This is a genomic window from Cupriavidus sp. GW822-FHT03E04, from assembly GCF_058801495.1.
In genome coordinates, this window is sequence record NZ_JBXANI010000026.1 from 56,452 (window position 1) to 112,522 (window position 56,071).

Consider the following 56,071-nt stretch of genomic DNA (forward strand, 5'->3'; position numbering starts at 1 on the left):
GGGTGCCGGCCGGCCTGGTGCTGGCTGGCGTCGCGGCGAGCATCGTGCCGGATGTCGACATGCTCAACGTCTGGTACGCCGGGGTGCGCTACAACACCTTGCTGGGCCACCGCGGCCTGACCCACTCGATCGGCTTCGCGGTGGCGCTTGGCCTGCTGGCCGCGCTGGCGGCGCGGCGCTGCGGCTGGCAGCGCGGCATCGCGTTCCTGTTCATCGCACTGAGCACCGTGTCGCATCCCTTGCTGGACCTGCTGACCGACCGCGGCATCGGCACGGCGCTCTTCTACCCGCTGACGGCGCAGCGCGTGACCTTGCCATGGCGGCCGCTGCCGCTGGCCGGCGCGGGCCTGTTTGGCGCTGCGCGCTTCTGGCTGGAGTGTGCGTGGATCGGCCTGCCGCTGCTGGCGTTCGCCACGCTCGGTGCTGCGCTGCGCCGCTGGTGCGATCGCATCAGGCCTGTCGATCGCCGCGTGCCGGTGCGCGCCTGTGCGGACTGACGCCAGCATGACAACCACCGCTACACGCATGCGCGATTCGCCCCGCTTGCGCCCTGGGCTGCACTACGGCCATGGCCCCGCGCATAACCGGCTCGACCGTATCCTGACCGCGCCACGCCCTGGCCTTGCGCTCACCGGCGCGCGGCGCGGGCTGTGCGAGTTCCTGGCCTTCGGCGTCAAGGAGGCGCGCTCCTGCTTGTTCGCGGGGCTGTTCTTCCTCTGCGTGTTCGCTGTCCCGCGCGGCGGCCTGCTTGGTATCCCGCGCTACGACCTGCTGCTGGCAGCCGCGCTCGGCATCCAGGCGGCGATGGTGTGGGCGCGCCTGGAAACGCTGGACGAACTAAAGGCCATCAGCCTGTTCCACGTCGTGGGCTTCGCGCTGGAGGTGTTCAAGGTCTCGGGTGGCATCCAGTCCTGGAGCTACCCGGATTTTGCGTACACCAAGGTGCTGGGCGTGCCGCTGTTCTCGGGCTTCATGTACGCGGCGGTAGGCAGCTACATCATCCAGGCCTGGCGCATGCTGGACGTGAATGTGCGCCATCACCCGCCGTACTGGATGGCGGGCCTGATGGCGGCGCTGGTCTACGCGAACTTCTTCACCCATCACTTTATCGGTGACTACCGCTGGTACCTGGCTTGTGGCATCGCAGGCCTGTACGCGCGCACCACAGTCCGCTTCCGCCCGCTGGACCGCGAGCGCGAGATGCCGCTGTTGCTGGCCTTCGTGCTGATCGGGCTGTTCGTCTGGATCGCGGAGAACATCAGCACGTTCTTCGCGGTATGGCACTACCCCAACCAGCTTGGCGCGTGGTCGGCGGTGCATGTGGGCAAGTGGAGTTCCTGGTCCCTGCTGATCGTGATGACGTTTACCATCGTGGCCAACCTGAAGCACATCAAGGCCAGCATCCATGTGCCGGCGGCCTGATGACGAAAAAAAGGCAGGCGCGAGCCTGCCCTTTCTCATGGCCGATGGCGCGGCCTAGCCGAGCAACACGCGCAACTGCGCGTCCGCGTTCTCGCTCGGCAGCTTGCGAAAGCCGCTCTTGGCATAGCGATGCCACTGCCCCTGCACGGTCGCCACGATCAGCGCGGCGCGCACCGGCACATCGGCGTCGGGCGGAAACGCACCCTGGCTGATGGCGATCTTCAGGCACTGCCGCAGCGAGGCCTCGATCCGGTCCACTACCTGGTTGATGCGCTCCTGCAGGCGATCATGCTCGCCCACCAGCGCTTCGCCGGTCAGCACGCGCGTCATGCCGGGATTCTTCTCGGCAAAGGACAGCAGCATGCGCACCACGGCGTGCGCCTGGCGCAAACCATGCTCTTCCTGGGTGGTGATCTGGTTGATCAGTCCGAAGACGGTCTGCTCGATAAAGCCGATCAGGCCTTCGAACATCTGCGCCTTGCTGGCGAAATGGCGGTACAGCGCCGCCTCCGATACGCTGAGCTTGGCCGCCAGCGCCGCGGTGGTGACCTTTTCCCCGCGCGGCACTTCCAGCATCCCGGCCAGCGTCTGCAGGATCTGCACACGCCGCTCGCCAGGACGCGGGCGTTTGCGTGCCGGCGCCCCGTCCGCGCCTGCGCCCTGCCCGGCAGCGGCCGGAGCCGCACCCGATGGGTGCCCGTTACTGTGCATCATGACCCGATTCTCCGCATTCGTCGTTGGAGTTGATGCATGGATTGTACTTTTACGTCCACATAGCCGGGGCGATTTACGATCCGCGCCCGCACGCGCGGCGCCGATGCCGGCAGCGCCTGCGGCGCTGTCGTGCCAGTCGCCAGCGCGGGCGGATCCTGCGTCTCGGCCGCCACCAGCGTCACCGAATGTTCCTGCGCGGCGTGGCCGGTGTGCTGCCGGTCCTGCGCATCCAGCGTGCTGCGCAGCACGGCGTCACCGCTGGCGCCCGCCACCGCGGAGCCCGCGGGCATCGGCACGTCGTGCGGACGCGATGGCGCCAGCGTGCGCAGGTAGCCCGTCACCCAGGCCGTGCGAATGCCCGTGCCCGCGTAGCGCTTGAGGTGGGACAACGTGTCTTCCACCAGCACCGCACGGTGCGGCGCCACCCGTTGCTGCACCAGCAACCGGCGCAACATGCGCCGGTCCGGCTTGGGCCGCAGATGGCCGTGCACCCACATGTCCTCAATCGCGACCACCCGCTCGAAACACTGTTGGATGCCAGCCACCTTCATGACCGCGCGCGCGTATTGCTCCGGTGCGTTGGTCACCAGGATCTTGCGCCCGGGCAGGCGGCGCAGGTGGCCGACCAGGCCGCGCTGCACCCGCACCATCTCCGCCAGTTCGGGGAAATCATGCGCGGCGCGCAGGAAGTCGGCCGGGTCCACGTTGTGGTGGCGGATCATGCCCAGCAGCGTCGCGCCATAGCGCTGCCAGTACTTCACCCGAACCTCGCTGGCGATGGCCTCGTCACTGCCCAGCACGCGCGCGACATACGCCGTCATCAACTGGTTGATGGCGGGAAAGATCGCATGCGACGCGTCGTGCAGCGTGTTGTCGAGGTCGAACAGCCAGACCGTGCGGCCGGAATTGTCGCCCGCGGGGCGGCGTCGGCGCGCACCGCGCAGGCTGCGGCGCAAGGGCGGGGAAATAGTGGGCACGCAGGAAGAAAAAGAAGTGAAGCGGCAGCGCGCGGCGCGCGCTGCCGTAGATGCGTTCTAGTGCGAACGGATCATGGTACCGAACGCTTGTTCGGTCAGGATTTCAAGCAGCAGCGAGTGTTCGATGCGGCCGTCGATGATGTGCACCGAATTCACGCCGCTCTTGGCCGCGTCCAGCGCCGACGAGATCTTGGGCAGCATGCCGCCGGAGATGGTGCCATCCGCGAACAGTTCCTCGATCTCGCGCGCCGACAGGTCGGTCAGCAGGTTGCCGGCCTTGTCCATCACGCCCGGGATGTTGGTCATCATCACCAGCTTCTCGGCCTTGAGGATCTCGGCCATCTTGCCCGCCACCACATCGGCGTTGATGTTGTAGGCCTGGCCGTCGTCGGAAAAGCCGATCGGCGAGATCACCGGGATGAAGGCGTCGTCCTGCAGGGCCTTGACCACCGCCGGGTTGATGGCCTCGATATCGCCCACGAAGCCGATGTCGATGAAGGCGCCGGGGCTTTCGCGGTCCGGCATCTTGAGGCGCTTGGCGCGGATCAGGCCGCCGTCCTTGCCGGTCAGGCCCACGGCCTGGCCGCCATATTGGTTGATCAGCATGACGATGTCCTGCTGCACTTCGCCGCCAAGCACCCATTCGACCACTTCCATGGTCTCTTCATCGGTAACGCGCATGCCCTGGATAAACGTGCCGACCTTGCCGACCTTCTTCAGGGCTTCGTCGATCTGCGGGCCACCGCCGTGAACCACGACCGGGTTCATGCCGACCAGCTTGAGCAGGATCACGTCGCGCGCGAAGCCGTGCTTGAGCTTTTCCTCGGTCATCGCGTTTCCGCCGTACTTGACCACAATGGTCTTGCCGTGGAACTTGCGGATATAGGGCAGCGCCTCGGCAAGGATTTCGGCCTTGAGGGCTGGGGCAATTGCGGCCACCGCGGTAGCGGCAGGCCCAGGGGTGTCGGCGTTCATGGCAAGGGACATCCGTGAGATTCAACAGGTATCATGGCAATTCTGACCGGCGGTGAGCGATTGGTTAAGGGGCTTTTTACCCCGAATAGGCCACCTCCGGCCGCGGCAGGCGCCGATTTTACAAGAAACCGTGGCGCACGCGTGCAGACGGTGGTGCAGCGGGGGTTCAAAACCGGTGCATGCGTACTGCGGCGCACCATGGCGTTCTATCCACGCAACAGTTGTCCAACGGTTGTCCAACAGTCGCATCGCCATCGAATAGCGGCAACACAATGAGCCTGCACCCCGACGATCTTAGCGCCCTGCGCCCCCATTTGCTGCGCTTCGCCCGCCTGCAACTACGCGACCAGGCACTGGCCGAGGATACCGTCTCCGACACCCTGGTGGCCGCGCTGGAACACCCTGAGCGCTTCAGCGGCCAGTCCGCGCTGAAGACCTACCTCATCGGCATCCTCAAGCACAAGATCATCGATACGCTGCGCAGCGGCCGGCGCGAAGTACGCCTGACGCTGGGCGGCGGCGACGAGGACGGCGAGGCGCAGTCGGATATCGATGCCTTCGACGCCCTGTTCGCCAAGAACGGCCACTACCATACGCCACCTTCCGACTGGGGCAACCCGGACCGCGCGCTGGAGCGCCGCGAGTTCTTCGAGATCCTCCAGCTGTGCGTGGACAAGCTGCCCGCCAAGATCGGCCGGATTTTCATGATGCGGGAATGGCTGGAGCTGGAAACCGAAGAAATCTGTCAGGAACTCGAGATCACGACGACTAATGCCTGGGTCATGCTGTACCGAGCCCGCATGCGCCTGCGCGAGTGCCTGGAACTGAACTGGTTTGGGCAGAAGGCGTGAGTGCCTGACGCTCGCCCGAGCTTGTAAGCAGGCCGGGGCAGCCAGGCAAGCTGCCCCGGCCCGAAACCGCCTCTCCGACCGAAGGAAGCCATGCCTGACACGCCACCCCACCGCCGGCTGCTGCCAAACTGCCGCGAGATCCACCACCTGACCATGGAAAGCATGGACCGGCCGCTGAGCTGGTTCGAGCGCGTGCGCATGCGCGGACACATGGCCATTTGCGATGCATGCACCAATTTTTCGGGCCAGATGCGGCTGATGCGCTCCGCCATGTCCCGGCTGGGCCAGGAAGACGAGCTGCCCGGGGACAAGCCGTGAGCGATCCGGCCACGGTGCTGACGGGGCAATTGCGCCCCATCGAGCATTGCAGCGCCTGCGGCGCCGGCTTTGTCTGCGGCTATGCCGCCGGCCTGCCCCACTGCTGGTGCGCCACCCAGCCACTGCTGCCCGCCCGGCAGATCGTGCCGGGCCAGCACTGCCTCTGCCCCGCCTGCCTGGCACGCCGCCGCGAGGATGCCGGCCAGGCGCAAACCAAGGGCTGATCAGTTCGCCGACTGCGCTGGCGTTGTGCTGCCCGCGCCCGCCGCGGCGAACTGCATCACCACCACCCCCAGCACCACCAGCGCGGCGCCGGCCATGCGCCCCGGCGTCACGGCGCGCGCCGCGAAACCCGCCAGGCCAAACTGGTCCAGCAGCAGCGCGCCCACCATCTGCCCCGCCACCACCGCCGCGATAAAGCCGCCTGCGCCCAGGCGCGGAGCCAGCACCAGTGCCACGGTAATGTAGAACACGCCCGCCACGCCACCGACCCACATCCAGCCCGGCCCGCCCACCGCCAGCGAGGGCAGCGGAACCTTCAGCAGCCACAGCAGCGGCACCACCACCGCCAGGCTGACCAGCAGCGACACCACAGTGGCCCATAGCGGATGGCCCAGGCTGCGCCCGAGCGCGGCGTTGGCGCCGGCCTGAAATGGGATCACCGCCCCGGAAACAATGGCCACCAGGACGGGAACGAGGCCGGCAAGCGCCGGCGAAAAGTGATTTATACCAGGCATTGCGGCATCTCCTTCGCCAAAAATTGGATGCCCCAGTGTGAAATATTGCGCCGCGAATTACCAATTCTCGTTTCGTAGCGTTAATATGCGCCGCATGAATGATCTCCGCGGTATCGACCTGAACCTGCTGGTGGTGCTGGAAGCCCTGCTGGCCGAACGACATATTTCGCGCGCCGCGCTGCGCCTGCACCTCAGCCAGCCTGCGGTGAGCCACGCGCTGGGCCGCCTGCGCCAGTTGCTGGACGACCCGCTGCTGGTGCGTGGCCAGGGCGGCCTGGTGCCGAGCGCGCGCGCCCACGAACTGGCGGGCCCGCTGGCCGAGGCGCTGGCGCAGGTACGCATCCTGCTGGGGCCTTCCGGCTTCCAGCCCGCCACGGCGCGCCGCAGCTTCCGCCTGGCCATGTCCGACTACGGCGCCATGGCGCTGCTGCCCGGCCTGCTGCGCGCGGTGCGCAAGATCGCGCCTGGCATCGACCTGGTGGTCAGCCAGGCCAGCCGCGAAGCCATGACAGCCAAGGTCGCGGACGGCGAGATCGACCTGGCGCTGGGCGTGTTCGGGCAGCCCCCGGAAGGCGTGCACTGCACGGAGCTATTTGAGGAAACCTATGCCTGCATGGTGGATGCGGCCACGGTGCGCGGCCTGGGCAAGCTTGACCAGGTGGCGTACCTGGCCCGCTCGCATGTGCTGGTGGCGGCCCACAGCGAGCGCGTAGATGCCATCGACGCCGCTGTGGCCAAGGTGGGCGGGCGGCGCAAGATTGCCTGCGTGCTGCCCCACTGGAGCGTGGCGCCAGCGCTGATTGCCGGCACCAACCTGGTCCTGACCACTGCGCGCCGCAGCCTGGCCGCGTTCGAGGAGGACCCACGCTTCGCGGTGTTCGATCCGCCCTTCCCCCTGCCGGGCTTTGGCTTCAGCCTGATCTGGCACGACCGTACCGACGCCGATCCCGGCCATAGCTGGCTGCGCGACCGCGTGATCGCGGTGGCCGCAGGCGACGAGCCGGACGACGCGATCAGCCTGCGCAGCTAGGCAGCCCAGCTAGCTGCCTGTACGGCTCAGTGCTTCAGTGCTTGTGGTCACCGTGCGCGCCGGCGGCCGGCGCCGTTGCGGTGAGGTCGCGCACTTCGGCGTCGACCTTCTGCTCGGTCACCTTGCCACCCTGCTCGATCTTGAGCGTCAGCGGCACGGTGTCACCCTTCTTCAGCGGCGCCTTGAGACCCATCAGCATCACGTGATAGCCACCCGGCTTGAGCTCGACGTCCTGCATGCGGGGCAGGTCGAGCGCGCCGATGGCACGCATGCGCATCACGTTGCCATCCATCTTCATCTCATGCACTTCGGCTGTGGCTGCCGCCGGCGTGCTGACGCCGATCAGCTTGGCGGGCTCGTGCGCATGCAGGGTCATGAACACGCCGGTGGCGGTCTGCGCCGGCACGGTGCCGCGCGCCCAGGCGTTGCTGACATCGACCTGGGCAAAAGCCGCGTTCGAGCACAGCGCGGCGAGCAGGGCGGCGGGCACCGCGGCGAGGAATCTGGCTTGCATCTGGACTATCTCCACTGAGATTCAAAGGACTGCACAAAGAGAACATTAGACCATGGCGTCCCTGGCGACGTGAGCCAGGCGGCGCAAATCGAGGAACCGGCCGGTTGGCTGCCCGGCAGCGAACCGTTCAGTCTGGCAGCGGCCCCGGCGCCAACCAATGCGGCACGGTGTCGCACGCGGCAGGCCGGGCGCCGGTCGTTGTTAAACTCGCGGCATGGATACCATCGCAGCCGTGCCGCCAGACACGGCCCCCTCCCGCCCCGGCTCCGCCACGAGCATCATCCCGGTCCGTCACAACCTGATGAGCCTGCGCCGCCTGTTCTGGCTGCGCTGGGCGCTGATGGGCGGGCAAGCGGTGCTGCTGGTTTCGTGCGAGGCCGTGGCCGGCGTGATCCTGCCATACAGCCCCCTGCTGGCGATCCTGTCCCTGCAAGCGGTGTTCAACCTGCTCACCGGCCTGCGCCTGCGCATGCACACCAGCCGCGGCGGCATGCCGAGCGACGCCGAGCTGATGGGCCAGCTGATGGTCGACCTGACGGCGCTGTCGGCCAACCTGTTCTTCACTGGCGGCGCGACCAACCCTTTTGTCTCGTTCTACCTGCCGGGCCTGGCGATCGCCGCCGCGATCCTGCCGTGGCGCAACGTGATCGCGCTCGCCGCCTACGCGATGGCCTGCTACAGCCTGATGCTGATCGAGTATGTGCCGCTGAACCTGCACAACCCGGACAACGCCATCAACTATCACCTGGCCGGCATGTGGCTCAACTTTGTCGCCAGCGCGACCATGATCGCGGTCTTCGTGGCGCGCCTGTCCGGCGTGCTGCGCCAGCGCGACGCGGAGCTCAACCTGGCACGCGAACAGTTGCTGCGCGACGCGCGCATCGAAGCGCTGAACGACCAGGCCGCGGCGGTCGCCCACGAGATCGGCACGCCGCTGGCCACGCTGGCGGTCATCGCCGGCGAGCTGCGCGCCGATGCGGCGGACCCGCGCCTGGCCACCACGCAAGTGTCCGCCTACCTGCCGGACCTGCAGACCATGGAACAACAGCTCGAGCTGTGCAAATCGATCCTGGCCCGCCTGCGCGACGACCACGAGACCGCAGCGCCGCAGCGCATCGATGCGTGGCTGGACGGCTACGTGGAACGCTGGCAGTTGCGCCACCCCCATGCCCGGCTGGAAGCCAATGCCATTGGCGAAGCCGCGGCCCTGCCGGTGGAGGCCGCGCGCGTGGGGCAGATCCTGACGATCCTGCTGGACAACGCCGCGCGCAGCCAGCTGGCCGCGGGGCACGAGCAGATTCCGCTGCGCCTGGCCATCGCGCTGGAGAACAACCGCGCGCTGCCGACGCTGATCTTCCGCGTCACCGACCGCGGCCTGGGCATCCCAAAATCCCAGCGCGCGCGCCTGGGCGAAGCACCGATGACCAGCATGCACGGCGGCCAGGGCATTGGCGTGTACCTGGCGCAAAGCGCGGCCCAGCAGATGGGCGGCCGGCTGGCCTGGCATGACCACCACGAGGGCGGCACCGTGGCCGAGCTGCGCCTGCCCGCGCCTTCCCTGGCAGCCTTACCGGCCGCCTCACCGTTTGCCTCACCCCTGACAACGAGCCCGCGATGACCGACGCCCCCCACGATCCCGCCGCCGCCGGCGCACAGCCCGGCGCCAGCGATGCCGCTCCCTTCCTGGTCGTCGACGACGATGCCGTGTTCGCGGGCGCCCTGGCACGCGCGCTGACGCGCCGCGGCTACGCCGTGCAGATCGCCCATAACCGCCAGCAGGCGCTGGCGCTGGCGGCACAAACGCCGTTTGACTACATCACGCTGGACCTGCACCTGAGCGCGCCGCCGGAAGCCGGCAGCACCGCGCCAGCCGAGTCTGGCCTGCAACTGGTCGCGCCGCTGCGCGCGGCGTTGCCCGATGCGCGCATCCTGGTGCTGACGGGCTATGCGAGCATTGCCACCGCGGTGGCCGCGGTCAAGCACGGTGCTGATGAGTACCTGGCCAAGCCGGCCAATGTGGATTCGATCCTGACGGCGCTGATGGCCGGGGTATCGGAAGACGCGGCCGAAGCCGCCATGGAAGAGCCGGTGCCGCTATCGGTGGCCCGGCTGGAGTGGGAGCACATCCAGCGGGTGCTGTCCGAACACGAGGGCAACATCTCGGCCACCGCGCGCGCGCTCAATATGCATCGGCGCACGCTGCAGCGCAAACTGGGCAAGCGGCCGGTATCGCGCTAGGCGTTCGCCGCGAATCCGCAAGCTCAGAGGCGCAACTGCACGTAGTCCCAGTCCAGGTCCTCTTCCTGCCCGGCGGCTTGCTCGGCAATGCGCAGCGCGTCGCTGGCATGGCGGTCGGCACGCGAGCCGAGATCGCCGGCCTGCACGGCCAGTTCCACCGCGGCTTGCGGCGTGGTGCCGGCCAACACGGCGGGCTTCGCCACCACTGGCGCGCTCGCCTGGCGATGTACGGGCGCGGCCTCCGGGCGCACGCAGAGAAAGACAGTGGCCGCGGCAAGGCCGCAAAGTACGCCGAACGAGGACAGTAGCTCGCGTTTCATTTCGTTTCTCCTGCCAGGTTGGTGGTTGGGGATGCGGGTGCTAATCGGCCGGCTACGATCCTTCGATCGTGCCGGCCGCCACTTTGGCATTGCATCGCAACACGCACCAGCGTGCTTACGAATGCTTACCTGTCTTACGCTTCTCTTTACCAGCGTGTCTTATCCGGGTCTCTTACCAGCGTGAATCACGCTCCCACGCTTTCATTTCCTCTTCCACGCGCTCCTTGGTGTAGCCATAGCGCTCCTGGATCCGGCCGGCAAGCTGATCGCGCTTGCCCTGGATCTGGGTAAGGTCGTCGTCTGTGAGCTGACCCCACTTTTCCTTGACCTTGCCCTTGGCCTGGTCCCATTTGCCTGCGATTTGATCCCAATTCATGGTCGCTTCCTCTATCGTGGATGTCGTGGATGGGTGACGTGCCGACTTGGCGTGCTGGCTCAACCTGCTGAGCCAGCGCGCAGGCCAGTTACTTGGCGTACTTGGTCTTCACGTCAGCCAGGCACTTGTCCTTGGCGTCGCCGGACAGTGCATCGCACTTTTGCTTGTCAGCCTTGTAGGCGGCGTCCATGGTGTCCTTCTTGGCGTCGGCGCGCGCTTCGGCGACGTCGGTGCTGGTGCCGGTGGCGGCAGCCTTCTCGACCTTGGCCGAACCCAAGGCCCGCTCGTGGGCAACCTTGGCTTCCTTCACGCACACATCCTTGTCATTGCCCTTAGCGTCGTCGCATTTTTCCTTGGCCACGCTGTAGTCGGCATCGGCCTTGACCTTGTCCGCCTTGGCGCGCGCCTTGGCCGTGCCATCGCGGGTCGCTTCGGCGTTAGCCTTGGCCACGTCCTCGTCGCGCTTGGCTTCCTTCACGCACACGTCCTTGGCGTTGTCCTTGAGGCTGTCGCACTGGGCGCGCGCGGCCTTGTAGTTGGCGCTGGCGGTCTTCACGGCCGCGTCGTAGTCCGCTTTGGAACCCGCGGGTGCGGCATGCGCCAGCGTGAAGGCCGCAGGGCCGGCAAACATCATCGAACACACTGCTGCGCTCAGCCATTTCTTCATCATGTCGTGCTCCTTTTTCAGTGGCGGATATTGTGGAGGGCAGTCTCGCTCTTGGCCTATGCCGGGTGCGATCCGCGTTTGCCCACACCGTAAGTACAGAGTACGCATGGGCGCCTCCGACAATCAGGCGTGACGCTCCGAAAGCCGCGTAAGACAATTCCGACATGATTTCCGGGGCACACGACGCCTGCGGCCCTGCGCCGCAGGGCCGCAGGCGTCCTTCGGCGCTAGACTGACGCGCTTCCCAGGAGAATCCACATGACCGCATCCCGCCTGCTGCCCGCAGTGACCATCGCGCTGGCCTCGCTTGGCGCAAGCTGGACGCCCGCCGCGTTCGCGCACATCGTGTTCGAGCAAAAGGCCGCGACGGCAGGCAGCTACTTCAAAGGCGCGCTGATGGTGGGGCATGGCTGCAACGGCAGCGCCACCCGCGCCATCACCGTGACCATCCCGGAAGGCGTGCAAGGCGCCCATCCGCAGCCCAAGGCAGGCTGGCAACTGGAAGTGAAACGCGCGCCGCTGGCCAAGCCCTACACCTCGCACGGCAAGACCGTGAGCGAGGACGTGCGCACGCTGCGCTGGTTTGCCGGCTCGCTGGCCGACGCGCATTTCGATGAGTTCGTGATGCTGATGAAGCTGCCCGAGCAGGCCGGCAAGCTGTATTTCCCGGTGGTGCAGGAATGCGAGGACGGGCGCACCGAATGGACGCAGATCCCCGCGGATGGCCAGAGCCTGCGCGAGCTGAAGACGCCGGCGGCAGCGCTGGAGCTGACCGCGCCGATGCCGGCGGGGCATGCGCACGCGCACTGAGCGGGCGTATTGCAAAACGACAAAGGGCGCACCGAAGTGCGCCCTTTGTCGTCTGGATCGTCTGGATGCCGCTGAACCGGGCTAAGGCTTACAGCACGTAGCGCGACAGGTCTTCGTTGCCGGCCAGGTCGCCCAGGCGCTCATCCACATAGGCCGCGTCGATGGTGACCGTCTCGCCCGATGACTTGGTGGCATGGAAGGACAGGTCCTCCAGCAGCCGCTCCATCACCGTGTACAAGCGGCGTGCGCCGATGTTCTCGACCTTCTCGTTGACCGAAAAAGCGATCTCTGCCAGGCGGCGGATGCCATCCGGCGCGAACACCAGCTGCACCTGCTCGGTGTTCAGCAGCGCCTGGTATTGCTTGGTCAGGCTGGCGTCGGTCTGCGTCAGGATGGCCTCGAAGTCGGAGACCGACAGCGATTCCAGCTCGACGCGGATCGGGAAGCGCCCTTGCAGCTCGGGGATCAGGTCGCTCGGCTTGGACAGGTGGAAGGCGCCCGAGGCAATGAACAGGATGTGATCGGTCTTGATCATGCCGTACTTGGTGTTCACCGTGGTGCCCTCGACCAGCGGCAGCAGGTCGCGCTGCACGCCCTGGCGCGACACTTCGGCGCCGCCCACGTCGCTGCGGCTGGCGATCTTGTCGATCTCGTCGAGGAAAACGATGCCGTTCTGCTCGACGTTGGCCACCGCCTTGTGCTTGACCTCTTCGTCATTGAGCAGCTTGGCGGCTTCCTCGTCGATCAGCAGCTTGAAGGCTTCGTGCACCTTCATCTTGCGGCGCGCCTTCTTGCCCTGGCCCAGGCCGGCAAACATGGTGCGGATCTGCTCGGTCATGTCTTCCATGCCCGGGGGACCCATGATGTCCATGTTCGGCGAGCCGGCGGCAACCTCAAGCTCGATCTCCTTGTCGTCGAGCTGGCCTTCGCGCAGCTTCTTGCGGAACACCTGGCGCGTATTGGAATCCTTTTCCTCGGGCTGATTAAAGCCGATATCGCGCGGCGGCGGCAGCAGCACGTCGAGCAGGCGGTCCTCGGCGGCTTCCTCGGCCTTGGCGCGCACCTTCTTCATTTCGGATTCGCGCGCCTGCTTGACCGCCATCTCCGCGAGGTCGCGCACGATGGTGTCCACGTCGCGGCCCACGTAGCCCACCTCGGTAAACTTGGTGGCCTCGATCTTGATGAACGGCGCATCGGCCAGCTTGGCCAGGCGGCGCGCGATCTCGGTCTTGCCGACGCCGGTCGGCCCGATCATCAGGATGTTCTTGGGCGTGATTTCCTGGCGCAGGGGTTCTTCCACCTGCTGGCGGCGCCAGCGATTGCGCAGCGCAACCGCTACCGCCTTCTTGGCCTTGTTCTGGCCGATGATGTGCTTGTCGAGTTCGGAAACAATTTCCGACGGGGTCATGGTATGCGACATGGTATCCGTTCAGAGGAAGACGACGGACCGGAGCGGTGCGGCATCCGGGCCCAGGCGGCCACGCAACAGGTCATTGCGCGGCCGGCCGACGCTCATTCCAGCGTCTCGATGACGAAATTGGTGTTGGTGTAGATGCAGAGCTCGCCGGCAATGCCCAGCGACTTCTCGACGATGTCCTTGGGCGAAAGCTCGGTGTTCTCCACCAGCGCCTTGGCGGCCGACTGGGCATAAGCGCCGCCCGAGCCGATCGCGGCCACGCCGCCTTCGGGGTCGAGCACATCGCCGTTGCCGGTGATCACCAGCGTGGTGTCGCGGTCGGCGGTGATCAGCATGGCCTCGAGCCGGCGCAGCGCGCGGTCCGAGCGCCAGTCCTTGGCGAGGTCGACGGCGGCGCGGGTCAGGTTGCCCTGGTACTTCTCCAGCTTGGCCTCGAAGCGGTCAAGCAGCGAGAAGGCATCGGCTGTGCTGCCGGCGAAGCCAACCAGTACCTTGCCGTTGTAGATGCGGCGGACCTTGCGTGCCGTGCCCTTCATCACAATATTGCCGAGTGTGACCTGGCCGTCACCGCCGACTGCAACCTGGTTGCCGCGCCGGACGCTGACGATGGTAGTGCCGTGATACTGTTCCATGATGGCTTCGCGAGAATGTGTCAGGGAGGTAGGTGGCGACGGCTGCGGTGAATTCAAGGGCCGGCGCAAGCGGCTCTGCGTGCGCATCCGTTGCCGCACCGAAGGCAACCAGAACAATATAGACGAGGCGGCGTTGGCTGCGCGCGGCCAACGCCGCTGGAAGACAAAAGGCCACGCATTGCGCGTGGCCTTTTCACCATCCGCGAGCGGGTGCCGGCGGACGAACCGGATCTTGCGTCTGGTCAGTCTGCGTAGACGCCGGCCTTCTTGATCACCGGGCTCCACTTGCCGATTTCCCCGGCCAGGAAGACCTTCAGCGATTCCGGCGTGGCGCGCTGCGCGGGCACGGCTTCGGCGCCCAGCTCAGCCATCTTGGCGCGGAAGTTGGGGTCCGTCACTGCTTTTTGCAGCGCTGCCGAGAGCTTGTCCACCACCGGCTTGGGCGTGCCCTTGGGCGCGTACATGGCGTGCCAGATCTTCACTTCGACGCCCGGCAGGCCTTGCTCGGCGGCCGTCGGGATGTCCTTGAAGGCTTCCACGCGGCGGCTCTGCATGGCGGCGTACGGCTTGAGCGCGCCCGCCTTGAGCTGGCCGGCGATATTGGTGGTCTGGTCGCACATCAGGTTGACCTGGCCGCCCAGGATATCGGTCAGCGCCGGCGCCGTGCCCTTGTAGGGCACCGTGGTCAGGTCGGTCTGGATCGCGCTCAGGAACAGCAGGCCGCACAGGTGCGAGGCCGAGCCGATGCCAGCGTTGGCCAGCGACAGCTTGCTGGCATTGGCTTTGATATAGGGCAGCAGTTCCTTGAAGCTGGCGGGCGGCAGGTTCTTGTTGCCAATCATCACCATCGGCACGTCGGCGATCTCGCCCACGGTTTCGAAGTCCTTGAGCGGATCGAAGCCGAGGTTGCGGTACAGCGCCGGCGCGGTGGACATGCCGATATGGTGGATCAGGATGGTGTAGCCATCACCCTTGGCCTGCGCAACCTTCTTGGCACCGATGGTGCCGCCAGCGCCGCCCAGATTCTCGATCACCATCGTGGTACCCAGGTGCTTGGACATGATCATGACCAGCTCGCGCGAGACCTTGTCGGTTGGGCCGCCCGCGGCAAAAGGCACCACCACCGATACCGGCTTGCTGCCGGGGAATTCCTCTGCTTGCGCGCCCGCATGCACTCCCATCACGCCGACCGTCAGCGCGGCAGCCACAAACTGTGCAACTCGTTTCATGCTATCTCCTGGATACCCTGCTATTCCCGTCCCGACACTGCCCCGGCCGGAGTGGCGCGCCCTGTCGGGCGCTGCCATTCCTGCGCTGCCGGCCCGATCCGGGCGGCAGCGCCGACCATGACGCGGGCACAGCGCATACGGCCGCGGCGGCTTGGGCCGCGCGACCGGAGCGCAATGCTATCAATGTCGAAAAGTGGCAAATATCCGGAATAACCCGCTAAGACATTTCTTCGCAAAGGTGCGCTAAATGTATCGAACTCGACGCAGCCTGCGGGAATCGGTGCGCAACGGGAGAACCACAGGAGACCAACGGAAGCTCAACAGAAGATCAACAGAAGATCAACGGAAGAAGCCGAGCATTTCCTCCTGCAGCACCCCCGGCGCCTCCTCGGGGATGTAATGCCCGCAGGGCACCGCGCGGCCGCTGACCTCGCTCGCCACCTCTTGCCACAGCGCCAACGGCTCGAAACAACGCGCCACCACGCCATGCTCGCCCCACAGCACGCGCAGCGGGCAATCCAGCCGGCGGCCATCGGCGCGGTCCGCCCGGTCATGGTCCAGGTCGATGGTGGCTGCCGCGCGGTAGTCCTCGCACATGGCATGCACGTGGGCCGGATCGCGCATGGCGGCGGTGTAGGCGGCCATCGCCTCGGGCGCGAACGGGCTCAGCCCGGCGTGGCGCAGGCCCATCAGCTTGTTGAGATAGAACTCGGGCTCCGCGTTGATCAGCGTTTCCGGGAATGGCGCCGGCTGGATCAGGAAGAACCAGTGCCAGTAGGCGGCGGCAAATGCCATGCTGGTGCGTTCGTACATGGCCAGCGTGGGAGCAATGTCCAGCAGCATGGCGCGCGTGACCCGGCCGGGATGGTCCGCGATCAGCCTATGCGCCACGCGCGCGCCGCGGTCGTGGGCGCATAGCGCAAAGTGGTCGAAACCCAGCTGCGCCATCACCGCCACCTGGTCCTGCGCCATCGCGCGCTTGCTGTAGGTTTCAAAGCCGGCCTTGCCCGGCGGCGCGCTGCTGCTCCCATAGCCGCGCAGGTCGGTGGCGATCACGGTGAAGTGGTCGGCCAGCGCGGGTGCCACCTTGTGCCAGATCAGGTGGCTCTGGGGATGGCCATGCAGCAGCAACAGCGGCGGCCCGGAGCCGCCGCGCACGCCGGCGATCTCCAGGTCGCCGATGTGCAGGCGAAAGGGCTCGAAATTGGGGAACAGCAGGGCGCTGGCGTCGTTCTGCATGTAGTGTCTCCTCGGGTCTCGGGGGCCTGCTGGCGATGATAGACGCAAACCGCTGGCGCGACGGCGCGCGGGCCGAGGACGGCCGCCAGGGTGCCGAGTTGACGCAACTGAATTGCATCACCCGGGGCGCTATGGTTAAATCGGTCCATGAGCAGCAGCCCCTCCCCCACCCAGGCCATGCCTGGATCCGCCATGCCCCCCGCGCCGGCCACCCTGGACGCAGCCCACGAACGCCTGCGCGAGCTGGGTGCGCGTGTGACCCAACCGCGCCTTGGCATCCTGGCCTGCCTGATGGAAAGCCACGAGCCGCTGACCCACCAGGCCGTGATCGACCGCATGCCGGCCGATGGCGAAGCGATCGACCGCGTGACCGTGTACCGCGTGCTCGACTGGCTGGTCGAGCAAGGGCTGGCCCAGAAACGGGCCGGCCACGACCGGGTCTTCCGCTTCAGCCTGGTCGAGCATGAGGCCGCGCGCGCGCAGGTGCACCGGCAGCACAGCCACTTCCATTGCAACCGCTGCGACCGCACCTTCTGCCTGGACGGCGTCAGCGCGCCGGCGCAAGCCGCGCCCAAGGTGCCGAGCGGCTTTGCCGTGGAGCATGTGGAGCTGACCGTGAACGGCGTTTGCGCCGAATGCGGCGCACGCACCCCTGGCAAGCATGGCTGAGCGGCGTCACCGCCCGCTCGCTAGATAAACGAACAAGTTACCCAAACCCGACTTACCCCGCGCACGACAGGCCAAAGCGGCATCCCTTCCCGGAGAAAACAATGTCCAAACTGATCCCGGTCACGATCCTGACCGGCTTCCTCGGCAGCGGCAAGACCACCCTGCTCAAGCGCATCCTGAGCGAGCAGCACGGCATGAAGATCGCCGTGATCGAAAACGAGTTCGGCGAAGAGAACATCGACAACGAGATCCTGGTGCAGGATGGCCGCGAGCAGATCGTGCAGATGAGCAACGGCTGCATCTGCTGCACCATCCGCGGCGACCTGGTGGCGGCGCTGTCCCAGCTGATGACCCGCCGCGACGCCGGCGAGATCGATTTCGACCGCGTCGTGATCGAAACCACGGGCGTGGCCAATCCGGGCCCGGTGGCCCAGACCTTCTTCATGGACGACGAGATCGCCCAGCGCTACCTGCTGGACGCCGTGATCACCCTGGTGGACGCCAAGCACGCCAACCATCAGCTCGACAAGCAGGAAGAAGCGCAGCGCCAGGTGGGCTTTGCCGACGCCATCTTCGTCACCAAGGCCGACCTGGTGCCGGAAGGCGAGATCGCCGACCTGCGCCACCGCCTGCTGCACATGAACCCGCGCGCGCCCGTGCGCACGGCGCATTTCGGCGAAGCGCCGATCGACACAATCTTTGACCTTCGGGGCTTCAACCTGAACGAAAAGCTGGAAATCGACCCGGATTTCCTGCGTGCCGAGGCCGAAGAGCATGATCACGACCATGCGCACGAGCACGCTCACGGCGACCACTGCGCCGATGACTGCGGCCACGATCATCATGACCAGCACGGTCACGGCCATGATCACAAGCACGACCACCACCATCACCACCACCACACCGACCGCATCGGCTCGTTCGTCTTCCGTAGCGAAAAACCCTTCAATTACGCCAAGCTGGAGGAATTCCTGTCTGGCATCCTGTCGGTCTACGGGGAAAACCTGCTGCGCTACAAAGGCGTACTCTATATGGACGCGGTGGACCGGAAAGTGGTCTTCCAGGGCGTGCATCAGCTGATGGGCAGCGATATTGGCGCAAAATGGGGCGATGAAACCCCCGGCACCAAGATGGTCTTCATTGGCGTGGACCTGCCCAAGGACGCCATCCTGAAGGGCCTGGCCACCTGCCTGGCCTAAAGCCGGCAGGCAGCGCCGCCCGCCCTGCCGCCCCCCCTCGTCGGAGGGGGGCCGGGATATCAGGGAAAACTCCCCGCTTTTCTCCCATATCTCCAAAATTTTTGTTCAAGTACAATAGGCTGGATTTAGTGCGGGTAACGTAGCCTTTTGTCTTTTGGCCATTTGGTCATTTGGTCATTTGGCGATGATGCCCGCAATGCAGGGCGGCGGTCGTCGTCAGCATGAGGCGGGCTGCCGGCAGGTGCGGTCGCAGTGCTTTATGCGGAGACCGCCCTCCGCTTGGGGCACCCGTCACGCGCCGTCATCGATCGACGCGAGAGAGAGGTGTCCCATGGTAGCCGCAACGAAAACGAAACAAAGCCGCAGCAAAAGCAGCAACGCTGCGGCCGAGACGCTGAAGGCGCAGTCCATGGAGGCTGCGCCTGCTCCCCGCGGCAGTACGGCGCACGCCGGTGCGGGCGAGGCCAAGGGAGGCACGCACAGCAGCCAGTCTGCAGCCAGCCAGAGCGAAACCTCCGCGCCGCGCAAGCGGCCGGACACTGCACCCGAGCGGACCAAGACGCCGCCGGTCGCACCAACAAGAGAATCAGCAGCAACCATGAGCAGCAATAAACTTCTGACTGAAGCTGAAATCCTGAAGATGGGCGACAAGGATTACATGAACGAAGCGCAGCTTGGCTTCTTCAAACATCGCCTTGAGCAGCTGCGCGACGATATCCTGAAAAACGCCGACCAGACCACCGAGCACCTGCGCGAAACGGTCATCGTGCCGGATCCGGCGGACCGCGCCACCATCGAGGAAGAGCACGCGCTGGAACTGCGCACGCGCGACCGCGAGCGCAAGCTGCTCAAGAAGGTCGAGCAATCGCTGGCCCGCATCGAGTCCGGCGACTACGGCTGGTGCGAGGAAACCGGCGAGCCGATCGGCGTGCCGCGCCTGCTGGCCCGGCCCACCGCCACGCTGTCGCTGGAAGCCCAGCAACGCCGCGAACTGCGCCAGAAGCTGTTCGGCGACTGATTCCGCGACTGCCCGGGGCTTGTCGCCCCGCGCGCCAGACGGCCCGGTTCTCCGGGCCGTTTTGTTTGAGCGGCACGACACCGGCAGGCATCGCCTGCCATTCATCATTCGCCTTTGTGGTGTCACAGGCACGGGCCTATCATTAGGAACGGCGGGATTCGTGCGGCCATCGCGCGCCCCGAATTGCCTGCTTTCCCCCTTGCTTTCTGATACAGTCGCAACTTTGTTGCAATAACACGCGCCCCAACCCCGGCGCGACTCGATGCCATGGCCGATCGCCTGCCCGTCACCGTGCTGTCCGGATTCCTCGGTGCCGGCAAGACAACCCTGCTCAATCATGTCCTGGCCAACCGCGAAGGCAAGCGGGTGGCCGTGATCGTCAACGACCTGGCCGACGTCAACATCGACGCCCGCCTGCTTGGCGATGGCATGTTGGCGCAGGCTGGCGAGCGCCTGATCGAGCTGACCAATGGCTGCATCTGCTGCACGCTGCGCGAGGATCTGCTGACCGAGATCGGCAAGCTGGCGCGCGAGGGCCGCTTCGATTACCTGCTGGTCGAGTCGACCGGGGTCGCCGAGCCGCTGCCCATCGCGGAGACCTTTACCTTCGAGGATGAGCAAGGCGTGGCGCTGGACACCGTCGCCCGCCTGGATACCATGGTGACGGTCGTCGATGCCGCGCACTTCCTGCAAGACTTCAACGAAGCCGACTTCCTCCAGGACCGTGGCCAGGCGCGCGACGAGGACGACGACCGCACGGTGGTCGACCTGCTGATCGAGCAGGTCGAGTTCTGCGACGTGATCGTGCTCAACAAGCTCGACCTCGTCAGCGAGGCCGAGTGTGAGCGCCTCGCCGGCATCCTGCATTCGCTCAACCCGCGCGCGGCCATCGTGCCGGCCAGCTTTGGCAAGGTACCGCTGGACAGCATCCTCGACACCGGCCGCTTCGACTTCGACGCCGCCGCCGCCGCCCCGGGCTGGCTGGCGGAACTGCGCGGCGAACACGTGCCGGAGAGCGAGGCCTACGGCATCGGCAGCTTCGTCTACCGCCGCCGCCGCCCCTTCCATCCGCAGCGCTTCGCCGAGCTGATCCACACCGAGTGGCTGCGCGAGCATGGCAATGTGCTGCGCTCCAAGGGCTTCTTCTGGCTGGCCACGCGCATGCACGCAGCCGGCACCTGGGGCCAGGCAGGCGGCGTGTGCCGCCACGGCGGCGCCGGCGCCTGGTGGGCCGCGCTGGATTCGTCCGAATGGCCGGAAGACGAAGCAGGCCGCGCCGAGCTCGAAGCCGATATGACGGTGGATGGCAAACCCGCGCCGTTTGGCGACCGGCGCCAGGAACTGGTGCTGATCGGCCAGGACCTTGACCGCCCCACGCTCGAAGCGCTGCTGGACGCCTGCCTGCTGACCGACGCGGAAATGGCTGCTGGCCCGGATGCCTGGGCGCAGTACGCCGACCCGTTCCCGAGCTGGGACGACGGCCTGGACGATGACGGCCACGAGCATGGCGACGACTGTGGTTGCGATGACCCTGGCCACGATCACGGCGGCCATGGCCACTGAGGCCGTTCGGCCCTGGCAGCGCCTGCAGCGCCGGCGCGAGCGCGGCCTCGGCCTGTGGCCGGCGCTCTGGCTGGCGCTGTGCCTGCTGCTGGCCCAGCATGCCGGACTGACACACCGTATTCATCACGGTGGGCTGTTCAGCCCGACGCTACAGGCCGCCGCCGGCAATGGCGAGGCTGCCCTGCCTGTTACCGGCGCCAACGACAACGAGATCCAGGTCACCGATAGCGCCCGGGCAGATCCCGATCTGCCGCTCTCGCTCAAGCTGGCGGGGCACTTCTGCGTCTTGTTCGACGGCGCCACCGTGGCCGCCAGCCATTGCGGCACGCCGGCCATGCCGGCGCTCACGCACCTGCAGTCGCCGGTGCCGTTCAGCGTGGGCTGGCGCCGGCCCGACCTGCAACATCCCCAGCCTTTCCGCTCGCGCGCCCCTCCGGCCGTTCACGCTCTCGCCTGAAACCCGGGCCGCGGTTGCCAAGCCGCCGCCCGCCGCCTGTCGCATCGCGCCGCGCTCCTGAATCTTGCTGCCCGCCGCCGTCCCGCGCATTTAGCGCCGGACGGCGCGCGGCCGGCATCCGGACGCTGGCGTCACGCGCTCGAAAGCACCCAAGAACAATGCGAGCCATGTCTTTCCGCCTCCAACAAACCCATATCCTGCGGCGCACGCCGCTCGCCGCCGTGGCGGCCCTGATCGCCTCCGCCTCCGTTTCCACAGGCGTGTTCGCGCAAAGCGCCCCGGCTGCATCGACGGCTGCGGCAGCAGCCGCGCCGGCAGCACCCTCCGCCCCGACCACGCTGCGCGAGGTGGTCATCACAGCCAACCCGCTGGGCAGCGAGCTCACCGACCTGGTGGCGCCAGTCTCCACCCTCAGCGGCGATGCCCTTGCCGTGCGCCAGGGCAGCACGCTGGGCGACACCCTGGACAAGCTGCCGGGTGTGTCCTCCAGCTACTTCGGCCCGAACGCCAGCCGCCCGATCATCCGAGGCCTGGACGGCGACCGCATCAAGGTGCTGCAGAACGGCGGCACCACGGTCGACGCCTCCACCCTGTCCAACGACCACGCCGTGCCAATTGATCCGCTGGTGGCAGAGCGCATTGAAGTGGTGCGCGGCCCCGCCGCGCTGATGTACGGTGGCAACGCCATCGGCGGCGTGGTCAACGTGATCGACAACCGCATCCCGAAGGAGCCAATCCAGGGCATCGGCGGCGCGGTGGACGCCAGCGCCACCGCCGGCGGCGACAGCGCGCGCAACGCCAGCGGCCTGCTCGAGGCCGGCAATGGCCAGATCGCCATCCATGCCGACGCCTTCGCCCGCAAGACCAGCAACCTGCGCATCCCCGGCTACGCGCGCAGCGCCAGCGTGCGCAACAGCCAGCCGCTGCCGGAGGGCGAAAGCGAGGCCTACGGCCGCCTGCCCAACAGCAACGCGCAGCAGTCGGGCGGCTCGCTGGGCGGCGCCTACACCTGGGCTGACGGCTTCGTCGGCGCCAACTACAGCGAGTACCACAACGAATACGGTACCCCCGCCGAAGACACCGTGCGGCTGCAGATGCGCCAGCAACGCTTCGCGCTCGAAGGCGAGGCGCGCAACCTGGCCGGCAACACCGGCGGCTTCATCGAGTCGGTCAAAGGCAAGTTCAGCTACACCGACTACGAGCACAAGGAAATCGACGCGGGGCAGACCGGCACCATCTTCAAGAACAACGGCTGGGACGCACGCTTCGAGGCCAAGCACGCGCGCATCGGCAACATGACTGGCGTGATCGGCACCCAGTTCGGCTCGACCCGCTTCTCGGCGCTTGGCGAGGAGGCCTTCGTGCCGAGCACCGACACCGACAACGCCGCGCTGTTCATCTTCGAGGAAATGCCGCTGACCGCCAGCGGCGACCTCAAGCTCAACCTGGGCGGCCGCATGGACCACACCAGCGTGAAGGCGCAGGCCAACGGCAACGACCGCTTCTCCGACGCCAGCCGCAGCTTCAACGCCGGCAGCGCCTCGGCCGGCCTGCTCTACAAGCTGGCGCCGGCCTGGTCGCTGACCACCAACCTGGCCTACACGGAGCGCGCCCCAACCTTCTACGAGCTGTACGCCAATGGCCCCCACGTGGCCACCGGCTCGTGGGAGCAGGGCGACCCCAACGCCGCCAAGGAACGCGCCACCTCGCTGGACCTGGGCGTGCGCTTCAAGTCAGGCCCGCACAGCGCCGGCCTGTCGGGCTACTACAGCCGCTTCGCGAACTACCTGGCGCTCACCAACACCGGGAGCGCGCGCGACGCGGAAGGCGATTTCGTCGCGCCCGGCGGCGCCGGCGCATTGCCCGTGATGCAATACATGGGCGTGCCCGCCACGCTGTACGGCTTCGAGGCCGAAGGCAAGGCGCGCGTCGCGCAGAAGCTGCTGACCGGCAGCGACACGCTGGACCTGGAGGCCCGCGCGGACTACGTGCACGGCGAGAACCGCAACACCGGCCAGCCGCTGCCGCGCCTGTCCCCGCTGCGCCTGGGCGGCGCGGTGGTATACGGCGCCGGCCCGTGGGGCGCGCGCGCGGACGTGACCTACGCCGCCCGCCAGACGCGCGTGCCGTCCAACGACACGCCCACCGATGCGTACACCTTGCTGGGCGTGTCCATCACGTACAAGTTCAAGATGGCGGGCACCCAGACGCTGGTCTACCTGCGCGGCGACAACCTGACCAACCAGGACGCCCGCAGCGCCACCTCGATCCTGCGCGACATTGCGCCGCTGGCAGGGCGCAGCGTCAAGCTGGGCGTGCGCACAACGTTCTAAGCAGCACCGCGGCGGCGGGTCTTGCCCGCCCCGCGTGGTAACAATCTGGTATCGGTGCCGGCATGATGGCGCACGGGGGATAGAATCCGCATGGTGCGCGCGCGGCACACGGCCGCGCGCTCCTGGATCTTCCCGAGCCCGCCCATGTCCGGTACCGAACCCGCAAACGCTTCAGCGGCTGCAGCCGCCGCTGCCCCCGCCTTCACCCGCCCGCGCTGGCTGCGCGACCTGCTGCGCTTCCTGCCGCTCAAGAGCCAATTCGTGCTGTCGGGCAGCGTACGCGACCTGCAGGCCTGCGAGGTGGCGCCCGGCGTCATCGCGCCGCAGTCCTTCGCGTTAGCCATGCATGGCGCCCTGCGCGAAGCGGGCTACGCCCATGTTTTTCTCTACGACCCGATAGCAGGCTTCCAGGCGCTGTGCGCGCCCGGCGAAGACAGCAAACCGGCCGAGGCCATCCTGCAGCAATTCGGCCTGACCGTGAGCGAAGGCCGCGCCAATGCCGGCATCGACCTGCTCGGCGCCACGCTGGAGCGCTTCGCCGCGCACCCCGGCGAGCCGCTGGCGCTGATTGTGGATTTCGCTTCGCGGCTGCTCACGCGCGCAGACAACCCCAGCCCCGCCGAACACCAGTTGTTCACCCGCGCGCTGGTGCTGTCGCACCAGGTCCGCTCGCGCCCGGCCGGCACGGCGCGCAAGCCCTTCTTCAACAGCATCCTGTGGGTGGTCGACAAGGAAGGCGACCTCCCCGACTGGCTGCTGGTGGGCAACCCGCGCCTGCGCCATATCCCAGTGGCCAAGCCCGATCACCACGCCCGCCGCGCGCTGGCACCGGCGCTGCTGCGCGGCCTGGCGGGCGCGCAGGACGCCGATGCGCAGGCCATCCAGCAGGCGCAGCAGGCTTTCGTCGATGACACCGAGGGCATGCTGCTGCTCGATCTGAACGCCATCGCGCAACTGGCGCGCGTAGAAGGCGTGCCGCTGGCCCAGGTGACCGACGCGGTGCGCCGCTACAAGGTGGGCGTCACCGAGGACCCCTGGCTGAAGATCGATCGCAACCGCATCCGCGGCGCGAGCGAATTCATTAGCCGCCGGGTCAAGGGCCAGGGCCACGCGGCCACGCACATGCTCGATATCGTCAAGCGCGCCATGACCGGCGTGGGCGGCGGGCGGCGCGGCGGACGGCCGCGCGGCGTGGCCTTCCTGGCCGGGCCCACCGGCGTGGGCAAGACCGAGCTGGCCAAGACCATCACCAGCCTGCTGTTCGGCGACGAGAGCGCCTACATCCGCTTCGACATGTCCGAGTTCAGCGCCGAGCACGCCGACCAGCGCCTGATCGGCGCGCCGCCCGGCTACGTCGGCTATGACGTGGGCGGCGAGCTGACCAACGCGATCCGCGAAAAGCCCTTTGCGGTGGTGCTGTTCGACGAGATCGAGAAGGCCCATCCGCGCATCCTCGACAAGTTCCTGCAGATCCTGGACGACGGCGTGCTGACCTCGGGGCGCGGCGACCGCGTGTATTTCTCCGAGGCGCTGATCGTGTTCACCTCCAACCTGGGCATCTACCGCACCGGCGCAGATGGCCAGCGGGTGGCCAACGTCAACCCGGCCGAGCCCTTCGAGGCGGTACAGGCCAAGGTGCGCAGCGAGATCGAGCGCTACTTCAAGCTGGAGCTGAATCGCCCGGAGATCCTCAACCGCATCGGCGAGAACGTGATCGTGTTCGATTTCATCCGCGCCGATATCGCCGCGCAGATCTTCACGCAGATGGTGGACAACGTGCTGGCCGACCTGGCGCGCCAGGACCTGCACCTGAGGCTGGCCGCCGGTGCATTGCAAGCGCTGCGCGAGCGCTGCCTGGCCGATCTCACCAACGGCGGGCGCGGCATCCGCAACCAGGTCGAAGCCCACCTGCTAAACCCGCTGGCGCGCGCGCTGTTCGACCAGGACGCGCAGCCGGGCGAGCGCTTCGAGATCGCCGGCCTGACAACCGGCGCCTTCACGCAGCTCAGCCTGCAACGCCTGTGAGCGGCGCCGAGGCAGCGCTGGATTTGTCGCGCTTGCATTTCCCCGTCACGACGCTCGGCCCAGGGCAGCGCGTCGGCATCTGGCTGCAAGGCTGCTCGATCCGCTGCCCCGGCTGCATCTCGGCAGACACCTGGCAGGCCGGTAGCGGGCGCAGCGTGAGCGTGACAACGTTGATGGCGACGCTGGCACCCTGGCTGGCACAGGCCGAGGGCGTCACCATCTCGGGCGGCGAGCCGTTCGAGCAGCCGGAGGGCCTGATGGCGCTGCTGCATGCGCTGCGCGCGGCCTGCCCGCTCGACATCCTGGTCTACAGCGGCCATCCCATCGAGGCGCTGGCACCCGTGCTGGCGCGCGCCGACGGCCTGATCGACGCGCTGATATCCGACCCGTTCGCGCTGCGCGCGCCGCAGACGCTGGCGCTGCGCGGCAGCGACAACCAGCGCCTGCACCTGCTCACCCCGCTTGGCCGCGCGCGCTTCGGCGCCTTCGAGCGCCCGCTGGCCGCACACGATCGCGCGCTCGACCTGATGTTCGACGACGACGGTACCGTGTGGCTGGCCGGCATCCCCCGGCGCGGCGACCTCGGGCGGCTGCGCGCGCTGCTGCAGGCCCAGGGCCACACCATCACCATCACCGAGGACCGCGCCGCCAGGCGGCCCGAACCCAACGGATACTCCCAGCCATGATGCGTTTTTGCCCCAACTGCCAGACCGAACGTTCACTGGCGGAGATCTTCTGTGAAGGCTTGTTCGGCCACGCGCCCTGCGGCTGGGACCTGTCTGGCGAAGCGATCCATGCGCCGGGCTGGCGCCCCGCGGCAACGGCAACCACCGCTACGCCTGCCGCCGCGCAGCAGGCGTCCGGCGTGGTGCCAGGCCACTGCCTCAATGGCCACCCGATGGCCGCCGACGACCTGATCTGCCTGCAATGCGGAGCCGATCCGGCAGGCGATGTGCTGAACGCCAACGCCGAAGCCAACGCCGAAGCCAACGTCATCGCCGGCTGGCGCCTGCTGCACCGCATCGCCAGCACCGACGGCGTGCGCGAGCGATATGCCGCGCAGCAGGTCGATACGCAACGCCACGCCGTGCTGACGCTCTACCGCGCCGGCGCCGAGCCCGACCCGGCCGTCTACGCGCTGCTGCAACGCCTGCCGCGCGCTCACGTGCCAGAGATCCTTGCCACCGGGCGCTGGCAGGAGCGTGCCTATGAAGTGGCCGAGGAACTCAGCGGCGGCACGCTGGCCGACCTTGGCATCGTCGCCGGCGACCTCGAGCGGATTCGCCATATCGTGCGCGAGCTTGGCGAGGCGCTGCATGTGTTCTCGGAAGCCGGGCTGCGCCACCGCGACCTGCGCCCCGGCACGCTGCTGGTGCGCCAGCGCGAGCCGCTCGACCTGGTGGTCAGCGGCTTCGGCTCGGCGCGGCTGTCGGACTTCGACCTCGACATCGTCTCGCCGCTGGAGACCTCGCGCTATATGGCGCCCGAAGCCATCGCCGGCGGCGTCGCGGCCGCCTCCGACTGGTGGAGCCTGGGCATGATCCTGCTGGAGCAGGTCACCGGCGGCGCCTGCTTCGCGGACATCCATCCGCAGGCCTTCCTGATCCACGTGCTGGCCAACGGTGTGGCGCTGCCCGATGACCTCGATCCCGAATTGCGCCTGCTGCTGCGCGGCCTGCTGGCGCGAGACCGCAATCAGCGCTGGCAATGGCCGCAGGTGCAGGCATGGCTGCATGGCGAGGCAGTCGATACCCCCGCCGACAGCAGCGAGCAGGCCACCGAGCACGACAGCAGCGCCGCCAGCGCCATCGAACTGGGCGGCCGGCGCTACCGCAGCCCGGCGCAGCTTGCACTCGCCGCCGCGGAAGCCGGCAACTGGGACCAGGCCGGCGACCACCTGCGGCGCGGCGTCATCGTGACCTGGGCGCAGGATGCCGCGCTGCCCGCGCAGCGCCTGTCCGGCCTGCGCGAAGTGGCGCGCAACGAGGGCCTGGAAGACGATTTCCGCCTGATGCTCGCCCTCAAGCTGCTCAACCCGGAAATGCCGCTGATCCTGCGCGGCGACATTGTCACGCCGGGCTGGCTGCTGCAGCATCCACAGCAGGGCTACGCGCTGCTCGCAGGCCTGGCGCCCGACCTGCTGTCCCGCTTCGACAACGAGCACTGGCTGGTCCGCCTCAAGATCCGCGCGGCCCAGGTGCGCCAGCGCGCGCGCAGCCTGGAGATCGAGCTTGACGAGGACAGCCTGCGCATCCACTTGTTGTCGAGCTCGCGCGCGCGTCTCGCCGCGCTGTGGGAGGCGCGCCGGCGACTGCTACCGGACAGCAGCCATGCCGGCGTGCTGTCGCTGGCCGAGCGCCGGCTGATTGGCGAGGAAGACCTGATCGTGCTGCTGTCCGCCGCGCCCGGCCAGTTCCGCTCGATCGATGCGATCGTCGAGCAAGCCGCGGCGCTGGCCCGGCGCGAGGACGTGCTCGCGTTCAGCGACAACACCGCGCGCGCCTGGCTCGAACAGGGCCGGCAGGTGATCTGGCAGGCGGTGGACGCGCGCCTGGAAGGCTTCGCGCGCAGCAGCGTGGCCGCGGTCGATGGCTGGGCCGCGCAGTTCCGCCTGGAGCGGCGGCTGCCGCTGGCGCAGGCGCTGGTGCTGCTGGCGGTGCCGCCAGAGCAATGGCTCGCGCCGCAAAAGCAGCAATACGTGGCCGACATCCTCGACTTCTTCCAGAAGAAGGTGGCCACCGCCGTGCTGCGCGGGCCGCTGGTGCGCATGAGCATCGGCAAGACTACCGCGCGCATCGACCTGCGCGAGCTCGACAGCGCGCGCCGTCCCGCCGGCGCGTTGCTCGACCACTTGCTCCAGCGCAATGCGCAGCCGATCTCGCTGGACCCCGCCCTCTTCGGCGAGCGCCCCGAGCTGGAGCTGCGCCTGCAGAGCCTGTACCGGCACAGCACGCTCTACCGTCGCGATACCGGCATCGACGGCCTCTACCTCGGCTTTCCGTTCCTACTCACGCGCGACGCGCGCGGCAACACCAAGACCCGCATCGCGCCAGTGCTGTTGTGGCCGGTCAAGCTGTTGCTGGAAGTCGGCAGCCGGGGCCAGGCAGCGCTGGCCTTCGACGGCGAGCGCGAAGAGGTGCGCCTGAACCCGGCGCTGGAAGCGCTGCTGGGCATGGAGGCCAGCCGCCGCTGGCGCGACGCCGCCGACGAGCTGCTGGGGCGCTCCGCGCTCAAGGCCGGCGAGGTGATGGACGCCTTCGGCACGCTGGCCAGCGCGAGCGAGCGTGTGCTGGGGCGCCTGCCCGGACTCGACACGCAGGTGCAGCCTTATCAGGACGCCCTGTCGTGCGCGGCAGTGCTGTTCCATGTCACCTTCATGGGCCAGGCGGTCGGCGAGGACCTGCGGCAGCTCAAGACCCTGCCTGGCGGCGGCACGGGGCTGGAGACCGCGTTGCGGCTGGGCGCGGGCCATGCTGCCGCGCCGGATGCCGACGCTGCAACCGAAGCGGCCGACGCCACCGACGCCACGCAGCCGCCAGAGCGCGAGCGCTACTTCACCGTGGCGAGCGATCCCTCGCAGGAAGCGGCAGTGTTGCAGGCGCGGCGGGCGCCGGGCCTGCTGGTCGAAGGCCCGCCCGGAACCGGCAAGAGCCAGACCATCGTCAATATGGTGGCCGATGCGCTCGGCCGCCAGCGCAGCCTGCTGATCGTGTGCCAGAAGCAGGCCGCGCTCGACGTGGTGCGAAAGCGGCTGGTTGCCGAAGGACTGGAGCAGCGCATCGTCATGTTGAGCGACGTGAACCGCGACCGCGAGCCGGTGATCCGTGGCGTGCGCGAGCAGCTCGAGGCGCTGTTGAAGACGCCTGACGCCGGTCCGCCCGCATGGCGCGCGCAACGCGAGCGCGTCGCCGCGCGCATCGAAGCGCTGGAGGGAGAACTGGACCGCCACCAGCAAGCACTGCACCAGGTCGATGCGCGCATTGGCCTGAGCTACCGCGCCTTGCTGGGCGAACTGGTGGCGCTGGAACAAGGCGGGCCACCGCTGGACGTGCCGGCGCTGCGCGCCAGGCTGGAGCCGCTCGACACCGCCAGCCTTGCAGCGCTGGAAGAAGCCTGCGCACCGCTGGCCCGGCACTGGCTGCCCGCGCGTTTCGAAGGCAGCCCGCTGGCGCGCCTGCGCCCCTTCGCCACCGACAGCGCCACGCTCGCCGATTTCAGCGAGAACTTCGAGCGCCTGGTGCAAACTGAACAAGCGCGCGCCGATGTGCTCGCGCACCGTCCCGCGGCATTCGAAGTCGAAGATCCCGGCCCGCATCGCGCATGGCTCGCCAGCCACGGCGACGCGTTGCTCGCGCTCGACGACGGGCGCCGCGCCGACCTGGCACGCTGGCTGCCACTGTTCCGTGCGCTGGGCGCAGCGCCGGCCAGCACGGCCTCTTGCGCGACCACTCGCGGCGCCGCACTGCTGGCGCAGCTCGCGCAGGTGCAACAGCAGCTCGCCGACTGCCCGCAGGACGCGCATGATGCCGTGCTGTCGCCCGCGCTGGCCGCACTCGACGCAGGCGAACTCGCCGCAGCGGTCGCACGCGCCGAGCAACTGGCGACGCCCGCCGGCCTGCTTGGCCGCCTTAGCCCGGCGCGCTGGCTGCGCCAGCGCAAGCAACTGGCCTTGCTGCAACGCTGCAGCGGCAATGCCGCGGCCGGGACGGATTCCAGCCGGCTGACGGCGCTGGCCATGGCAGCGCGGCTGGAACAGCAATGGCGCGCGCCACGCCAGGCCCTGCGCGACATCCTGCAACACCTCTCGCTACCCGCGCCCGCCACCGACGCCGGCCCGGCACTCCCTGCGCTATGCGCCGACGCGCAGGCCCGCCTGCACGATGCAGCGGCAATGTGCGATCGCCTCGCGCAAGCCCCTCGCGCCGAGCAGGTCGAAGCCGCGCTCGCCAGCGGACGGCGCGAGACGGTGGTCGCCTTGCTGGCCGGATTCGACGCGGCTTTCGCGCGCTGCGAAGCACGCCGCCTCAGCCACGCCGCGCTGCAACGCCTGGCCGGCTGGTGCGAGCCGGATTGGATTGCCGCCTGTGATGAAGCCATTGGCGGCAACAAGAACAGCGCGCCTTTGACGGCGCCGCTTGCGGCGGCATTGCCCACGCTGCCGGCCTATCAGCGGTTCCGCAGCCGCGCCAGCCAGCTCGGCCCTGACGCGCTGGCCGTGTTCGCCACGCTGCGCGACAAGCAGCAAGCGCTCGAAGCGATACCGGCCGACACGCTCGAGGCCGAGGTGCGGCGCCTGCTCAACCGGGAGGCGCGCCTCGCCTGGAAGCGGCAACTTGAGCTGCATCACCCGGCGCTGCAACTCGAACGCGGCGAAACCGAGGCGCGCGTGAGCGCGCTGGCCGCCGCCGACGTCGAGATGCGGCGGCTCAACCGCGCACTGCTGGTTCATGGCATCGAGCGCAGCCGCGTGCGCCCGCTCAAGGAATGGGAGGACATCACCCGCCTCACCGGACGGCGCGCGCGCAGGCTACGGGAGTTCATCGAGCTGGGTGCGCCGCTGGGGCTCATGGCGCTGCGCCCGGTGTGGCTGATGAACCCCGACGTGGCTAGCCGCGTGCTGCCGCTCAAGGCAGGGCTCTTCGACACCGTGATCTACGACGAAGCCTCGCAGATGCCCATCGAGTACGCGTTGCCGACCCTGTTCCGCGGCCGCGTCGCGGTGGTCAGCGGCGATGAGAAGCAGATGCCGCCGACCAGCTTCTTCTCCAGCCGCATCGAGAGCGACGAGGCCGAGCTGTTCGACGGCGAGGCCCCTGACGAAAACGCCGACGAGGCCGTGCAGGACGCCTTTGACGAGGAGTGGAACCGGCGCGAGATCAAGGATTGCCCCGACCTGCTGCAACTGGCCCGCACCACCTTGCCCAGCGCCACGCTGCAGATCCACTACCGCTCGGCCTACCGAGAACTCATCGGCTTTTCCAACGCTGCGTTCTATGGCAGCCGGCTCAGCGTGCCGGTGCGCCATCCGCGCACGCGCATCCTGCAGGACAAGCCCGTGGAGCTGATCCGCGTGGACGGCCTCTACCAGAACCAGACCAACCCCGCTGAAGCCGAGAAGGTGGCAGACCTGCTCGCCACGCTATGGCAGGCGCCGTTCGCCGAGCGGCCCTCGGTGGGCGTGGTCACCTTCAACCGCAAGCAGGCCGACCTGATCGAAGAAGTGCTGGAGGCACGCGCCTCGCGCGACGGCGATTTCCGCGCCGCCTACCGCGAGGAACGCGAACGCAGCGAAGGCGGCGAGGACATGGCGGTATTCGTCAAGAACGTGGAAAACGTGCAGGGCGACGAGCGCGACATCATCGTGTTCTCCACCACCTTTGGCCGCAATGGCCAGGGGAGCTTTCGCCGCAACTTCGGCGTGCTCGGCCAGAAGGGCGGCGAGCGCCGCCTGAATGTAGCCGTCACGCGGGCACGCCGCAAGGTGGTAATGGTGACCTCGATGCCCATCTCCGATATTTCCGACATGCTGTCCACGCGCCGCGCGCCGGCCATCCCGCGAGACTTCCTGCAAAGCTATCTTGAGTATGCCCGCACGCTGTCCGCCGGTGAATTCCCCGCCTGCGAAGGCCTGCTCGGCAGGCTCCAAGGCGAACGGGCGGAAAGCGCGCGCAGCGCCGGCAGCGAAGTCGACGATGCACCCCAGGACGGTTTCAAGGCCGCGGTAGCCAGCTATGTCCGCAGCCTCGGATGGGAGCTCGCGCCGGCCAGCGAAGGCGACGCCTTCGGGCTGGACTATGCCATCGAGGACCCGCGCACCGGCCTGTATGCGCTGGGCATCGAATGCGATGCGCCGCGCCACGCGCTGCTGGCCCGCGCCCGTGCCCGCGAGATCTGGCGCCCTTCGGTCCTGGCGCGCGCCATCGCGCGTATGCACCGCGTTTCCTCGCACGGCTGGTACCACGATGGCGAGAGCGAGCGTGCACGCCTGAAGGCAGCGATCGAAACCGCCACGCGCCCGGCGGTGCAGCTGGACGAAGCGCTGGGCGAAACCGCCACGCATGCCGCCGCCGAAGCGGCATCGACAGGAGCGACGCCATGAGCGGCCCCAAGGTAGTCCGGGTAGTCACCCGGGAAGAGCGCATCGCACGCGGGCGCGACCAGCTCGCGCGACTCGACCACGCCATCGCCAACTGGAGCCACGAAGGACAGCGCCTGGGACAGCTCGACCAAGCCACGCTGGCGGCCACGCGCGAGCGCCGCGCCGGCCTGCAGGCGCTGCTGGAAGCCGATCGGTTCGAGGCGCTGCAGCGCGGCGCCGCGGCTGAGCTTGCCTTCCTGCAGGGCGATCTCGAGGCATGCCGGCAGCGTTGCGCGGAGCAAGCCGGACAGGCCCGCCAGCAGCAGCGGCAGTTGATGCAGAACGCCGCCACATTGCGCCGCGCGGATCAGCAGCGGGGTCAGCAACGGGCTTTGCCAGCGGATTTGCTGACGGCGCTGCAGGCCATCGAAGACGGCACCCTGCATGGCCCGCAAGCGCAGGCTGCGCTTGCACGCGGCTTCACCCTGATGGCGCCGCCGGAAGAGCAAGCCGCGCTGAGCGATGCGCAGCGCGCGCTCGCCAACGCCCTGTCGGCTGGCGAGCCCACCGAAACGCTGTCGCAATGGCAGGCGCGCCAGCCCGGCGCCACCGATGCGCGCCTGCGCCAGATCGATCGTCACATCGGCATGCTGGAAGCGCTGGATGACCACGACGCCGCCGCCGGCTTCGCCGCGCGCGCAGCCAACGCCCAGGCCGAGACGGCATCGGCACGGCACAGCATGCTGCTGGACAGCCTGTTGCTGGATCTTGCCGCGGCAGCGCGGGAGCGCCAGGTGCGTGCCGCCTGCCTGCTGCGCCTGGATACGCTGGCGGCGCGCCTGGACAGCCTTGGCACGTTGGGATCCGGCGCCCCGGATCAGGACGCTCTCGCCCTGCGCAAAATCATCGACATTGCGCGCCAGGCGGCGGACGCAGCCACCATCGGTGCGCAATGCGAGCACGGCGAAGCAATGCTCGAAACCCTGCTCCAGCGTCAAGCCGCGCTCGCCCGCCGCGAGGCCGTGCTGGGAGGCCTGGCCAGCCTTGGCTACGAGGTGCGCGAAGGCATGGCGACCGCATGGGCAGAGCACGGCAAGGTGGCGCTGCGCAAGACTGCCACGCCGGGCTATGGCGTGGAACTTGGTGGCGCCGGCGACAGCGCACGGCTGCAAGTGCGCGCCGTGGCCTTCTCCGAGACACGCGACACCAGCCGCGACCGTGATATCGAGACCCTCTGGTGCGGCGAATTCACCCGTTTGCAGGCACTGGTGGCGCAGCGTGGCGCAGGCATCGAGATCGAGCGCGCGCTGCCGGTGGGCGCCGCGCCATTGCGGGTCGCGACGCTGGAGAACGATCCCGCGCAGGCTGCCCCCGCGACGGCTGCGCCGCTGCAGCGCACGCTGCCACGCGCGTAGCCACCCGTCAGGGAATGCCGTTGCGGCCGTGGCGCACGAAACCCTCCCGGCCGCCAAGCCGCTCGAAATAGGCGGCTACCGCAGGATAGTCTGGATGCGGCTGTGGCGTGGCGTACCAGCGGTTCACCGACAGGCCGATCGGGATATCCGCCAGCGTGAAGCGATCGCCAGCCACATAGCCACCGGTACCTGACAGTTGCCGCTCCAGGATGCCGATATGCCGAGACCAGTCGCCGACGGACGCGGCAAGCGCCGCGGCATCCTGATGCAAAGGCGATTGCCTGACCAGTGCCATGAACGCGTAGCGCCACGCATTGTTCAGCTCCGTCGCCTGCCAGTCCATCCATTGGTCCACCCGCGCACGCTCGCGCGCCGCAACCGGGTAGATGGCGCCATCGCCATCGCCATACTGCGACGCCAGATAGCGAATGAATGATGGTGTTCGATTCCCAAAGCACAAAGCCGTCGTCATCGAGCACCGGCACCATCGCATTCGGATTCAGCGCGAGGAATTCCGCCGTATCGGTGGCGCGGTAGCCCGAACCCCAGTCCTCGCGCACGAACGGCAAGCCGAGTTCGTCGCAGCACCAGAGCACCTTGCGGACGTTGATGGAGGAGGCCTTTCCGAGGATCTTCAGCATGGGCGGGGAGGCGCGCGTGGCGCAAAGAGAATGGCTTCCAATATAAAGCCGGGCTGTCAGGCCGCACAGGCACAGTTGCGCCGATTTGCGGCCTGACAGTTGACATTTGAGAGTTGGACAATCGGAAGTTTGTGCCACGCGGCAGGGCAAGCACTGCGCAAAACCGCACGCTCGCTGTGCGCGGCCGCCTCACCCCGGTGCATCCGGCGCTGCGGGTCTGCCCGCCTTGACATGGATGTCTGCATCTCCTGACAATGCCTGCACAGCATCTTGCCTACCAGGGACCCATCGATGACGATCATCCGCCGCGCCCTTGGCGCCGCAGCACTTGCCACAAGCCTCGCCTGCGCCGCACTCTCCCCAACCGCTGTTGCTGCCAGCCTCACCATCGGCATGTCGGGGGACATCACCTCGCTGGACCCGCACTATCACAACGTCACGCCCAACGCGAACGTGGCCGAGCATATGTTCGAGGCCCTGATCGCCAAGGACGAGAAGATGCGCTTCAAGCCCGCGCTGGCGCTCTCGTGGAAGCCGGTCGACGACACCACCTGGGAAATCAAGCTGCGCCCCGGCGTGAAGTTCCACGACGGCAGCGAGTTCACCTCGGCCGACGTGGTCTACTCGCTGAACCGCCCCGCCACGGTCAAGAACAGCCCGTCGCCGTACACCATCTACACCAAGGGCTTCAAGGACATCACCGCGGTCGACAAGCTGACCGTGCGCATCACAACCCACGGCCCTTATCCGCTGGTGCCCAATGACCTCTCCACCATCTACATGCTGTCGAAGAAGGTCGCGGAGAACGCCAGCGGCGACGACTTCAACAGCGGCCGCGCGATGGTCGGCACCGGCCCGTACAAGTTCGTCAGCTTCCGCAAGGGCGACCGCATCGAGCTGACGCGCAACGACAGCTACTGGGGCAACAAGCCGGAGTGGGACACCGTATCGCTGCGCATCCTCACCAACGACGCGCCGCGCGTGGCCGCGCTGCTCGCCGGCGACGTGCAGGTCATCGAGAACGTGCCCACCTCGGATATCCGCAAGCTCTCCGCCGATCCCGGCGTGAGCGTGTTCAAGGTGCCGACCTTCCGCATGATGTACCTGCACCTGGACAGCAACCGCGACGTCACCCCCTTCGTCACCGACAAGGCCGGCAAGCCGCTCGCCAGGAACCCGCTCAAGGATGCGCGCGTGCGCGCCGCCATCTCGCACGCCATCTCGCGCCAGGCCATCGTCGACCGCGTGATGGAAGGCGCCGCCGAGCCCACCGGGCAGCTCGTGAACTCCACGTTGTTCGGCCATGTGCCGAGCCTCAAGCCTGACACCTTCGACGCCGCAGGCGCCAAGAAGCTGCTGGCGGACGCGGGCTATCCCGACGGCTTCGCGCTCACGCTGCACGCGCCCAACAACCGCTACGTCAACGACGAACAAGTCGCGCAGGCGATTGCCTCCATGCTCGCGCGCGTCGGCATCCAGACCCGGGTTGAAGCCATGCCGTCCGCCACCTTCTTCACGCGCGCCAACAAGCTGGAGTTCTCCTTCATGCTCGCCGGCTGGGGCGCGGACACGGGCGAGGCTGGCTCGTCGCTGAAGTCGCTGCTGGCCACCTACGATCCGGCCAAGGGCTGGGGCGCATCCAATCGCGGCCGCTATAGCAATCCGGCGCTGGATGCCAAGCTGGCCACGGCGCTGACCACCATCGACGATCGCGCGCGCGAGAAGTTGCTGCAGGACGCGACCGAGATCGGGATCAAGGATTACGGTGTGATCCCGCTGTATTTCCAGATCAACGCATGGGCGGCGAAGAAGGGGTACAAGGTGGTGCCGCGCCAGGATGAGCGTACCTACGCATTCGCCATCAGCAAAGGCTCCTGAGCGTTAGCCCGTCACCTCGATGACCGGCGCGCCAGCGCGCCGGTCACGCCATCGCCGCGCGCCATGCCTCACGCGAAGGTGATGAACTGAGCCGACGACCACACCTTGCCGTCGTCTCGTTCCCGGCCATGGAAGTACACCGGGCGGTGGCCATGGGGCCCGTTCACCGGCTCGACGTCGACCACGCCGCTCACGTCCACCGGCAATGCCTTGTCGGTGAGCCGCTCCAGCGCGATAAACAGTTCCGTGCCGCCCAGCTCCAGCCGCAGACCGTCATTGGCGAGCAGTTCGGCGCCGCTGACCTCCCAGCGAAAATCCGGCGCATGGGCGAAGGGGTTGCGCTGCAGCGGATCTCCCACCTTGATGAAGCTGTCGATGTGCCCTTCGATCACGATGCGCGCGGCAGCGAGGTTGCTCACGTCGATTTCCACGCTGTCCGCATCGCCATAGGTATCGCTGCGAAAACCGATGCCGGTCGCGCCTTCGCGCCAGCAGGCTTCTTCCTGATGCTCGAAGCCGTGCCCGCCGAAGCGGTTGATCGTGCCATTGAGAATGCGGATGCGGCCTTGCCAGGCGGCCCAGCGATAGCGGTCACGGATCCGCGCGCCGCCCCAGCGCACGCGGATCAGGCGCTCGGAGAAGCCCGCCTCCCGATGCAGGTTGCGCTCCCAGATCAAGCCATTGTGATCATAGGCCGCCAGGTACTCCCAGCCGGTCTGGCCGAGGAAGCGATAGTCGAGCCGGGCCGGACCGCGATGCGAGGCCGGCAGCGAGAATGCGTCGCCCTGCACGAAGTCGCCGCAGCGCACCAGCAGCGCCGTGTGCTCGCCGGTGCTGGCCCAGGTGTGGCGCGCGCGCAGTGCGCGGCCGATCGCCTGCCGGTCCAGCCGCTCGGCCAGCACGCCGGTCAGCCCGCCGCGCACGCCGAACACCTGCACGCCGGGCGGGCCGCCGCCAGGGCGGCCACGGTGCTCGTCGCCGCTGGCTGCCACGCCCAGCTGGTAGCCGCGCGCCATCACATCGCGGTACAGCCAGTCGAAATGCCCCCAGCTGGAAGCGATCTCCACCAGCCGCTCGAGCTCGGGATGATGCCAGTCCGGGATGTAGCGCCGCCCGCCCACGTGCGGCATGATCAGGTGCTGCTCGGGCGCGCCGACATAGGCGTCCCATAGCTCCTCGACTGGCCAGCGCCCCAGCTCGGCCGCCGTGCCCTTCATGTCCTCGTTCCAGACCAGCGTACGATTGTGTTGGCCGCGGGCGTTGTAGGGAAAATCCGGCGTGCCGTCGCCAAGGAACACGACGTTGTGATCCCCGCCCGCCGTGGAGCTGCCGCACCACTCCTGCACCGGGTAAGCGACAAAGCGGCCGGGCTCGTTGAAGGTTCCCACGGCTTCCAGCCCAAGCTGCCAGTTGGCATCGGTGATCTGGAAATCGTTGACGGTGTAGCCGAACACATCGATGCCGCCCACGTCGCGCGCATAGGCCACGTTGTAGGCCGGGCTATTGGTGCCGACCGTGTCGTGCGCATGCACATGCAAGTCGGCGTAGAAGGCGCGCGGCGCATCGGCTGCGTCGAAGACCGTCAGCCACGCCGAGCCCTTGGCAACGCGGGGCGCATCCGTCAGGGAAGCTTCCAGGCGCAGCGTGCCGGCGCTGGCGGGCAGGTCGTCGATGCCCACCGATGCCCAGCCCGCCTGGGGCACGGGATAATCGCGCTGGTGGACAAGCTCAAAGCCTTGCCACGCGGCAAGGCGTATCGAGCCGCCTGCCGCAGCGCAGATATTGCCCCATCTGTCCATCAGCGAAGCCCTGAGCGGCAACGGCGTGCCCGGCCGGGCAAAGCGCGGCGCCTGCAGCAGGACCTGCGCCGGCTGCCCGGCGTGGATATCGATCACCGCATCGCCCGGCACCGCCACGAAGCGCGAAGTGCCTAGCGGATCCACATAGAGCCGGAAGCGAAAGCTGTCTTCGATAAAGGTCTGCACGCGCGTGCCGGGCCCGCCGCGGCGCCGGTCGCCAAGGCGGATCAGGATGTGATCGCCGGCATTCAGGTAACCATCGACCACATCGACGATGATCGCTTTCTGGAACGGGCGCTCATGCCCCTTCTGCTCGAAGCGCACGTTGAGCGATTGCACGCTCGCGGGGCTCTGGCCAGGCACAAGCGGCGCGGCCTGGTACTCGGCGCTGATGTAATTGGCGCCGCCCGGGTCGGTGGTCTGGAACAGCGCCCAGTCGGAGTAGAACTTGAACGTCGCCTTGAGCCACGCGCCATCCGCCACGCCGGAGGCACCGACCTCGTAGTCGAGGATGATCTCGGCCCATTCGCCCGCTTCCAGCCGGCTCACGGAGCAGCTCACCCGGCCGGCGAACGGCAGCGCCTTGTTCTGCTCGTACAGGCCGGCGGGCGCGTGATGCGTGCCCAGGCGCTCGCGCAGCGCGGCGTAACGCGCGGCCAGTGTTGTCTTGTCGGTCATTGGGGGGAACTCCGATGTCAATGAAATGGCCACGGCGCGCTGGCATCCCACACCGGGATGCCCAGGTAGGCATACCAGGGCGCCATGACCAGCAGGCCGTAGGCAATGCCGATCAGCACCGACACCACGCCCACGCGGGCATAGTCCGCCGTGGTGAAGGTGCCGCTGCTATAGGCCACCACGGCCGCGGTGATCTGCGTGGGCAAGATGTAGGCAAAGCTGTCGCTGTCGCACACCAGCAAGGTGAACGCGGCGGGATGCAGCCCGAGCTTGGGTGCTAGCGCCAGCATGATCGGCGCGATCATCGTCACGGCGGCCACGTTGGACAGCATGGCCAGGCGCGCCACGTGCGTGCCGAGCATGACGATCAGCAACGCCAGCCACCACGGATGGCCCGCCGCGAAGCGGTACAGCCAGTCGGCCACCCACGGCGCCAGGCCGGTCTCGCCAATCGCGGAGGACAGGCTCAGCGCGCCGGCCAGCAAGAAGAACGTGCCCCAGATCGTGCGGGCCTGGATGTCCCTCCAGCCCAGCCCCGTCAACCCGGGCACGAACAGCGCGGCCAGCCCGAGCAAGGCCACGATTTCGGAAGGCAGGCCATGCCACGACTCGGTCGCCCACAGCACAGCCACCACGGCAAACACCGCCAGGATCGTTTTGGATTGCACACCTGCCGGCGGCAACGCGGCACGCTCGGCGGCAATCGCCGCCTGGCCGCCAGGCAGCCGGACCGCGCGCGACTTGAAGTAGGACTGCACCCACAACTGGGTCAGCACGAACATGCCCAGGTACGGCCATTGCAGCTTGAACCAGTCGAGATAGGAGATGTGCAGGCCGAGGTTCTTCTGCAGCAGGCCGACGATCACCATATTGGGCAGGTGCGCGGTGAGAATGCACATGCCGCTGATCATCGAGCCATACACCAGCGACTGAATCACGATGGCCTTCTTCGCGCTGCGCTCACGCGGCGAGTCGCCAAACAGGCCCACGATGCCGTTGACGACCGGCAGCAACGTAGCCGCGCGCGCATTGGCCGCCGGCACGAGAAAGCCCAGCACGAAGTTGACCACGAACATCACCCAGATCACGCCATTGGCGGTACGCGTCTTCAGCTTGTCGAGCAGGAACAAGGCGATCCGCCGGTCCAGCCCGGCCGCCTGCATGATGGCCGAGAAGATGAACGCTGCCAGGCACAGGAACACCACGGGCGTGGCAAAGCCGCTGGCCGCCTTGGAGAACGGCGTCACCGCATGCGCCAGCACCAGCAAGGCGGGGATCAGCATGCCGCTCACGCCGACCGTCACGGCCTCGCTCATCCAGACCAGGCTCGCCCAGGCCACCACCGCCAGCGTGGCGCGGCCTGCGGGCGGCAAGCCCTCCGGCTGCGGGAGCACGAACAGGATGGCGAAAAAGGCGATCCACGCGGCCACGAAGCCCAGCTGCGCTTTGCGCAATGGACCCGGCCGGAACCAGGCCGGCGGCTTGTGCAGGTATGCTTGCCAACCGGCGCGCGAATGCGCCGATGACGGGTTGAGGGGAGAGTTCACTGCGGCTCCTTGGCGGTTTCCCGATACGCACGTAAGACGCCGCACTGGTCAGTCCGGCCTTGGAAGGCAATAATACGTTTTAATACAAGATGTCCAACGAAGGCATTGGCATATTGTTATGCTGTTTTTCACAAGCCTTTGATACAACAGGGTTTTACATGAGTGTTGCGCGTGAGAACGCCATTTCACTGTACGAGCAGATCGCAGATTTGTTGCGCGAAGAAATCCAGAAGCGGCGCTTCGACCCGTCTGGAAAGCTACCTTCCGAGGCCGAGCTGGGCGAGCGTTTCGGGGTGAGCCGGGTCACGGTGCGCCTCGCGATCACGCGGCTGGTTGATGCTGGCCTGGTCGAGCGCAAGCAAGGCAAAGGCACCTTCGTGGTCGACAAGCGGCTGCGCCATGGCCTGGATACGCTGCGCGGCTTCTACGATTCGCTGGTGCTGCAGGGACACGCGCCAGAGATGCAACTGGTCGCGCTGGAGCGGATCGCCGTGCCGGCCCGGCTGCGCGGTATCTTTCCCGCCGCGCTCGGCCACTGCATCGCCTTGCAGCGCCTGCATCGTCTCGATGGCGAGCCGATTGCGCTCGCCGAGACCCACATTGCCTGCGATGCCACGCCCGGCTGGGAAGATGCCGAGCGCAATCCGTCCTACACCTTGATCGGCCAGTTGCTGGGCATGCCGGTCGACCGGGCCGACCTCGTCATCCGCGCGCGCTCGGCGGGCCAGCACCTGGCGGCCGTGCTGCAGACCTCGCGCACGCATCCGCTGCTGGAACTGGAACGCACGTCGTTCACAGCGGATGGCACGGTGTGCGAGCACACGCTGTTTTCCATACGGTCGGAGCGGTATGAGTTCGCGCTCAATAGCGCGGGCGGCGTGCGGGTGCCGGCGTGAGTGGCTCCTTTCATCTCACCTCCCCCTTGTCTTGATCCTTGCCCTTGCCCTTGTCCTTGTCCCTGGACGCGCCGGCATTGCCGTACCACGGCGGCACCAGCGAGTACATCGCCGCCGAGCACGGCACGCCGTGCAGCACCAGCCGGTTGCGGGCGATGCATTCGAACTGCGCGCCGATCTTCTGCGCGACGGCGCGGCTGACCATGTTGTGCTCGGCGGCGACCACTTCCAGGCGCGTCAGCCCGAGGCGGTGAAAGGCATAGCACGCCATCAGCTCTGCCGCGCGCGCGCCCAGTCCCTGCCGCTGCCGGGTCTGGCGGATCCAGTAGCCGAGGTTGCCGAAGTTGTAGTCGCGGTTGATCTGGTTGATGGAGACGCCGCCATACAGCTCCCTGCCATCGGGGGCGAATACGCCGATGTCGTAGGCCTCGCCGATGGCCATGCTCTGCGTGCACAGGTCGACCCAGTTCTCGGCATCGCGCACGCTATAGCCCGCGTGGCACCACGGCAGCCATTTGCCCACGGTCTCGAGTGATTCGTGCACGGCGGCCACGAACTGGGGCACGTCGGGATAGCGGAAGGGGCGAAGGAGGAAGCCTTGGCCGTGAAGGGCTTGCATGGTGCGTCCTTGGGACTCGGTCAGCGCGGGAACTTGCCGGCGTGCGCATCGTGGGGCATGACGCGCCCGGCCTGCATGCCAGTGCGGCGAGCGTCATGGCCAGGCCGCCTCATCTCGGCCTCATGGCTTCGCCAATCAGCAGCCTGGCCTGCACGCGCGCATGCAGCAGCGCCATGTCGGCATGGCGCAGGCTCGGGTGGCGGCTCAGCGCGGCCATCACCTTGCCGGACTGCCGGATCGAGCCAGCGCCGGCATCGGCGGCGGCGCGGTCGATCAGCGCGTCGATCTCCGCGTCGGACAGCGGACGGGCGATGCGGGCGGCCAGGCTCAGTGCCGTGTCGTCGAAGCGGGCGCCGTCGTCGAAATGAATGCAGCCCTCGATCATCACAGGCAAGCCTTGCGGGTCGATCTCGCCAAAGCGCAGCTCGCGGATGTCGACCGCATGATGGCGGCCGTCGAGGTAGAGCGAGCCGTCGATGTAGCCGGGCTCCGGGTTGAGCGGGAAGACAAGGCGCGTGCCCGCCAGTTGTTCAAGGCTGTAGGTGGGCAGGTCCATGCCGTCGAGCCGGATCGCCGTGCGCACCGGCGCGCCGCCGAGCACGAATGGCGCCAGTTCTATCTCGAGGTCGGCGCCGTGCGCGTGGATCGTCGAGGCGCAGAGATGCGCGACCAGGGGGTGAAGCAGTGCGACGGGAAAGGCAGGCATGGACGGTTTCCTCGCAAAGGGTCAGGGACTGGCGCCAGGGCATGGTGGCGCCCGCATTACCAGCGTTACCGCTCAATCCCGGTTGTACACCTCGCCGCCTTCCTCCGCCAGCGCGCCGGCGGCGGCCAGCGACGCCAGGATCCGCTCAAGGATGGCCGCCATGTCCTGCGCGGGCATGAAGCGCGCATGGATGCGCTGCATCAGCGGCGCCTGCGCCATCCACGCCAGCAGCGCGTCGCGTCGCATGCGCTGCTGCTCAAGCAGCTTGAACTTCACCAGCACCTTGATGGCATGCGTGGCATTACGCCCGGCATCGGCGCTGAGGTAAGCCAGCCGCCCATCAGCAACGTCAAGCGCGGCCGCTACGTTGGTGAAGGGCCGCCCGTGGCCGGGAATCACCACGCGCACATCCAGCGTGGCGATGCGCGCCAGCACGGCCGCCTGCTCGGCGAAGCCGCTCTCACCGTCGAGTTCCGGGAAGATCACGCCAAAGCCGTTCTCCCACAGCGCATCGCCGGAGATCAGGATGCCTTCTTGCGGGGCGAACAGCATCACGGCATGGGGATCGTGGCCGGGCGCGCCTACCACCTGCCAGTCGAGCCCGCCCAGGCGCAAGGTGTCGCCGTCCTGCACCACGTCATCGAAGGTGAAGCGGTCGCACTGCTGACCGGTGGCGCGGTAGCTGAGGGCGTCCACGTCCCACGCGCGCACCGCCTCGGCCTCCGCGGCGGGGATCAGCGTGCGCGGTTGCCAGCGGCGCTGCAGCGTGGCGTTGCCGCCGCAGTGGTCGGAGTGCAGGTGCGTGTTCACCAGGCGCCGCAGCGCCCGCCCGCCAAGGCCGGCCTCGACCAGCGCCAGCGTCTGTGGCGCATGCGTGACGTAGCCGGAATCGACCAGCGCGGTGTCATCGCCATCGACAAACAGGATGTTGTTGGCGGATAGCCAGCCGCGCTCGAAAACGCGCATGGTGCCGGGCAGGTTTGGAGGCGTGAAAGTGGTTGGCATTGGGGTGTCGGCAAATCAGCTAGTCAGCGCGCGGCGTGGGAGGTGGCGGTGCATCGGCTCGCCCCGCGCCAACCGGCAATGCGGCGGCGGCACGGAATGCGCCCGAGGCAAAGAAAGGATCCTGGGCAAGCCGCGCGGTGAGCATGTCGAGCGCATCCAGGCCCCAGAACAACTGCCCCTCGGTATCCCCTTGCAGCGCAGCGGTAGGTACGCCGAACACGCCGCGCGCCAGCGCTTCGTCCCCGTTTTCCCGCAGGCGCGCCTTGACCGCATCTTGCGCCAGCGCTGCGGTAGGTACGCCCAGCGCACCGCATAGCGCGTCGAACTCGGCCTGCTGCTGGGGCACGTGGCCTTGCTGCCAGACGAAGCGGAAAACCGGTGCCAGCGTGGCGTGCGAGAGCCGGCCTTCGAGCTCCAGCGCGACCGCCAAGCGCAGCAAGGGCAGCGGATTGAACGGGTGCACGGCGGGCATGGCGAGCGGCGTGCCGTCGCGGTGCGCGATCCAGGCAACGTGCTCGAAGGTAAAGCGGCGCTTGGGCGCAATCTCGGCCGGGCCGACGTTGCCCCAATGGCGCAGCAGCCCCGCAAACAGCAGCGGCACGTAGCGCACCGAAACATCGGCTGGCAAGGCCCGGGGCAAGCGCTCGAACGCCAGGTAGGCGAACGGCGAGATCGGGTCGAAGTACCAGTCGATGGCGGTTGTCATGGCCGGGTCACGCTACGTTGCGGGTGGGATGCATCATGGCGCCGCCCTTGCGGCCAACGCCGCGGCGCGCTGCGGCAGCAGCAGCCAGATCCTGCGCCGCTCGGCCTCGTCGCTGCCGGACCATGCGGCGATCTCCTCGATGGTGCGCAGGCAGCCTTCGCAATAGCCGCTCGCGGCGTCCATGCGGCACACGTTGCGGCACGGCGACGGCACGGGCTGCGCGCGCTGGGCGGCTTGCGCGCCGCGCGTGAGCTCGGCGGCGAGGCGGGTGGCTTGCGACATCGCCTCAGCCCTCGCCCGGGATGCCGCGCATGACGCCTCTGACGCGCACGACGCGTACAAGCAGCGGCTTCATGCGGACTGGCGCTGCGCCACGTCGGCCACCTCGGCCCCGGTCATGCGCTGCAGCTCCTGGGGCGTGAGGTTGAACACGGCGTGCGGATGGCCGGCGGCGGCCCACAGGCTGTCGTAGCGGAACAGGTCGCTGTCGAGCAGCATGACGGGCGCCACCGCGTGGCCGATCGGGCAGACGCCGCCAATGGCGTAGCCGGTTTTCTCGCGCACGAACCTGGCATCGGCCTTGCCGAGCGCGCCCACCACGGCGGCGACCTTGGCTTCGTCGACGCGGTTGCTGCCGCTGGCGATCACCAGCACCGGCGCATCGTCGGCGACGCGGCGAAAGATGATGGACTTGGCGATCTCGGCCACCGAACAGCCGAGGCCGGCCGCTGCCTCGGCCGAGGTCTTGCCGGTGGCGGGCAGCATGACCACGGGCTTGTCGTGGCCAAGGCCGGCCAGCAGGCCGGCCACGCGCTGCGCCGCTTCGGGCAGCGCGGCGGTGTCGTTGGCGGTGTCGGGAGAGTTCATGTCGATAGGGTTCGGATGAAAGGCCTTATACGCAGGCAGGCGCGGCGTCCGCGGCGGCGCCCCACTTGGTCAGCAGCGCGCGTCCCACGCGCGAGCTGTTGGCGCGGCCGATCGACTGCGAGATGAAGTCGCCCGCGCGCACCACCTGCTCCAGGTCCACGCCGGTGTGGATGCCCATGCCGTGCAGCATGTACAGCACGTCTTCGGTGGCCACGTTGCCGGTGGCGCCCTTGGCGTAAGGACAGCCGCCGAGGCCTGCCACCGAGGCGTGGAAGATCGAGATGCCGACCTGCAGGCTGGCCAGGATATTGGACAGCGCCTGGCCGTAGGTATCGTGGAAATGGCCGGAGAGCCGGTCGATGGGGAATTCGGCGGCCACCGCGTGCATCACCTCCTGCACCCGGCCCGGCGTACCCACGCCGATGGTGTCGGCGATGTCGATCTCGTCGCAGCCGAGATCGCGCATGCGGCGCACCACGTCCACCACCGCGTGCACCGGCACCTCGCCCTGGTAGGGGCAGCCCAGCGCGCAGGAAATGCTGGCGCGCAGGCGCAGGCCTTTCTCCTTGGCAGCGGCGGCGACTGGCGCAAAGCGCTCGATGGATTCGGCGATGGAGCAGTTGATGTTCTTTTGCGAGAACGCCTCGCTGGCGGCGCCGAAGATCACGACCTCGTCCGCGGACGCGGCCACCGCGCCTTCGAAGCCCTTCATATTGGGCGTGAGCACGGAGTACAGCGTGCCCGGCCGGCGCTGGATGCGCGCCATCACGTCGGCGCCATCGGCCATCTGCGGCACCCATTTGGGCGAGACGAAGGAAGCGGCTTCGATATTGACGAAGCCGGCGTCGCTGAGGCGGTTGATCAGGTCGACCTTGACCTCGGTCGGCACCATGGCCTTCTCGTTTTGCAGGCCGTCGCGCGGGCCGACTTCTACGACTTTTACATAGTGGGGCAGGGTCATGATGTCTCCTCGCTGTCTGGTAGCGGCACGCGCGTCTTGCCGCGCGCGCCATTCAACTAATGTGCGGACATTGGGCTCGGGCTCGCGGCGGAAATGCTCCGCCCCGGCGCCCGGCTTGCTCAATAGCCGCGTTGCAGGTCGACCACGCCGGCGATCGGCTGGCCCGCGCCCAGCGCGCGGATCTTGGCCGCGATCTGGGCGACGCTGTCTTCGCGCAGCGTCAGTGCCGCGATATGCGGCGTGATGGTGATGCGTGGCTCGGCCCAGAACGGATGCTCGGCGGGCAGCGGCTCGGTGCGGAACACGTCGAGCGTGGCGCCGGCAATCTGTCCCGACTGCACGGCGGCCAGCAGGTCTTGCTCGACCAGGTGCGGGCCGCGCGCCACGTTGACCAGGTAGGCCCCCTTGGCGAGCTTGCCCAGCAGGCCGGCATCCAGGATGTTCTCGGTTTCCGGCGTGAGCGGCAGCACGTTGACCAGCACGCGCAGGCCGTCCAGGAACGGCGCCTGGCCAGCCTCGCCGGCAAAGCCCTGCACCCCTTCGATATCGCGCGCCGTGCGGCTCCAGCCGCGCACCGGGAAGCCGAAGCCGGCCAGCGCCTGCGCGATCTGCGCGCCGAGCGTGCCCACGCCCATCACGCCCACGGTGAAATCGGCGCGGCGATGCGGCTTGAGAAAGCGCCAGGTGCCGGCCTGCTGGGCCAGCGCGTACTCGTCCAGGCGGCGGAAATAGCGCAGTACCGCGTGTGTCACGTAATCGATCATCTGCGCTGCCATGCCGGCATCGTCCAGGCGCACGATGGGCACGCCGGCCGGCAGCGCGTCCGGGTCGGTGTCGCGCAGGCTCAGGATGCCGTCCACGCCGGCGCCCAGGTTGAACACGGCTTTCAGGTCGGTACGCCCGCGCAGCATCTCGAGCGGCGGGCGCCACACCACGGCGTAGTCGACCTGCTCGTTCTTGCTGTCTTCCCAGGTCAGGCATTGCGCTTCGGGCAGGGCCTCGGCAAAGCCGTCGATCCAGGGCTGGTAACGGCCGTCCGGTACATACAACTGCAACTTCATCTCATCTCCACTCTGGTCTTCTTTCTCTTCTATTTTCGCAGAGGATAGGCGTGGCCTGCGGTTTTCTTGCAGCGGGCGCCGCCTGAAGGGGCGGCTCAGCCGTTGCCGGCTTCGAAGGACAGCAATTGCGCGCCTTCGCCGACCTGCTCGCCCACGCCATACAGCACCTCGCCCACCACGCCGTCGGCCGGCGCACTGATGGTGTGCTCCATCTTCATGGCCTCCATCACCAGCAACGGCGCGCCGCGCGCGACCCGGCTGCCGGCCTGGACCATGACCGCGATGACCTTGCCGGGCATGGGCGCGGTGAGCTTGCCGCCCTCGCCTTCGCCTTCGCCTTCGGCAGCATGCGCGAGCGGGTCGATCCAGGTGAGGGCCACATGGCGGTGGCCGCTGAATACATGGAAGGTATCACCTTCCGCGTGGACCTGCCCACGGGCGCGCCGCGTGCCGAGATCGACACGAATATCGTCCGCCGCGCACTGCGCCCGGAACGGCGCGGCCTGGTCGGCGAAGAACAGCGTGCTGCCGCGCGCATCGGTGGCGAGCGTCACATCGGCGATGTGGCTGCCCGCCGGGCCACCCACCGAGAAACGCAGGGCGCGCCGCTCCCCGCCATTCAACCGCCATGCGCCGGCATGCTGCCAGGGTGAGTGCGCGTCGGTCGGGTCCACGCGGCGCGCGCGGGCTTGCGCATCCAGCAGCGCCGCCACCGCCAGCGCAATCACTTCCATGCCCACGGGCGCGGCCGGCGGAAACAGTGCCGCCTGGTTGCGCTCGATCAGGCCGGTGTCGAGGTCCGCCGTGCGGAACGCCTGCGAGGTCACCAGCCGCCGCAGGAAAGCCACATTGGTGGACAGGCCCACCACACGGTATTCGGCCAGCGCCTGCGCCATGCGCGCCAATGCCTCCTCGCGGTCGCGGCCCCACACGATCAGCTTGGCGATCATGGGGTCGTAGTACGGGCTGATGGTGTCGCCCTCGCGCACGCCGGAGTCGATGCGCACGCCAGCCGGGCCGTTGCCGTCCCGGCCCAGCGCGAACGTGACCGCTGCCGGTGTGCGCAGGTAGCGCAGCGTGCCGGTGGAGGGCAGGAAGCCCTTGTCGGGGTTTTCGGCGTAGACGCGGGCTTCCAGTGCATGGCCGTGGATTTGAAGCTGATCTTGCCTGAGCGGCAGCGGCTCGCCCGCGGCCACGCGCAGCTGCCATTCCACCAGGTCTTGCCCGGTGATCATCTCGGTGACCGGGTGCTCCACCTGCAGGCGGGTGTTCATCTCCATGAAGTAGAACGAGCCGTCTTGGTTGGCGATGAATTCCACCGTGCCAGCGCCGACGTAGCCTACCGCCTGCGCGGCGGCAACGGCGGCTTCGCCCATCGCGCGCCGGCGTTCCTCGCTCATGCCAGGGGCCGGCGCTTCTTCCAGCACCTTCTGGTGGCGGCGCTGCACCGAGCAGTCGCGCTCGAACAGGTAGACGCAGTTGCCGTGCGTGTCGGCAAAGACCTGGATCTCGATATGGCGGGGGCGGGTCAGGTATTTCTCGACCAGCACGCGGTCGTCGCCGAAGCTGGCGCTGGCCTCGCGCTGCACGGACGCCAGCGCGGCTTCGAAGCCGTCGCTGGCTTCCACCACGCGCATGCCCTTGCCGCCGCCGCCGGCGCTGGCCTTGAGCAGCACGGGGTAGCCGATGCGGTCGGCCTCGCGGCGCAGCAGGGCGGCATCCTGATCCTCGCCGTGGTAGCCGGGCACGAGCGGCACCGCGGCCGCCTCCATCAGGCGCTTGGCCGCGCTCTTGCTGCCCATGGCGCGGATGCTGGATGCCGGCGGGCCGATAAAGACGAGGCCGGCTTCGGCGCAAGCTTCTGCGAAGCCGTCGTTCTCGGAGAGGAAACCGTAGCCCGGATGGATGGCCTGCGCGCCGGTGGCCTTGGCCATCTCGATGATGTGGTCGCCGCGCAGGTAGCTGTCGCGCGCTGCCGCGCCGCCGATATGCACGGCCTCGTCGCACAGCGCCACGTGGCGCGCGTTGGCGTCGGCGTCGGAGTAGACGGCTACCGTGCGGATGCCGAGGCGGCGGCAGGTGGCTGCCACGCGGCAGGCGATTTCGCCGCGATTGGCGATCAGGATCTTGTTGAACATGGCGCCCTCCCCTGATGAACCTCTGCCCGCAGCCAGTGTGGTTGCGGGGACGGCGGCCATTGACCATGGGCCCTTGGCCGCCGCCATTGCCGCCAGCTTACCCTGCGTAGCCCTCGGTGCGGATATCCAGCCGTGCCAGCAGCGCGCGATCGCGATCGGCCTGGGGGTTGGCGGTGGTCAGCAGGCGGTCGCCGTAGAAGATGGAATTGGCGCCGGCCATGAAGCACAGGGCCTGCAGCGCGTCGTCCATGGTCTCGCGGCCGGCGGACAGGCGCACCATGGCGCTGGGCATGGTGATGCGCGCCACCGCGATGGTGCGCACGAACTCGAACGGGTCGATCGGCGCGGTGTCGGCCAGCGGCGTGCCCTTGACCGCCACCAGGTTGTTGATGGGCACCGACTCGGGATACGGGTCGAGGTTGGCGAGCTGCGCGATCAGCCCGGCGCGCGCCTCGCGCGATTCGCCCATGCCGACGATGCCGCCGCAGCACACGTTGATACCGGCCTCGCGCACATGGCCGATGGTGTCCAGGCGGTCCTGGTAGGTGCGCGTGCCGATGATCTCGCCGTAGAACTCGGGCGAGGTATCGAGGTTGTGGTTGTAGTAGTCCAGTCCCGCGTCCTTCAGGCGCTGCGCCTGCTCGGCTTCCAGCATGCCTAGCGTGACGCAGGTCTCCAGGCCCATGGCCTTGACCTCTTTCACCATCTCGATGACCGGCTCAAGGTGGCGCTCCTTCGGGCTGCGCCAGGCGGCGCCCATGCAGAAGCGGCCAGCGCCGCTGGCCTTGGCGGCGCGCGCGGCTTCCAGCACTTCGTCGAGCGCCATCAGCTTGCCCGCGGTGACGCCGGCATCGTGGTGCGCGCTCTGCGGGCAATAGCCGCAATCCTCTTCGCAGCCGCCGGTCTTGATCGACAGCAGCGTCGAGAGCTGCACGGCGTTGGCATCGAAATGCTCGCGGTGCACCTGCTGGGCGCGGAACAGCAGATCGTTGAACGGCAGCGCGTACAGCGCGGCGACCTCGGCGACGGTCCAGTCGCCCGGCTTGGTGGCGGGCGCGGGCTCGGTAAAGCGGCGGGCGGTCTGGCGCAGGGTGTCGGCGGAAATGGTGGCGACGGTTTCGCCGGCGTGGGTGGTTGCGGTCATGTTTGCGATCTGTTCCGGTAATTCGTTCAGTGTTTTCAGTCTTGGTCCGGTGCGCGCTCAGGCGGCGACACCATCGCCTGCGGCATGGCAAGCGGCAAGCAGCGGCGCCAGCGCGAGCTGGCTGGCGGCTTCGGCCGGCGCGACCTGCCACGGCAGCGTGCCGAGCCAGGGCGCGCCTAGCGCCGTGCGCAGCGTGTCGATGTTCTCGTCGGCGAGCTGCATGCCGGGATCGATGCGGTTGGCGATCCAGCCGGCCAGGTGCAAGCCGCGCGCGCGCACGGCTTCGGCGGTAAGCAGCGCATGGCTGATGCAGCCCAGGCGGATGCCGACCACCAGCACCACCGGCAGGCCGAGCATCACGGCAAGGTCGGCCGTGTCCCAGCCGCCTTGGTCGCGCGGCGCGCCGTCCAGTGGCACGCAAAAGCCACCGACGCCCTCCACCACCACCGCGCCGGCCCGCGCCTGCAGCGCGGCAAACGCGGCGCGGATCGGCTCGCGCGTGATGCGCGTGCCCTCGATGGCGGCGGCCAGGTGCGGCGAAGCCGGCGTGCGCAGCAAAAACGGGCACGTCTGCGCCTGCGCAACGGTCACCGCGCTGGCGGCGCGCAGTTGCGCCACGTCATCGTTGTGCCAATGGTCGTTGCGCCATTCGCTGCCGCTGGCCACTGGCTTCATGCCAACGGCCAGGTGGCCGGCGGCGCGCAGCGCGTGCAGCAAGGTGGCGCTAGCGTGCGTCTTGCCGATGCCGGTGTCGGTACCCGTGACAAAGCAGGCGATCATGACGCCTCCTTGCGCGGCACCACGCTGGCCAGGCTGGCCAGCAGGCGCTCGACATCGGCCACGGTATGCGAGGCCGACAGCGTGATGCGCAGGCGCGCGGTACCAACGGGCACGGTGGGCGGGCGGATCGCGCCGACGCGGATGCCGTCGGCCTCCAGCGCCGCGGACAGTGCCAGCGCCGCCACGTTGTCGCCCACGATCACCGGCTGGATCGCCGTCGAGCTCTCACCCAGGCGCCAGCCAGCCGCCCGCGTCAGGCCGGCCAGGCCGCTGCGCAGCGTATGGATCAGCTTATCCAGCTGCGCGCGGCGTTGCCGCCCTTCGTCGCCGGCGATCAACGCCAGGCTGGCGGACAGGGCGTGCGCCACCGCCGGCGGCGAGGCCGTGGTGTAGATGTACTGCCGCGCGGTGTTGACGAGATGATCGATGATGGTCTCGTGCGCGGCCACGAACGCGCCCGCCACGCCGGCGGCCTTGCCCAGCGTGCCGATATAGATAAAGCGCGGCGACGTCAGCGCGAGGTGCTCCAGCACGCCGTGGCCTTGCTCGCCCAGCACGCCGAAGCCATGTGCGTCATCCAGGATGATCCAGGCATCGTGCCGCTCGGCCAGCGTCAGCAGCTCGGCCAGCGGCGCAAAGTCGCCGTCCATGCTGAACACGCTGTCGGTGACGATCAGCTTGAGCGGGCTGGTGCTGGCGGCCAGCAAGCCTTCGAGCTCGGCCACGTTGCGATGCGCGTAGCGGCGGACCTCGGCCCGCGCCAGGCGCGCGCCGTCGATCAGCGAGGCATGGTTGAGCGCTTCGCAGAAGAGCGTGGCATCGGCGCTGCCTAGCGCGGTCAGCACCGCCATGTTGGCCATATAGCCGGTGCTGAAGTAGAGCGCGGCCGCGTGCGGAATGTTCGGCGCGAACCACGCCGCCAGTTCCCCTTCGAGCCGGTGGTGGGCCAGCGAATGGCCGCTCACCAGGTGGGAGGCCCCGCTGCCCGCGCCGAACTGGCGCGCGCCCTCGGCCATGGCCGCGATCAGCGCGGGATGGTTGGCCAGGCCCAGGTAGTCGTTGCTGCAGAACGTCAGCAACGAGTGCATCTCGCCGCCGCAGGCATCGCTCACGGCTTGCTGCGGCGCACAGGCGGAGTACGCGGTGCGGCGGCGCCGCGTCAGTGCCTTTTCGTCGCGCTCGGCGGCGGCCAGGGTCAAGTGCTCAAGCAGCATCGCGTATCTCCGTGGGTGCGCCGGTACCGTTGCCAGCGCTGTTGTTCTGGTCCATGCCGGCGAGTACCGTGTCGAGCGTGGCTTGCAGCTGGCCTGCCAGCCATTGCGCAAGCGCCGCGTCGAACACGTACGGGGGCATGATGTAAAGCGTGCGGCCGATCGGCCGGATCAGCACGCCGTGCTTGCGCGCGGCATGATGGAAGCGCGCGGCGAACTCGCCCGCGTCGGCCGCGTATTCTTCGCGCACATCGGCGGCCCAGATCAGGCCGCGCTGGCGTACGTGATGCAGCCGGGCATCCGCCGCCAGCCCTGCCATGGCCTGCGTGAGCCACTGCGCGCGCTGGCGGTTCTGCGCCACCACGTCTTGCTTGGCGAACAGGTCGAGCGTGGCCAGCGCGGCGCGGCAGGCCAGCGGGTTGCCGGTATAGGAATGCGAGTGCAGGAAGCTGCGGGCGCGGTCCGGGTCGCGCGCCTCGGCCACGAAGGCCTGCTGGATCGCGCTGCGCGACAGCACCAGCGAGAGCGGCAGGTAGCCGCCGCTGATGCCTTTGGACAAGCACAGGAAATCCGGCCACAGGTGCGCCGGCAGCGGTGCGCCGGGCTCGGCCGCGCCGCGTGCCTGCTCCCACGCGAAAAAGGTGCCGGTACGCCCGCACCCCACCGCAATCTCGTCGGCGATCAAATGCACGCGGTAGCGGTCGCACAGCGCGCGCACGCCTTCCAGGTAGAGCGGATCATGCATGGCCATGCCTGCGGCGCACTGCACCAGCGGCTCGATGATGAGCGCTGCAATCTGGCCGCCGCGCGCCTGCAGCAGCGCCTCCAGCGCATCCAGCGCGCGCTGCGCAACCTGCGCGGCGCTCTCGCCCGGCGCGGCCTGGCGCGCATCCGGCGACATGACCACGTGCGAGCTCATCAGCATCGGATCGTAGGCATCGCGGAAGATCGCCACATCGGTCACCGCCAGCGCGCCCACGGTCTCGCCGTGGTAGCCGTGGCGCAGGCAGACGAATTCGCGCTTGCCGCCCAGGCCGGTGTTGCGCCAGTAGTGGAAGCTCATCTTCAGCGCAATCTCCACGGCGGACGCGCCGTCGCTGGCATAGAACGCATGACCGAGCGCGCCGCCGGTCAGCGCCGACAAGCGCTCGGCAAGCTCCACCGCCGGCGCATGCGTGCAGCCGGCCAGCATCACGTGCTCGAGCGTATCGAGCTGCTCGCGCAGCGCGGCGTTGATGTCCGGGTTGGCGTGGCCAAACAGATTGACCCACCAAGAGCTGGTGGCGTCGAAATAGCGCTGGCCGTCGGTGTCGTGCAGCCAGGGGCCCTCGCCGCGGGCGATGGCGAGCGGCGGCTCGCCGGCATCGGGCCGCAGCGGCGTGCACGGATGCCATACCGCGCGCAAGCTGCGCTCGCCCAGCGTGGGCTGGGCAAGATGCGCGCTCGGCGCCAGGGACGCGGAATTGGACTGGTCTTCCAAGGAAACCCTCCTTTGTTGACCGCGCGCTGGCCGGCCCAGGCCGGCGAAGCCTGGCGTGGCGGCACTTGCGTGCGGGTTGGGGAGAGTCATGGTAGGGAGCTACCTGGTGAATTGGCAAACAGCGCCGGATTTACACGTTGACGACACGTTGAACGACAAAGCACGAAGAAGTACCTAACCGCCTCGTATCCCGACACTTGCGTGCGCCTATCTCCACCCTGCGCAGCCGGATGCGGCGCGCGATTCCATCCGTCTATCGAAAATAATCACGCATCATGGCTGCGGATCGAACGAAAGCCCGATCTCCTTGAAGAACCGCTCGACCTCCGGCAGCCAGATCGGCACGCCCGCGCGGGCGCCGAACAGCGTATGGGAGTCGCCCGCGAATGTGCCGTAGTCCACCATGCGGGCGTTAGCGGCAGGGCCATGCGCCTGCGCGGTATAGGCCTCGAAGAATTTTGCCGGCAGGGGCTGCGGCCAGTAGCTGTCGTTATCGCCGTACAGCCACAGCGAGGGATAGCGCGCCTGTTTGCCGTAGTCGCCGAACGCGTCCACCAGGTTGAATTCCCAGCGGCTGCAGGACTCGTCGCGCAGTCCGCCGGCAAAATTGATCACGCCCAGCACGCCCGGATAGGCGATGGTGCTGAATGCCATGGTGGTCAGCCCGCCATGCGACTGGCCGATCACGACGATGTGCGACTTGTCCACATAGGGCTGCTTGATCATGTATTCGAGTGTGGCCACCACGTCTTCGGCCTGCACCAGGCCGTTGCTCTCGACATTGCAGCCGCCGCCGATATAGGCGCCGCCGGATTTGGAAAAGCCCTGGCGCATCGGCAGCGCCACAACGTAGCCGCGCTTGACGAATTCCGCGCTCTGCACGAGGTAGCGTGCGCGCGACTGGAAGGCTGGCTTGCCCAGCGCCTTGCCGTGATTGATCACGACCAGCGGAAACGGGCCGTCGCCGGGTGGCTTGAAGATAGTGGTTTCCAGCTCCAGCGAGAACATGACGCCGGGCTTGGGAACCATGGCGACCTGCTCAGACGATCCGGGGATGATGGCGGTGATCGCCTCTGGTGCCTGCGTGGCCTGATTCGCGGATGGCGCCCGCGCCATCGCCCCGGCGAATGGCAGGGTCAGCAGCAGGGCCAGGGCCAGTCGTTGCATCCACCTCATGATTTGCCTGCTCCTTGGTTTGCCCCTGCCGCGCGAAGCGCCGCTTGCCTGCTGCCCGCCGCCTCAGGCCGTGCGCTTGGGCAACGGATGCCCCGGCAGCAGGTCGTACGGATGACGCCAGCCCGGCAGCGCACGCAACCGCTCGGTCCAGGCGTGGAGTTGCGGATACTCCTTGCGCCAGTGCACGCCGATCTCGTCGTCGTAGAACACGTAGCCGGCCAGCGAGAAATCCGCGATGGTCGGGCGCTCGCCCAGCACGTAGGCTCGCCCGGACAAATGCGTGTTGAGCACGTTCCACGCGCCCTCGCAGCGCTGCCTCAGGAACTGCAGCACCGCCGGGTTCGGTGCCTTGGTGAAGGTGCGCAGGAAGCGGTAGGTTGCGGTGTACGACGTGAACTTGTGGTTGTCGAACAGCAGCCAGCGCAAGACCTCGGAGCGTTCGGCCTCGCTGGCAGGGCCGTAGGCGTCGAGGCGCTGCGCGAGCAGGTCCAGGATGGCGCCCGATTGCGACAACCGCTGTCCATCGAACTCCAGCACCGGCGCCTCGCCCATTTC

General features: G+C 68.0%; 50 protein-coding genes and 1 pseudogene (2 of these 51 running past the window's edge). 21 read left to right on the plus strand and 30 right to left on the minus strand.

The window, feature by feature from the left end:
- Together AC1RQC_RS31360 and AC1RQC_RS31365 are read left to right on the plus strand one after the other, a co-directional pair.
- Positions 1 to 497: the 3' portion of a metal-dependent hydrolase gene (locus AC1RQC_RS31360; RefSeq protein ID WP_492812884.1), read on the plus strand. It extends 61 nt beyond the left edge of the window; 497 of the gene's 558 nt are visible here — the last part of the coding sequence; its start codon lies off the left edge, out of view; its stop codon occupies positions 495 to 497.
- A 103-nt stretch (positions 498 to 600) separates the two neighbouring features.
- Positions 601 to 1,422, plus strand: a complete 822-nt coding sequence (locus AC1RQC_RS31365) for a DUF817 domain-containing protein (protein ID WP_492373954.1) — start codon at positions 601 to 603, stop codon at positions 1,420 to 1,422.
- A 54-nt stretch (positions 1,423 to 1,476) separates the two neighbouring features.
- Here AC1RQC_RS31365 and slmA read toward each other — a convergent pair whose 3' ends face one another.
- Genes slmA through argB form a run of 3 tightly spaced genes read right to left on the minus strand, consistent with a single transcriptional unit; the run spans position 1,477 to position 4,100 of the window.
- Positions 1,477 to 2,136: a nucleoid occlusion factor SlmA gene (gene slmA, locus AC1RQC_RS31370; protein ID WP_043343042.1), complete on the minus strand. Its 660-nt coding sequence runs from the start codon at positions 2,134 to 2,136 to the stop codon at positions 1,477 to 1,479.
- Positions 2,133 to 3,113 (minus strand): HAD-IA family hydrolase, encoded by a 981-nt coding sequence (locus AC1RQC_RS31375; RefSeq protein ID WP_492373912.1) that lies wholly within the window; start codon positions 3,111 to 3,113, stop codon positions 2,133 to 2,135. The genes slmA and AC1RQC_RS31375 overlap by 4 nt, the downstream gene beginning before the upstream one ends.
- Positions 3,114 to 3,170: 57 nt before the next feature.
- The gene (argB, locus tag AC1RQC_RS31380; RefSeq protein WP_006162725.1) at positions 3,171 to 4,100 is read right to left on the minus strand and encodes an acetylglutamate kinase; all 930 of its coding nucleotides are present in this window, start codon (positions 4,098 to 4,100) and stop codon (positions 3,171 to 3,173) included.
- 260 nt (positions 4,101 to 4,360) lie between these two features.
- On the opposite strand from argB, the gene AC1RQC_RS31385 reads away from it, so the two are divergent.
- The 3 genes from AC1RQC_RS31385 to AC1RQC_RS31395 all read left to right on the plus strand — a co-directional run bounded on the left by AC1RQC_RS31385 (position 4,361) and on the right by AC1RQC_RS31395 (position 5,481).
- Positions 4,361 to 4,939 (plus strand): sigma-70 family RNA polymerase sigma factor, encoded by a 579-nt coding sequence (locus tag AC1RQC_RS31385; protein WP_183032177.1) that lies wholly within the window; start codon positions 4,361 to 4,363, stop codon positions 4,937 to 4,939.
- A gap of 90 nt (positions 4,940 to 5,029) precedes the next feature.
- A complete protein-coding gene (locus AC1RQC_RS31390; protein ID WP_492812879.1) occupies positions 5,030 to 5,257 on the plus strand; it encodes a zf-HC2 domain-containing protein in 228 nt (75 codons plus the stop codon).
- Entirely contained in the window at positions 5,254 to 5,481 is a 228-nt protein-coding gene (locus tag AC1RQC_RS31395) for a cysteine-rich CWC family protein (RefSeq protein ID WP_492373909.1), read from the plus strand. The genes AC1RQC_RS31390 and AC1RQC_RS31395 overlap by 4 nt, the downstream gene beginning before the upstream one ends.
- On the opposite strand, the gene AC1RQC_RS31400 is transcribed toward AC1RQC_RS31395, so the two are convergent.
- Positions 5,482 to 5,994, minus strand: a complete 513-nt coding sequence (locus AC1RQC_RS31400; RefSeq protein WP_492885605.1) for a DMT family transporter — start codon at positions 5,992 to 5,994, stop codon at positions 5,482 to 5,484.
- A gap of 94 nt (positions 5,995 to 6,088) precedes the next feature.
- Between AC1RQC_RS31400 and AC1RQC_RS31405 the strand changes: the two genes are divergently transcribed.
- Positions 6,089 to 7,024, plus strand: coding sequence for a LysR family transcriptional regulator (locus AC1RQC_RS31405; RefSeq protein ID WP_174426049.1), 936 nt, complete (start codon positions 6,089 to 6,091; stop codon positions 7,022 to 7,024).
- 34 nt (positions 7,025 to 7,058) lie between these two features.
- On the opposite strand, the gene AC1RQC_RS31410 is transcribed toward AC1RQC_RS31405, so the two are convergent.
- A complete protein-coding gene (locus AC1RQC_RS31410) occupies positions 7,059 to 7,538 on the minus strand; it encodes a copper chaperone PCu(A)C (protein ID WP_416050237.1) in 480 nt (159 codons plus the stop codon).
- A 214-nt stretch (positions 7,539 to 7,752) separates the two neighbouring features.
- On the opposite strand from AC1RQC_RS31410, the gene AC1RQC_RS31415 reads away from it, so the two are divergent.
- Both AC1RQC_RS31415 and AC1RQC_RS31420 read left to right on the plus strand, forming a co-directional pair.
- Complete coding sequence (locus tag AC1RQC_RS31415) at positions 7,753 to 9,156, plus strand: ATP-binding protein (protein ID WP_492374307.1); 1,404 nt, start codon at positions 7,753 to 7,755, stop codon at positions 9,154 to 9,156.
- Entirely contained in the window at positions 9,153 to 9,776 is a 624-nt protein-coding gene (locus tag AC1RQC_RS31420) for a response regulator transcription factor (protein WP_492374306.1), read from the plus strand. Before AC1RQC_RS31415 ends, AC1RQC_RS31420 begins: the two co-directional genes overlap by 4 nt.
- A 23-nt stretch (positions 9,777 to 9,799) precedes the next feature.
- Here the strand turns inward: AC1RQC_RS31420 and AC1RQC_RS31425 are convergent, their stop codons facing one another.
- From AC1RQC_RS31425 to AC1RQC_RS31435, 3 genes are all read right to left on the minus strand, one after another.
- On the minus strand, positions 9,800 to 10,096 hold the full coding sequence (locus AC1RQC_RS31425; RefSeq protein WP_492374305.1) for a hypothetical protein: 297 nt from the start codon (positions 10,094 to 10,096) through the stop codon (positions 9,800 to 9,802).
- 172 nt (positions 10,097 to 10,268) lie between these two features.
- Positions 10,269 to 10,472, minus strand: a complete 204-nt coding sequence (locus tag AC1RQC_RS31430; RefSeq protein WP_150989795.1) for a CsbD family protein — start codon at positions 10,470 to 10,472, stop codon at positions 10,269 to 10,271.
- A gap of 88 nt (positions 10,473 to 10,560) precedes the next feature.
- The gene (locus AC1RQC_RS31435) at positions 10,561 to 11,142 is read right to left on the minus strand and encodes a hypothetical protein (RefSeq protein WP_492885607.1); all 582 of its coding nucleotides are present in this window, start codon (positions 11,140 to 11,142) and stop codon (positions 10,561 to 10,563) included.
- A gap of 255 nt (positions 11,143 to 11,397) precedes the next feature.
- Between AC1RQC_RS31435 and AC1RQC_RS31440 the strand changes: the two genes are divergently transcribed.
- Complete coding sequence (locus AC1RQC_RS31440; protein ID WP_492812870.1) at positions 11,398 to 11,949, plus strand: YcnI family copper-binding membrane protein; 552 nt, start codon at positions 11,398 to 11,400, stop codon at positions 11,947 to 11,949.
- A gap of 88 nt (positions 11,950 to 12,037) precedes the next feature.
- On the opposite strand, the gene hslU is transcribed toward AC1RQC_RS31440, so the two are convergent.
- The 4 genes from hslU to AC1RQC_RS31460 form a co-directional block, all read right to left on the minus strand.
- A complete protein-coding gene (gene hslU, locus AC1RQC_RS31445) occupies positions 12,038 to 13,369 on the minus strand; it encodes an ATP-dependent protease ATPase subunit HslU (RefSeq protein WP_150989789.1) in 1,332 nt (443 codons plus the stop codon).
- A gap of 92 nt (positions 13,370 to 13,461) precedes the next feature.
- Entirely contained in the window at positions 13,462 to 13,998 is a 537-nt protein-coding gene (hslV, locus tag AC1RQC_RS31450) for an ATP-dependent protease subunit HslV (RefSeq protein ID WP_006162714.1), read from the minus strand.
- A 242-nt stretch (positions 13,999 to 14,240) separates the two neighbouring features.
- The gene (locus tag AC1RQC_RS31455; RefSeq protein ID WP_492374302.1) at positions 14,241 to 15,227 is read right to left on the minus strand and encodes a tripartite tricarboxylate transporter substrate-binding protein; all 987 of its coding nucleotides are present in this window, start codon (positions 15,225 to 15,227) and stop codon (positions 14,241 to 14,243) included.
- Positions 15,228 to 15,566: 339 nt separating this feature from the next.
- On the minus strand, positions 15,567 to 16,466 hold the full coding sequence (locus tag AC1RQC_RS31460) for an alpha/beta fold hydrolase (RefSeq protein WP_492885609.1): 900 nt from the start codon (positions 16,464 to 16,466) through the stop codon (positions 15,567 to 15,569).
- A gap of 147 nt (positions 16,467 to 16,613) precedes the next feature.
- On the opposite strand from AC1RQC_RS31460, the gene AC1RQC_RS31465 reads away from it, so the two are divergent.
- The 10 genes from AC1RQC_RS31465 to AC1RQC_RS31510 all read left to right on the plus strand — a co-directional run bounded on the left by AC1RQC_RS31465 (position 16,614) and on the right by AC1RQC_RS31510 (position 34,223).
- Positions 16,614 to 17,135, plus strand: coding sequence for a Fur family transcriptional regulator (locus tag AC1RQC_RS31465; protein WP_492374300.1), 522 nt, complete (start codon positions 16,614 to 16,616; stop codon positions 17,133 to 17,135).
- Positions 17,136 to 17,236: 101 nt separating this feature from the next.
- Positions 17,237 to 18,334 carry a CobW family GTP-binding protein gene (locus AC1RQC_RS31470; RefSeq protein WP_492812865.1) on the plus strand — a complete coding sequence of 366 codons (1,098 nt, stop codon included), beginning with the start codon at positions 17,237 to 17,239 and terminating at the stop codon, positions 18,332 to 18,334.
- Between the two features lie 598 nt (positions 18,335 to 18,932).
- Entirely contained in the window at positions 18,933 to 19,352 is a 420-nt protein-coding gene (gene dksA / locus AC1RQC_RS31475; RefSeq protein WP_006164034.1) for an RNA polymerase-binding protein DksA, read from the plus strand.
- A 267-nt stretch (positions 19,353 to 19,619) separates the two neighbouring features.
- On the plus strand, positions 19,620 to 20,915 hold the full coding sequence (gene zigA / locus AC1RQC_RS31480) for a zinc metallochaperone GTPase ZigA (protein ID WP_492812862.1): 1,296 nt from the start codon (positions 19,620 to 19,622) through the stop codon (positions 20,913 to 20,915).
- Positions 20,905 to 21,372 (plus strand): hypothetical protein, encoded by a 468-nt coding sequence (locus AC1RQC_RS31485; protein WP_492374297.1) that lies wholly within the window; start codon positions 20,905 to 20,907, stop codon positions 21,370 to 21,372. Before zigA ends, AC1RQC_RS31485 begins: the two co-directional genes overlap by 11 nt.
- Before the next feature lie 167 nt (positions 21,373 to 21,539).
- Positions 21,540 to 23,705 (plus strand): TonB-dependent receptor, encoded by a 2,166-nt coding sequence (locus tag AC1RQC_RS31490; RefSeq protein WP_492885611.1) that lies wholly within the window; start codon positions 21,540 to 21,542, stop codon positions 23,703 to 23,705.
- Between the two features lie 144 nt (positions 23,706 to 23,849).
- Complete coding sequence (locus AC1RQC_RS31495) at positions 23,850 to 25,730, plus strand: AAA family ATPase (RefSeq protein WP_492830303.1); 1,881 nt, start codon at positions 23,850 to 23,852, stop codon at positions 25,728 to 25,730.
- The gene (locus AC1RQC_RS31500; protein WP_492374294.1) at positions 25,727 to 26,416 is read left to right on the plus strand and encodes a 4Fe-4S single cluster domain-containing protein; all 690 of its coding nucleotides are present in this window, start codon (positions 25,727 to 25,729) and stop codon (positions 26,414 to 26,416) included. The genes AC1RQC_RS31495 and AC1RQC_RS31500 overlap by 4 nt, the downstream gene beginning before the upstream one ends.
- On the plus strand, positions 26,413 to 32,829 hold the full coding sequence (locus tag AC1RQC_RS31505; RefSeq protein WP_492885613.1) for an AAA domain-containing protein: 6,417 nt from the start codon (positions 26,413 to 26,415) through the stop codon (positions 32,827 to 32,829). Before AC1RQC_RS31500 ends, AC1RQC_RS31505 begins: the two co-directional genes overlap by 4 nt.
- Positions 32,826 to 34,223, plus strand: a complete 1,398-nt coding sequence (locus AC1RQC_RS31510) for a hypothetical protein (protein ID WP_492374292.1) — start codon at positions 32,826 to 32,828, stop codon at positions 34,221 to 34,223. Before AC1RQC_RS31505 ends, AC1RQC_RS31510 begins: the two co-directional genes overlap by 4 nt.
- A 7-nt stretch (positions 34,224 to 34,230) precedes the next feature.
- On the opposite strand, the pseudogene AC1RQC_RS31515 reads toward AC1RQC_RS31510, so the two are convergent.
- A pseudogene (locus tag AC1RQC_RS31515) lies at positions 34,231 to 34,864 on the minus strand (glutathione S-transferase family protein).
- A 291-nt stretch (positions 34,865 to 35,155) separates the two neighbouring features.
- Between AC1RQC_RS31515 and AC1RQC_RS31520 the strand changes: the two are divergent.
- Positions 35,156 to 36,742 carry an ABC transporter substrate-binding protein gene (locus tag AC1RQC_RS31520; RefSeq protein ID WP_492885615.1) on the plus strand — a complete coding sequence of 529 codons (1,587 nt, stop codon included), beginning with the start codon at positions 35,156 to 35,158 and terminating at the stop codon, positions 36,740 to 36,742.
- Positions 36,743 to 36,810: 68 nt separating this feature from the next.
- Here AC1RQC_RS31520 and AC1RQC_RS31525 read toward each other — a convergent pair whose 3' ends face one another.
- Both AC1RQC_RS31525 and AC1RQC_RS31530 read right to left on the minus strand, forming a co-directional pair.
- Entirely contained in the window at positions 36,811 to 39,219 is a 2,409-nt protein-coding gene (locus AC1RQC_RS31525; protein ID WP_492885617.1) for a hypothetical protein, read from the minus strand.
- Between the two features lie 17 nt (positions 39,220 to 39,236).
- Entirely contained in the window at positions 39,237 to 40,766 is a 1,530-nt protein-coding gene (locus tag AC1RQC_RS31530; protein WP_492885619.1) for an SLC13 family permease, read from the minus strand.
- A 158-nt stretch (positions 40,767 to 40,924) separates the two neighbouring features.
- Between AC1RQC_RS31530 and AC1RQC_RS31535 the strand changes: the two genes are divergently transcribed.
- A complete protein-coding gene (locus AC1RQC_RS31535; RefSeq protein ID WP_492374287.1) occupies positions 40,925 to 41,662 on the plus strand; it encodes a GntR family transcriptional regulator in 738 nt (245 codons plus the stop codon).
- Between the two features lie 10 nt (positions 41,663 to 41,672).
- On the opposite strand, the gene AC1RQC_RS31540 is transcribed toward AC1RQC_RS31535, so the two are convergent.
- The 15 genes from AC1RQC_RS31540 to AC1RQC_RS31610 all read right to left on the minus strand — a co-directional run.
- A complete protein-coding gene (locus tag AC1RQC_RS31540) occupies positions 41,673 to 42,281 on the minus strand; it encodes a GNAT family N-acetyltransferase (RefSeq protein ID WP_492885621.1) in 609 nt (202 codons plus the stop codon).
- 109 nt (positions 42,282 to 42,390) lie between these two features.
- The gene (locus tag AC1RQC_RS31545) at positions 42,391 to 42,987 is read right to left on the minus strand and encodes a GatB/YqeY domain-containing protein (RefSeq protein WP_492374285.1); all 597 of its coding nucleotides are present in this window, start codon (positions 42,985 to 42,987) and stop codon (positions 42,391 to 42,393) included.
- Positions 42,988 to 43,059: 72 nt separating this feature from the next.
- Entirely contained in the window at positions 43,060 to 43,992 is a 933-nt protein-coding gene (locus AC1RQC_RS31550) for an MBL fold metallo-hydrolase (protein ID WP_492374284.1), read from the minus strand.
- 19 nt (positions 43,993 to 44,011) lie between these two features.
- Complete coding sequence (locus AC1RQC_RS31555; protein WP_492830285.1) at positions 44,012 to 44,698, minus strand: 2-hydroxychromene-2-carboxylate isomerase; 687 nt, start codon at positions 44,696 to 44,698, stop codon at positions 44,012 to 44,014.
- Between the two features lie 33 nt (positions 44,699 to 44,731).
- On the minus strand, positions 44,732 to 44,980 hold the full coding sequence (locus AC1RQC_RS31560) for a DUF1289 domain-containing protein (RefSeq protein WP_492830283.1): 249 nt from the start codon (positions 44,978 to 44,980) through the stop codon (positions 44,732 to 44,734).
- Between the two features lie 69 nt (positions 44,981 to 45,049).
- Positions 45,050 to 45,565, minus strand: a complete 516-nt coding sequence (locus AC1RQC_RS31565) for a YbaK/EbsC family protein (protein WP_492830281.1) — start codon at positions 45,563 to 45,565, stop codon at positions 45,050 to 45,052.
- A 25-nt stretch (positions 45,566 to 45,590) separates the two neighbouring features.
- Entirely contained in the window at positions 45,591 to 46,526 is a 936-nt protein-coding gene (locus tag AC1RQC_RS31570) for a hydroxymethylglutaryl-CoA lyase (protein ID WP_183032151.1), read from the minus strand.
- 119 nt (positions 46,527 to 46,645) lie between these two features.
- Positions 46,646 to 47,587, minus strand: a complete 942-nt coding sequence (locus AC1RQC_RS31575) for a 2-hydroxyacid dehydrogenase (protein WP_492374279.1) — start codon at positions 47,585 to 47,587, stop codon at positions 46,646 to 46,648.
- 95 nt (positions 47,588 to 47,682) lie between these two features.
- Complete coding sequence (locus tag AC1RQC_RS31580; RefSeq protein WP_492885623.1) at positions 47,683 to 49,725, minus strand: acetyl/propionyl/methylcrotonyl-CoA carboxylase subunit alpha; 2,043 nt, start codon at positions 49,723 to 49,725, stop codon at positions 47,683 to 47,685.
- Between the two features lie 97 nt (positions 49,726 to 49,822).
- Positions 49,823 to 50,869: a biotin synthase BioB gene (gene bioB, locus AC1RQC_RS31585; protein WP_492374277.1), complete on the minus strand. Its 1,047-nt coding sequence runs from the start codon at positions 50,867 to 50,869 to the stop codon at positions 49,823 to 49,825.
- 57 nt (positions 50,870 to 50,926) lie between these two features.
- Positions 50,927 to 51,649 (minus strand): dethiobiotin synthase, encoded by a 723-nt coding sequence (gene bioD, locus AC1RQC_RS31590; RefSeq protein ID WP_492374276.1) that lies wholly within the window; start codon positions 51,647 to 51,649, stop codon positions 50,927 to 50,929.
- Positions 51,646 to 52,863, minus strand: coding sequence for an 8-amino-7-oxononanoate synthase (gene bioF, locus AC1RQC_RS31595; protein ID WP_416050206.1), 1,218 nt, complete (start codon positions 52,861 to 52,863; stop codon positions 51,646 to 51,648). Before bioF ends, bioD begins: the two co-directional genes overlap by 4 nt.
- Complete coding sequence (gene bioA, locus AC1RQC_RS31600) at positions 52,853 to 54,340, minus strand: adenosylmethionine--8-amino-7-oxononanoate transaminase (protein ID WP_492374275.1); 1,488 nt, start codon at positions 54,338 to 54,340, stop codon at positions 52,853 to 52,855. The genes bioF and bioA overlap by 11 nt, the downstream gene beginning before the upstream one ends.
- Positions 54,341 to 54,613: 273 nt before the next feature.
- Positions 54,614 to 55,516: a dienelactone hydrolase family protein gene (locus AC1RQC_RS31605; protein WP_492885625.1), complete on the minus strand. Its 903-nt coding sequence runs from the start codon at positions 55,514 to 55,516 to the stop codon at positions 54,614 to 54,616.
- 63 nt (positions 55,517 to 55,579) lie between these two features.
- On the minus strand, positions 55,580 to 56,071 hold the 3' portion of the coding sequence (locus AC1RQC_RS31610) for a glutathione S-transferase family protein (protein ID WP_492374273.1). It continues 198 nt past the right edge of the window; the window shows 492 of its 690 coding nt (coding positions 199–690); its start codon lies beyond the right edge, outside the window; its stop codon occupies positions 55,580 to 55,582.

Excerpts from the sequence above, each read along its gene's own strand:
- slmA (WP_043343042.1), bottom strand. The coding sequence starts at position 2,136 with ATGATGCACAGTAACGGGCACCCATCGGGTGCGGCTCCGGCCGCTGCC.
- argB (WP_006162725.1), bottom strand. The coding sequence starts at position 4,100 with ATGTCCCTTGCCATGAACGCCGACACCCCTGGGCCTGCCGCTACCGCG.
- AC1RQC_RS31385 (WP_183032177.1), top strand. The coding sequence starts at position 4,361 with ATGAGCCTGCACCCCGACGATCTTAGCGCCCTGCGCCCCCATTTGCTG.
- AC1RQC_RS31390 (WP_492812879.1), top strand. The coding sequence starts at position 5,030 with ATGCCTGACACGCCACCCCACCGCCGGCTGCTGCCAAACTGCCGCGAG.
- AC1RQC_RS31400 (WP_492885605.1), bottom strand. The coding sequence starts at position 5,994 with ATGCCTGGTATAAATCACTTTTCGCCGGCGCTTGCCGGCCTCGTTCCC.
- AC1RQC_RS31405 (WP_174426049.1), top strand. The coding sequence starts at position 6,089 with ATGAATGATCTCCGCGGTATCGACCTGAACCTGCTGGTGGTGCTGGAA.
- AC1RQC_RS31410 (WP_416050237.1), bottom strand. The coding sequence starts at position 7,538 with ATGCAAGCCAGATTCCTCGCCGCGGTGCCCGCCGCCCTGCTCGCCGCG.
- AC1RQC_RS31415 (WP_492374307.1), top strand. The coding sequence starts at position 7,753 with ATGGATACCATCGCAGCCGTGCCGCCAGACACGGCCCCCTCCCGCCCC.
- AC1RQC_RS31420 (WP_492374306.1), top strand. The coding sequence starts at position 9,153 with ATGACCGACGCCCCCCACGATCCCGCCGCCGCCGGCGCACAGCCCGGC.
- AC1RQC_RS31425 (WP_492374305.1), bottom strand. The coding sequence starts at position 10,096 with ATGAAACGCGAGCTACTGTCCTCGTTCGGCGTACTTTGCGGCCTTGCC.
- AC1RQC_RS31430 (WP_150989795.1), bottom strand. The coding sequence starts at position 10,472 with ATGAATTGGGATCAAATCGCAGGCAAATGGGACCAGGCCAAGGGCAAG.
- AC1RQC_RS31435 (WP_492885607.1), bottom strand. The coding sequence starts at position 11,142 with ATGATGAAGAAATGGCTGAGCGCAGCAGTGTGTTCGATGATGTTTGCC.
- AC1RQC_RS31440 (WP_492812870.1), top strand. The coding sequence starts at position 11,398 with ATGACCGCATCCCGCCTGCTGCCCGCAGTGACCATCGCGCTGGCCTCG.
- hslU (WP_150989789.1), bottom strand. The coding sequence starts at position 13,369 with ATGTCGCATACCATGACCCCGTCGGAAATTGTTTCCGAACTCGACAAG.
- hslV (WP_006162714.1), bottom strand. The coding sequence starts at position 13,998 with ATGGAACAGTATCACGGCACTACCATCGTCAGCGTCCGGCGCGGCAAC.
- AC1RQC_RS31455 (WP_492374302.1), bottom strand. The coding sequence starts at position 15,227 with ATGAAACGAGTTGCACAGTTTGTGGCTGCCGCGCTGACGGTCGGCGTG.
- AC1RQC_RS31460 (WP_492885609.1), bottom strand. The coding sequence starts at position 16,466 with ATGCAGAACGACGCCAGCGCCCTGCTGTTCCCCAATTTCGAGCCCTTT.
- AC1RQC_RS31465 (WP_492374300.1), top strand. The coding sequence starts at position 16,614 with ATGAGCAGCAGCCCCTCCCCCACCCAGGCCATGCCTGGATCCGCCATG.
- AC1RQC_RS31470 (WP_492812865.1), top strand. The coding sequence starts at position 17,237 with ATGTCCAAACTGATCCCGGTCACGATCCTGACCGGCTTCCTCGGCAGC.
- dksA (WP_006164034.1), top strand. The coding sequence starts at position 18,933 with ATGAGCAGCAATAAACTTCTGACTGAAGCTGAAATCCTGAAGATGGGC.
- zigA (WP_492812862.1), top strand. The coding sequence starts at position 19,620 with ATGGCCGATCGCCTGCCCGTCACCGTGCTGTCCGGATTCCTCGGTGCC.
- AC1RQC_RS31485 (WP_492374297.1), top strand. The coding sequence starts at position 20,905 with ATGGCCACTGAGGCCGTTCGGCCCTGGCAGCGCCTGCAGCGCCGGCGC.
- AC1RQC_RS31490 (WP_492885611.1), top strand. The coding sequence starts at position 21,540 with ATGTCTTTCCGCCTCCAACAAACCCATATCCTGCGGCGCACGCCGCTC.
- AC1RQC_RS31495 (WP_492830303.1), top strand. The coding sequence starts at position 23,850 with ATGTCCGGTACCGAACCCGCAAACGCTTCAGCGGCTGCAGCCGCCGCT.
- AC1RQC_RS31505 (WP_492885613.1), top strand. The coding sequence starts at position 26,413 with ATGATGCGTTTTTGCCCCAACTGCCAGACCGAACGTTCACTGGCGGAG.
- AC1RQC_RS31510 (WP_492374292.1), top strand. The coding sequence starts at position 32,826 with ATGAGCGGCCCCAAGGTAGTCCGGGTAGTCACCCGGGAAGAGCGCATC.
- AC1RQC_RS31520 (WP_492885615.1), top strand. The coding sequence starts at position 35,156 with ATGACGATCATCCGCCGCGCCCTTGGCGCCGCAGCACTTGCCACAAGC.
- AC1RQC_RS31525 (WP_492885617.1), bottom strand. The coding sequence starts at position 39,219 with ATGACCGACAAGACAACACTGGCCGCGCGTTACGCCGCGCTGCGCGAG.
- AC1RQC_RS31535 (WP_492374287.1), top strand. The coding sequence starts at position 40,925 with ATGAGTGTTGCGCGTGAGAACGCCATTTCACTGTACGAGCAGATCGCA.
- AC1RQC_RS31540 (WP_492885621.1), bottom strand. The coding sequence starts at position 42,281 with ATGCAAGCCCTTCACGGCCAAGGCTTCCTCCTTCGCCCCTTCCGCTAT.
- AC1RQC_RS31545 (WP_492374285.1), bottom strand. The coding sequence starts at position 42,987 with ATGCCTGCCTTTCCCGTCGCACTGCTTCACCCCCTGGTCGCGCATCTC.
- AC1RQC_RS31550 (WP_492374284.1), bottom strand. The coding sequence starts at position 43,992 with ATGCCAACCACTTTCACGCCTCCAAACCTGCCCGGCACCATGCGCGTT.
- AC1RQC_RS31555 (WP_492830285.1), bottom strand. The coding sequence starts at position 44,698 with ATGACAACCGCCATCGACTGGTACTTCGACCCGATCTCGCCGTTCGCC.
- AC1RQC_RS31560 (WP_492830283.1), bottom strand. The coding sequence starts at position 44,980 with ATGTCGCAAGCCACCCGCCTCGCCGCCGAGCTCACGCGCGGCGCGCAA.
- AC1RQC_RS31565 (WP_492830281.1), bottom strand. The coding sequence starts at position 45,565 with ATGAACTCTCCCGACACCGCCAACGACACCGCCGCGCTGCCCGAAGCG.
- AC1RQC_RS31570 (WP_183032151.1), bottom strand. The coding sequence starts at position 46,526 with ATGACCCTGCCCCACTATGTAAAAGTCGTAGAAGTCGGCCCGCGCGAC.
- AC1RQC_RS31575 (WP_492374279.1), bottom strand. The coding sequence starts at position 47,587 with ATGAAGTTGCAGTTGTATGTACCGGACGGCCGTTACCAGCCCTGGATC.
- AC1RQC_RS31580 (WP_492885623.1), bottom strand. The coding sequence starts at position 49,725 with ATGTTCAACAAGATCCTGATCGCCAATCGCGGCGAAATCGCCTGCCGC.
- bioB (WP_492374277.1), bottom strand. The coding sequence starts at position 50,869 with ATGACCGCAACCACCCACGCCGGCGAAACCGTCGCCACCATTTCCGCC.
- bioD (WP_492374276.1), bottom strand. The coding sequence starts at position 51,649 with ATGATCGCCTGCTTTGTCACGGGTACCGACACCGGCATCGGCAAGACG.
- bioF (WP_416050206.1), bottom strand. The coding sequence starts at position 52,863 with ATGCTGCTTGAGCACTTGACCCTGGCCGCCGCCGAGCGCGACGAAAAG.
- AC1RQC_RS31605 (WP_492885625.1), bottom strand. The coding sequence starts at position 55,516 with ATGAGGTGGATGCAACGACTGGCCCTGGCCCTGCTGCTGACCCTGCCA.